Genomic DNA, 57671 nt, shown 5'->3' with positions numbered 1-57671 from the left:
GGCGAATCGGCGAGGAATTCTTCGTCCGCCGCCAGCGCCTGTTCGAGCCCCTGCTCGACCCGCGCGGGCGCCACCGCTGCGGTGGGATCGACGCTGCGCCAGCCCACGTTCGGCTGCCAGTACTCTACCCAGGCGTGGGCATCGAACTGGCGCACCGTAAGGTAATTGCCATCCGGGTTCAGTTCGCCACCCTGATAACCGGCGACCACACGTGCCGGCACGCCCGCCGCCCGCAGCGCAAAGGTCATGGCCCCGGCGTAGTGGGCACAGAAACCGGCACGGCTGCCGAACAGAAAGTCATCGATGCTGTTGGCCCCCAGCGCCGGGGGCTTGAGGGTGTAGCGAAACGGCTGCGAAGTGAAATACGACAGCAGCGCGTCCACCACGTCGTCGGTGTCGGGATGGCGACGATGCAGGTCAGCCGCCCATTCGCGCACCTGGGGATTGCCTTTGGCCGGCAGTTGCAGGGCCTGCAACCGGGCGCCGTCACTGAGCACGGTTTCGCGCACGGCGTCAGGCCAGGATTCGACGTTGTAGAGCATCGATTGCTCGATCGGACGCCGCCGCTGCCAGCGGAAGTCGCTCATCTGGCGCACGCCGGCCAGATCGGTCTGGCCCACGTCGAGGGTCATCAGCCACGGCTTGCCGGTGGGCTCCAGCACCACGCTGTAGCTGACCCGCTCGCCTTCCCGGCGCCACAGCGGCGCGTCCGGCACTTGCGCCCGCGACGATTGCGACCAGCGTCTGCCGTCGAACTGCTCCAGGGTCAGCGCGCGCCAGTACAGCTGATTGCGCGGCGGCAGCGGGCCGTCAAAACTCGCGCGAAAGACCAGCTCGGCGGACTTGCTCAGCTCGGCGATGTCCCCCGGCGCCATGCTGTCGGACAGACCGGTCAGCGCCTTGTTGCTCGGTTGCGGCAACGACCACAGCGGATCGAGGCGAGGGAAAAACAGGAACAGCAAAATCATCAGCGGCACGGCCTGCATCAACAGTTTGGCCGACAGCCTCAACGTGGCGGCGGGCTTGCTGGAGATACCGGACTGCTGCAGGCCGATCAGCGCGGCCAGCAGCGTGGTGATGGGCAGCAGGGTAAACAGGCCCCAGAGCAGCGAGTCTTCGAACAGGTAACCGACCGCGATGCAGAAGAAACCGAGAAAGATCAGCACCAGCGCATCCCGTCGGTTCTGCATTTCCAGCATCTTCAGGATGAACGCGGCGATCAGCAGCGCCGCCCCCGCATCCAGGCCGATCAAACTGCCCCGTGCCAGGTAAATGCCCCCGGCGGTGCCGACCAGCAGTCCCGATTTGATCCAGGTACCGGGCATGCGCACGCGCATACGGAAGATCTGAATCCGCCAGAACGAACAGACCAGCCACAGCACGATCAACGCCACCGGCACATGCAAAGCGAACGGCACGATCACCAGCGCCTGAGCGATCAGCAGCCAGTTGAGGCTGACCCGCGGAATCGGTTTGGCCAGGCTTGAGGAGGTCATCGCGCCGCGCCTTTCATGCCCGCACTCCATACAGCGCCAACTGGCGCAAACAGGCTTCGCGGTGGGCATCTCCGCTGTCCACGGCCGAGATGAAACCGGGCAGGCGCAACGCGAAGGGTTGCTGCCGCTGGGACAACTCCAGCACCCAGTAACACAGGCGCGACAGCCGCTCTTCGATATCCCCGCCCAGGGCCATGAAGTCCAGACACAGGTCATGGCCGCTGAGGTCGCTGAACTCCTTGACCATCAACCCCTGCCCCCGCGACCAGGCTTTCCAGTGCATGCGTCGCATCGAGTCGCCGGGCTGCCACAGGCGCAGCCCCTGATAATCATCGACGCCCGGCCCCGTCGTCGCGTGGCCGTCGTCCTCGGCATGGGGTTGCACGCCCTGCAGCAGCGGCATCGTTCCGGCCAGCGGCTGCGGGTAGATCAGCACGGTCTGTTCCAGGTCCAGCCAGCTCCAGGCGCGAAAAATACCCAGCGGGAACACGCTCTCCACGCGCAAACGCGGCGCCCGCATCCAGCCGCGTTTGAGCGCCGGCAGGGTCAGGCCGACTTCCACCAGACGCTCGGCCTCGACGTCGGTCTGCTCCAGTTGTTCGCTGTCCCAACCCAGGGCAATCGCCTGATGGCCATAGCCGGTGCTTTCCAGACGCAGGCGCAGTTGCACCGGTTCGCCAACGAACACCGAACGCGCGTGGCCGCCGCTCAGCACCAGCCCGCTGATGTTGCGGTAGGTGTGCAGAATGGCGAGGACACCCACCGAGAGCATCAGGAATGTCAGGCCGTAGGCGAGGCTGTTCTGGTAGTTGATCGACACCAGCAGCAGCAAAAACAGAATGAGCGCGTACGTGCCACCGACCCGGGTCGGCAGGATGAAGATTCGGCGGTGATCCAGTTCGACCCGCGACGCCGGGGGGATTCGGCGTCCCACCCAGCGCTGCCAGACCGGTTTGAAGCGTTCGATCACAGCACTGGCACCTCGCGCAGTAGCCACTGGACCGGCGCGCCGCCGCCATGCCCGGTCGGGTCGGTGCGCTCGCGCAGGCGGTGGCTGATGACGGCGGGCAGAATCGCCTGCACGTCTTCGGGAATCACGTAATCGCGTCCGGCGAGCAACGCCCAGGCCCGCGCGGCTGAAAGGATCGCCAGGCTCGCGCGGGGCGACAGGCCATAGGCAAATTGCGGCTGGCTGCGCGTGGCATCGACCAGCCGCAGCACGTAATCGACCAGGGCGTCGCTGGCCCGCACCTGCCGCGCCTGCTGCTGAAGCAACGCGAGCTCGGCGTGGTCCAGCAACGGCTCGATGCGCGGCAATAGATCGCGACGGGACTCGCCCAGCAGCAGGGCTTTCTCCGCCGAGCGCGCCGGGTAGCCCAGGGACAGGCGCATCAGGAAGCGGTCCAGCTGCGACTCCGGCAGTGCAAAGGTACCGCCCTGGCTGAACGGGTTCTGGGTGGCGATGACGAAAAACGGATCGGGCAGCAAGCGCGTCGCGCCTTCGATGGTGACCTGGCCCTCTTCCATGGCTTCGAGCAGCGCGCTCTGGCTCTTGGGCGTGGCACGGTTGATTTCGTCGGCCAGCACCAGCTCGGCGAAGATCGGCCCGGGATGGAAAGTGAATTGCCCGCTGTCGCGATCAAAAACGGACGTGCCGAGGATGTCGCCCGGCAGCAGGTCGGAGGTGAATTGAATACGCTGAAAGCTCAGACCGAGCACCCGCGCGAGGGTGTGGCTGAGGGTGGTTTTGCCCATGCCGGGCAAGTCTTCGATCAACAGGTGCCCGCCGCCCAGCAGGCAAGTCAGCGCCAGCCGGACTTGCGGTTCCTTGCCGAGCACCACTTCATTGATCGCGTTGAGACATGCATCCAGTTTTCTGCCCATCGGAAGGCCTCCCCAGGCGACTGCTCATGACTGATAAGACTGCAGACGATGCCAGCCGTGCAGCCACTGTACGGTCAGCGTAGGCCTTTTCGCCAGAGCGGGAGGGAGGGATTCATCAGGGTGGGGCGAAACAGGACGGTAGGCGTGAGTTTGCTCGCGATCCGCGTTATGCCTGTCAGCTGGATGGCGACTGACAGCAGGCTTCGCGAGCAAGCTCACTCCTACAGGGAGACCGCTTAATGGCTGCGGACTTTGCAACGATCTCAACGACCCGCGCGGGACTCACGAATATAGAAACGGGCTTTCTCGGATTTCTCGGAGCAGCCCTCAAAGGCTTCGAACTGCTGCTGGGTCTTGGCGCCGGTCAGCAGCGACAGGGCTTTGGAGTAACTGACGGTGCCGGCAAACCCTTCGGCCTTGGCCAGATCGAGCTCGTGCCAGGCCGTGTCAAGGTTGGTGGCGCAGCTGTCGCGGTAGGCCGTTTTGCCGGCGCAACCGGTGAGAACCAATGCCAACAGGGGCAGGCAGATCCAGGCTTTCATGGGTGTTACCTCAACTAAGGAAATCGACGATGCGGCTTTGACGGTGGTGCAATGCAAAAGTGCCACACCGGGGCGACGCACGATACCCGTTTCGCGCTGTTGGCGTTACGCTGGTGTGTGATGAATCGGCCGCCAGGCGCGCCGCCCGAACGCTGACAGTGGGAAACCGCACATGAATAAACGCATCGCGCTGGTCCTGGGCTCCGGGGGCGCACGGGGTTATGCGCACATCGGCGTCATCGAAGAGCTGGAACATCGCGGCTACGACATCGCCTGCATCGCCGGCTGTTCCATGGGCGCGGTGATCGGCGGGATCTACGCGGCGGGCAAGCTACCCGAGTACAAGGCGTGGATCGAAAGCCTGGATTACCTGGACGTGTTGCGGCTGGTGGACGTGAGTTTCCGGCTGGGGGCGATTCGCGGCGAGAAGGTCTTCGGCAAGATTCGTGAAATCGTCGGCGAGATCAACATCGAGGACCTGCCAATCCCCTACACCGCCGTGGCCACGGACCTGACCAATCAGCAGGAAATCTGGTTTCAGGAAGGCAATCTGCATTCGGCGATGCGCGCTTCGGCGGCGATCCCCAGCCTGTTCACCCCGGTGGTTCAGGGCAATCGCACCCTGGTCGATGGCGGGTTGCTGAACCCGTTGCCGATTGTGCCGGTGGTATCCAGCCATTGCGATTTGATTGTCGCGGTCAATCTCAATTCCACGACCCAGAAGCATTACACGTTGCCCGTGATCGAGCGCCCGCCGGCGGTGAAGAAACGTTTCGACGGTCTGATGAATTCCATCGGCTCGCACCTGCCGTTCCGCCGCAAGCTGGACCTGACCGGCGAAGACGGGTTGCGCCTGGCGCAGGAAAGCCTCAAGCCCAGCGCCGCCGTGCTGACGGGCAATCCGTGGTTGATGGCTGACATCGAATCCGCCGATCCCCAGGGCCAGCAACCCGCCGCCGCGCCCACCCAGCCCGGCGCGCCGAGATCGGCCAGCGGCTCGATCATCATCGACAACGTCGGCCCGGCTTCGCTGCTGGATTTGATCAACCAGAGTTTCGAGGTGATGCAGACGTCCCTGGCGCAATACAAAATCGCCGTCTACCCGCCTGACATCCTGATTAACGTGCCCAAACACGTATGCCGTTTCTTCGAGTTCTACAAAGCCCCGGAGCTGATCGCATTGGGACGGCAGATCGCAAAGGAAACGCTGGATCGGTATGAGCAGGAGCATTGAGAGCAATTGAGGTGAGTCAGGTTTGAAGATGTTGGCTGACACACCGTGTTCGCGGGCAAGCGCGCTCCTACAGGTTTTGCAGCGGGTTCGGGCTCAAGGTCGAACCCCGACCCACTGTAGGAGCCGGCTTGAACTGGCTTAATGATTTTGGACATCTCAATCGGGCGCTAAGATAGCGCCCAAATCCGAGGTGTTATGGGCATGCGTACTTCTTACTCGAACGAATTCAAACTCAAGGCAGCGGCCATGGTGCTGGACGAGGGACAATCGGTCCCTGAAGTCTGCGACAACCTGAGCATTGGCCGAACCGCGCTGCGTCGCTGGGTCGAACAGGTGCGTGCGGAGCGCCAAGGCGCGACGCCTGTGGGTGCCAAGGCGATTACCGCCGAGCAACAGGAAATACAGCGACTCAAGACCTTGCTCAGGCAGAAGGACCGGGATATCGAAATCCTAAAAAAGGCCAGTGCTCTCCTGCTTTCGGACTCCAAAGATCATTCGAACTGATCAGCGAGCTGGGCGAGCACTACGGCGTTCACGATTGTTGCCGCGCGTTGGGAGTCAACCGCAGCAGTTTTTACGCCTGGCGCCAGCGCCAGGGCGTCGTCAACCGCACCCGTGCGAGGCTTAGAACTTTGTTAGTCAGATTTCATAAGGAGTCGCGGGGATCGGCGGGGCAAGAACGCTGGCCAGTGACCTTCGCAGCGAAGGGCATCAGGTTGGCCGGTACATGGCCCGCACTCTCATGCGTGAATCCGGGGTCGTGAGCTGTCAGCGTCGCCCGCACAAATACAAATCTTCAGGGGTCGAGGCATTGGTGGCGCCGCATCTGCTCAAACGCAAGTTTGATGTGGATGCCCCCAATACTGTTTGGTGCGGGGATGTAACGTACATAAAAGTGGGTAAGCAATGGATGTATTTCGCTGCAGTGCTCGACTTGTTTGCACGCAGGATTGTGGGTTGGTCCTTTTCGATGACGCCCGACGCTTCGCTGACTTGTGAGGCATTGAGAATGGCGGTTGAGCTTCGCGGGCGCCCTAAGGACGTGCTGTTTCACTCGGATCAGGGCTGTCAGTACACCAGCCATAAATTCCGCAATGAGCTGGTGACCCATGGTTTGAGACAGAGCATGAGTCGCAAAGGCGAGTGCTGGGATAACGCCCCGATGGAGCGATTTTTTGGCAGCCTGAAATCGGAATGGGTGCCTAAAGAAGGATATTCGTCAGCGCATGAAGCACAGTTGGACGTGCAGCGTTATGTCATGCGTTACAACAACCGTCGCCCCCACAGCTACAACGGCTACCGGTCGCCTGTAACTGCGGAGCGGGCGGCAGCTTGAAAACCTAGACGGGTGTCCAGAATTACTTGACCAGTTCAGCTTGCTGGCGAATGCGGTGGACCAGATATGAAGATGTTGGCTGACACACCGCTTTCGCGGGCAAGCGCGCTCCTACAGGTTTTGCAGCGGGGTCGGGCTCAAGGTCGGACCCCGACCTACTTTAGGAGCCGGCTTGCTGGCGAATGCGGTGGACCAGATATGAAGATGTTGGCTGACACACCGCTTTCGCGGGCAAGCGCGCTCCTACAGGTTTTGCAGCGGGTTCGGGCTCAAGGTCGGACCCCGACCTACTGTAGGAGCCGGCTTGCTGGCGAATGCGGTGGACCAGATATGAAGATGTTGGCTGACACACCGGCTTCGCGGGCAAGCGCGCTCCTACAGGTTTTGCAGCGGGTTCGGGCTCAAGGTCGAACCCCGACCTACTGTAGGAGCCGGCTTGCTGGCGAATGCGGTGGACCAGATATCAAGATGTTGGCTGACACACCGTGTTCGCGGGCAAGCGCGCTCCTACAGGTTTTGCGGCGGTTCGGGCTCAAGGTCGGAACCGGCTCTACTGTAGGAGCCGGCTTGCTGGCGAACGCGGCGGACCAGATATGAAGATGTTGGCTGACACAGCGTGTTCGCGGGCAAGCGCGCTCCTACAGGTTTTGCGGCGGTTCGGGCTCAAGGTCGAACCCCGACCTACTGTAATTGGATGGACTCGCCCAGGCCGAGGCGTCAATGCGCCACGGTGGCAGTCTAAACAGCCAACGACAGCGAGGGCGAGTCCATGAAAAAGCATACGACGGTTAATCAGTCTCTGTCTTCATCCGATCTCCCGGCATGCACCACCGTGGCGATTGATCTTGCCAAGCGGGTCTTTCAGATCGCTGGTGAAGATGCCTTGGGCCAGGTGCTCTATGAGGAGCGGATCAAGTCACGAGAAGCCTTCTACGCATTTTTGTGCAAGCTCGAACCGCACGTTATCGTTCTCATGGAAACCGGTCCGGGCGCTCAAGCCTGGGCGCGGCAGCTGCAAGATCAGGGCAATCTGGCACGCATACTTCCAGCCGGGCGCGTCGCTGATCATCGCAGCGGCGCCAAGAATGATCGCAACGATGCGCTCGCAATATTGCGCGCGGGCCGCGACAGCAGAATTTCGGCAGTGCCCATCAAAAGTGCCGCGGAGTTGGCCATGCAGGCATTGCACCGTATTCGCCAAGGTTACGTGCGTCGGCGCACAGCAGTGGGTAACCAGATGCGCGGTTTGCTGCTCGAGCACGGCGTCGCCATGGCGCAAGGCGAGGTGGCGATCAGCCAGAAAGTACCTCGGGTACTGGAAGACGCTACCCAGCCGTTGCCGGAGATGTTGCGCGAACTGATCGACGAGTTGCTGGGCGAATGGCGCCATTTGGGCGAGCGAGTCAGTGTATTGACCGGGCGTCTGGAGGTTGCTGCGAAACGGGACAAGACCGCCGTGCGGCTGATGACCATACGCGGTGTCGGGCCGATCATTGCCACCGCGATAGTAGCCAAGCAAACCCGGCCTGAGCGATTCGCTGACGCGCGCATGTTTGCGGCCTACTTCGGCCTGGTGCCCGATCAAAACAGCTCAGGAGAGCGGGTTCGCCTGGGTCGAATGACCAAGCGTGGTGATGGGTACATCCGCAGCCTGGCGATACAGGGTGCTCATGCAGTGTTGAGGCAGCTGCGGCACGACTCCGAGCAGCCGGATGACCGTCGGCTGTTGCAGTGGCTGAGCCGTCTGGGAAGCAAAAAAGCCGCCGTACGGCTGGCGAACCGCAACCTGCGCATCATCTGGTCGCTTTTACAGAATGATCAGACTTATCGTCGTGAGCCGTCCAATAGGCAGGCGGCGGCGATGAGTCACTGATCCAAAGCGTTCTGCCACCGGGGCGCAAAAGCGCTCCTGCCCCTGCTAGAAAACATTGACCCCAGGTAAGACCGTCGCGGATAGATGCCTTGGCTCCTACTGGCCCTTGAGGCCTGACTGTAATAGGCATACCGCGAGCTCAACCAATGTTGGCCAGAAGCCCAGAGCGGCTTCCTCGAACAGGCCTTATACATAGATGCAACCGGGTGGCGGTGTTGAAAAGCGGGTAGACAGTGGAGGCGAGTCCATACATAGGAGCCGGCTTGCTGGCGAACGCGGTGGACCAGATATGAAGATGTTGGCTGACACACCGCTATCGCGGGCAAGCGCGCTCCTACAGGTTTTGCAGCGGGGTCGGGCTCAAGGTCGGACCCGGCTCTACTGTAGGAGCCGGCTTGCTGGCGAATGCGGTGGACCAGATATGAAGATGTTGGCTGACACAGCGTGTTCGCGGGCAAGCGCGCTCCTACAGGTTTTGCAGCGGGTTCGGGCTCAAGGTCGAACCCCGGCCTACTGTAGGAGCCGGCTTGCTGGCGAATGCGGTGGACCAGATATGAAGATGTTGGCTGACACACCGCTTTCGCGGGCAAGCGCGCTCCTACAGGTTTTGCAGCGGGGTCGGGCTCAAGGTCGGACCCCGACCTACTGTAGATATCGTCTTGAAGTCCCGACTGCAACCCCAGAAGCGCGTTAGCGCTGCTGCTTTCAGGCAGGCACGAAGGTACCTCCGCAGCTCACACGGCAGCGACAACCTGGCCATCCAAGTCCTAGTCGATCAGCCTTCAAGCGGCCAAAGCAATTCCAGGGTCGAATGGCTTGTTGCTCTTAAGCACGCCATAGATCAGGTGCAACATCTTGCGCATCACTGCACAGATAACTTGCTTGGGAGCCTTTCCGTTCGCCTTCAATCTCTTGGCGAACTCGCTCAGCACCTCATTGTGTTGAATTCCTACGATCGCGGGCATGTAAAGGCCGCCCCTGAGCCGCGACGAGCCGGTTCGGCTAATGCGGGTTGCACCCACGTAACCTCCAGAACGGTCCTGCCTGGGCGATAATCCAGCGAAGGCAGAGAGCTTTTTCGGTCCCTCGTAATCCAAAGGGTCTCCCAGTTCCGCGAGGATCAGCGCGGCAGTTTTCTCGCCTATGCCATCAATGGAGGTCATCAACTCGCTCTTGCCGCGCAGGTCAGGATCATCGTCGATGTGCTGCTTGATCGCTTTTTCGGTTTCGGTGATTTCTTCCGAGACATGAGCAATCACCGATTCGATCGACGTTACGACGTTCGGGCTGGCAACTTCCAGGCGGTTTTTCTCCATCTGACGGATCTCGTTGAGATCTTCCAGACGGCGGACCAACGCCCTCAGGCGGCGCCGCGACTGTGGCTCAGGCACCCAAAGCCTTAGCTTGCGATGCTTCTGCATGGCGAAATCGGAGATGAGTTTGGCATCAGTCTTGTCAGTCTTGTTGCGTGACAGCTCCGACTTGGCATGAGCGGCGGTGGTGGCTGGGTTCGCGATATGAAGCCGATATCCCTTTTGAAAAAGGAAATCTGCCAGCGCTTCGTGGTAGTTACCCGTGGCCTCAATGACAATCAGCGCATCCGCGGTGGCATGCTTCTGGAGCCAGGACTCGAACTCGACAAATCCCTTGGCATCATTGCTCAACTTGCCCTTGGTGCGGTGTTTGCCATTGTCCAACGGCGTTGCAACATCAAAAGTATTCTTGGCCATGTCAACGCCAACGAATGCAGACATGCTGTTCTCCTTTTCAACTGAAGATCAATCATCGCGTCACTCGGCTTCGACCTTGTAAATGCGAGCTCACAACGTGGCTCTAGATATCGTACGAGCTCAATGAGTGAGGTTGGAAAGGCGGAGAATGGATCTACTTCGCAGGCTATAACGCCACTAGGAGCCGGTCGTCTTCACGCCTTTCCCTCGATGATCAGTCGAGAACTTTACCTTCTGTGAAGACAAAGTCGAGATACAAGGAGCCGGCTTGCTGGCGAACGCGGTGGACCAGATATGAAGATGTTGGCTGACACACCGTGTTCGCGGGCAAGCGCGCTCCTACAGGTTTTGCAGCGGGTTCGGGCTCAAGGTCGAACCCCGACCTACTGTAGGAGCCGGCTTGCTGGCGAATGCGGTGGACCAGATATGAAGATGTTGGCTGACACAACAGGTTCGCCAGCAAGCCGGCTCCTACGGAGATTTGCGCCTGTACACGATTCGATGATTAACGCCGAATCTGTTGGAGCCGTTCCCTACGAAGGAATGGCGTCAGCTCAGGCAACGGGATCGCTGCGGCGTCAACCGTACGCGGAATCTGCGGTTGCGACCCATCGGTGGTCACGCATTCATCAATCGATACCCGACCCCCGCCTCGGTGACGATGTACTGCGGCGCAGCAGGGTCGTCGCCCAGTTTCTGGCGCAGGTGACCCACCACGATGCGCAGGTAATGGGTGTCCTCGACGTGGGTCGGGCCCCAGATGTCCTTGAGCAGTTGCTGCTGGGTGATGACCCGCCCGGGATGGCGCGCCAGTTGCGCCAGCACCGCGTATTCCTTGCGGGTCAGGCCGACTTCGACATCGCCCAGGGACACCCGGCGGTAGGCCAGATCGATGTTCAGCGGGCCAATGACCACCGCCGATTCCACCTGACCGCTCTCCGGCGCCTGGCGCAACAATGAACGAATTCGCGCCAGAAACTCCTGAATGCCGAACGGTTTGGTCACGTAATCGTTGGCGCCGGCGTCCAGGGCACGCACCTTCTCGCCCTCGCTGGCACGCACCGACAGCACCAGCACCGGCACCGTCGACCACTCGCGAAACTGGCTGAGCACGTCCTGCCCGTCCATGTCCGGCAGGCCCAGGTCGAGCACCAGCAGGTCGGGTTTATTCAGCGCGGCCTGGGTCAGGCCGTCGTTGCCGGTGCCAGCTTCCAGCACCTTGTAGCCTTGCGATGCGAGGCTGATGCGCAGGAATTTGCGAATCTGCGGCTCGTCATCGATCACCAGAATGGTCGCCGTCTGGCTCATGGGTGTCCTGTCATGAAAGAAAAGGTCGGTAACGGAAGAACGTCAGCGTAGCGCAAAGCGGGTTCAGACCGCTTGGTCCATTTCCGCTTCGGGCTGCGCCTGCAGCGGCAAGTGCAGGCTGATGCAGGTGCCGCGACCGTCGATGCCGTCGTCGACGCTGATCCGTCCGCCATGGGCGCCGACCATGCCCTGACAGATCGCCAGACCCAGCCCCGTGCCCTGCCCGCCTCGGTCACCCCGCGCGGCGGTGTAGAACATGTCGAAAATCTTCGCCCGTTCGTTCTCGGGTATCCCCGGCCCTTCATCACTGACGGCGAAAACAATCTCCTCGCTCTGCGCAGCGACCGCGATTAGCAGACGGCCATTGACCGGCGAGAAGCGCGCGGCGTTTTCGACCACGTTGATCAGCGCCTGCTCGATCAGCGCAGCGTGGACATACAGCAGCGGCAGTTCGGCCGGCAACTCGGTCATGACCTGCAGCGGCGCGAGGACGGCGCGAAGGCGATTGAGCGTGCTGCCGACGATGTCACCCGGCGAGACCCAGTCCCGCGCCAGCTTCAGCGCGCCGTGGCCCAAGCGCGTCATGTCCAGCAGGTTCTGAATGTAGCGATCCAGACGCTCGGCCTCGTCGCGGGTGCCTTCAAGCAACTCGCGACGGTCTTCCAGCGGAATCGCCTCGCCCAGCGCCAGCAGGCTGTCGATGCTGCCACGCATGGCGGTCAGCGGCGTGCGCAGGTCGTGGGACACTGAGGCCAGCAAGGCGCTGCGCAGTTGTTCGGTCTCGCCGTGCAAACGCGCGGCTTCCAGGTCTTCGGCCAGACGCGCCCGCGCCAGGGCCTGACCCAATGGCTGACTCAGCGCCGTGAGCAAACGTCGACGCTGAGGGGTGAAGGTCTGGCCCTGTTTCGCACGAATCCCCAGCAACGCCAGCGGTGCGTCGTCGACCCACAATGGCAGCCACCACCAACTCCCCGACGGCAGCGTACCGGTGCCCTTGCCGGCCGGTTGCCCGTGCTGCCAGGCCCAGTCCGCCGCCGCACGTTCGAATTCGGAAAACTCCAGCGGCCCACCCACTTCGACCTTCCAGCCCTCTTCGCGGTCATTGTCCAGCACGCACAGCTGCAACTCGCTCCAACCGGCCAGGTGATGATCAGCCGCACTGAGCACGGCCTGGCGATCGGTGGCGGCGGTCAGGCGGCGGGACAGGTCGAGCAGTTCGCTGGTCTCTTCCTGGGTGTCGCGCAGCGCTTGCAACTGGCGACGCTGACGGGCGGCGAGATTGCCGGTCAGCGCGGCCATCAACAGAAAAAACAGCAGCGTCAGCACGTCTTCTTCGCGCTGAATGCTCAGGGAAAAATTCGGCGGAATGAACAGAAAGTCATAGGCCACAAACGACAGCACTGAACAGACCATCGCCGGGCCGACGCTGCTGCGCACGGCCACCAGCAACACGGCAGCGAGAAACACCAGGGAGATATTCGGCAGCGCCAACCAGCTGGACACCCCCCAGGCCAGTGCGCTGGCGCAAACCGTGGCGAACAGCGCCAGTGCGTAGTCGAACCAGACCAGATTGCGTGGCGAGGTGGACTGCGGCTGATCAGGACGCGACTCGCTGTCGAGCACGTTGATTTCAAGCCCGTGGGCATTGCGCAACAGACGCGACGCCAGGCCGCCTCCCAGCACCCGACGGCGCAGCGAAGGACGCGACTGGCCCACCAGCACCAGACTCGCGCGGCGTTCGATGGCGTGTTGAATCAGCGTCTTCGCCACTTCCGGCGCGCGCAGCACCACCACTTCCCCGCCGAGGCGTTCGGCCAGTTGCTGGGCATTCTGCAAACGGCTTCTGGCCAGCTCATCGAAAAAGCGCCCGTTGTCGACGTGCACCAGACTCCACGGCAGATGCCGACGTTGCGCAACCCGGCTGGCGTGGCGCACCAGCCGTTCGGCCTGGGCGTCGCCGTCGATGCCGACCAGCAGACGACCGCGCACCGCCGGCGCCGCCTGGCCCAACTGCCGATAGCCCAGCGCCAGATCGTTGTCGACCTGGGCGGCGGCGGTTTGCATCGCCATTTCCCGCAGCGCGGTGAGGTTGGTCTGGGTGAAAAAGGCGTCGATGGCGGCGCGGGCCTGCTCCGGCACGTACACCTTGCCGTCGCGCAACCGCTCCAGCAACTCCCGGGGCGGCAGGTCGATCAGCACCAGCTCGTAGGCTTCCTGCAACACCCAGTCCGGCAGGGTCTCGCGCACTTGCACGCCGGTGATGCCGCGCACCTGATCGTTGAGGCTTTCCAGGTGTTGAACGTTGACCGTGGTGTAGACGTCGATCCCCGCCGAGAGCAGTTCCTGAATGTCCTGCCAGCGCTTGGCGTGGCGGCTGCCGGGGGCGTTGCTGTGAGCGAGTTCGTCGACCAGCACCAGTTTGGGTTTCGCCGCGAGCAGACCGTCCAGGTCCATCTCTTCAAGCATGACCCCGCGGTACTCGGAACGAACCATGGGTTGCTGCGGCAAACCGCCCAGCAGCGCTTCGGTCTCGGCACGCCCGTGGGTCTCGACGACCCCGGCCAGCAGCGAAACGCCCTGCCGCATCTGCGTGTGCGCGGCCTGCAGCATGGCGTAGGTCTTGCCCACGCCGGGCGCCGCGCCGAGAAACACCTTCAGCCGCCCGCGATCGTCTCGAGCAAGATTGACCAGCAAAGCATCGGCGCGGGTGGTTGAGTTCACGAAGGTTGTCCTGATCCATTGGATGACGGGTGATCGTTGGTTGTCGCCCACTCAGATGGGCATCACAGATATCTATCTTGGCCGAGGCCAATTGCAGGAGCGCGGTGTGCCGCAGATGTCTGCCCTGGCCGAGGCCAAGTGTAGGAGCGCGCTTGCCCGCGAATGGGCCGGTACATCCGACGATTCTCTATCGTCCGTGCCTAAGTCTTCGCGGGCAAGCGCGCTCCTACAGGTTCGCGGTGTACCGCAGATGTCTGCCCCGGCCGAGGCCAAGTGTAGGAGCGCGCTTGCCCGCGAATGGGCCGGTACATCCGACGATTCTCTATCGTCCGTGCCTAAGTCTTCGCGGGCAAGCGCGCTCCTACAGGTTCGCGGTGTGCCGCAGATGTCTGCCCTGGCCGAGGCCAATTGTAGAAGCGCGGCGTGCCACAGATGTCTGCCTTGGCCGGGACCAATTGTAGGAGCGCGCTTGCCCGCGAATGGGCCGGTACATCCGACGTTTCTCTATCGTCCGTGCCTAAGTCTTCGCGGGCAAGCGCGCTCCTAAAGGTTCAGTGCGCCACAGATGCCTGTCCCGGCCGAGATCAATTGTCGGAGCGACCGAGGGTGTTGCCAGCCGGACTGTCCAGCGGACTCAGTTCACCACTTTGCCAGACGGTAACCGATTCAGACCCAGATTCAAGTCCAATACGTTCACCACCGGCGGGCCGATCAGCGAGGTCTGGGTGTTGTCCGCCACCAGTTTCTGCACCGACTCGCGCGGCAGGTTACGCGCCGCGGCGATGCGGGCCACCTGATACTCCGCCGCTGCCGGGGACAGGTGCGGGTCAAGACCGCTGGCGGAGGTGGTCAGCAGGTTCAGCGGCACCGGGCCCTGATTCTCGACTTTCTCTTTGGCGGCATCATCGGCCACTCGCTTCGCCAGCGCCGGATTGCTCGGCGCCAGGTTACTCGCGCCGCTGGCGACGGTGGCATAGGCCCCGGCAGACGGACGCGGATGGAACCACTCTTCGCCGGTGAAATTCTGTGCGATCAGCGCCGAACCGATCACCTTTTCATGGTCGTCGTACACCAGGCTGCCATTGGCCTGATCCGGGAACGCCACTTGGGCGACGCCGGTCACCACCAGCGGGTAAGCCACGCCGGTGATCAGGGTCATCAGAACGATCAGGCTCACGGCCGGACGCAATACACTGGACATCATTCATTCCTCATTCGAAGTGAGCGCCACGCGGGATCAGTCACCGCGCAGCGCAATCAGTGCGTTAAACCAGGTGCAAGGCCGTCAACAACAGGTCGATCGCCTTGATGCCCACGAACGGCACGACCAGCCCGCCCAGCCCATACACCAGCAGGTTGCGGCGCAGCAGATGCGCAGCGCTCGCGGCCTGCACCCGTACGCCGCGCAGTGCCAGCGGGATCAGCACGACGATGATCAGCGCGTTGAACACGATGGCCGACAGAATCGCGCTCTGCGGGCTGGCCAGGTGCATGATGTTGAGCACGCCCAGCTGCGGATAAATCGCCGCAAACAGTGCCGGCAGGATGGCGAAATACTTGGCCACGTCGTTGGCGATGGAGAAAGTCGTCAGCGCGCCGCGGGTCACCAGCAATTCCTTGCCGATCTGCACCACGTCCAGCAGCTTGGTCGGGTCGCTGTCGAGATCGACCATGTTGGCCGCTTCCCGTGCCGCCTGGGTGCCATCGTTCATGGCCATGCCGACATCGGCCTGTGCCAGCGCCGGCGCGTCGTTGGCGCCGTCGCCACACATCGCCACCAGACGCCCGTCGTTCTGTTCCTGACGGATGCGCTCCAGTTTCTTCTCGGGAGTGGCTTCGGCCAGCACGTCATCGACGCCCGCCTCTGCCGCAATCGCTGCCGCCGTCAGCGGGTTGTCGCCGGTGACCATGACGGTGCGAATGCCCAGTTTGCGCAGTTCTTCAAAACGCTCGCGAATGCCTGGCTTGACCACGTCCTTGAGGTGAATCGCGCCCAGCAGTTTGCCGTCGCCGCAGACCAGCAGCGGCGTGCCGCCGGTCTTGGCGATCTTGTCAATTTCCCGCGCCAGCACTGGCGGCAGGTCGCTGCGGTCACGGCCGAGGAATTTCAGCAGCGAATCCACGGCGCCCTTGCGATACACGCGGCCTTCGAAATCGACGCCAGACAAGCGGGTTTCCGCCGTGAACGGCACCGCCGTCAGTTGGCTCGGCGCAGGCTCGGTCATCGGCTGCTGCGCGCGCAGGTATTCGACGATGGACTTGCCTTCGGCGGTGTCATCCGCCAGCGAAGCCAGCAGCGTGCCTTCGCTCAGTTCTTTAGGGCTGACGCCCGGCGCCGCATACACCGCCGCGCAACGACGGTTGCCGAAGGTGATGGTGCCGGTCTTGTCCAGCAGCAACACATGCACGTCACCCGCCGCCTCTACTGCACGGCCGGATTTGGCGATCACGTTCAGACGAACCAGGCGGTCCATGCCGGCGATGCCGATGGCCGAGAGCAGGCCGCCGATGGTGGTCGGAATCAGGGTCACCAGCAGCGCCACGAGGAACACCAGCGGCAGGTTACCGCCGGCAAAGTGCGCGAAAGGCTGCAGGGTCACGACCACCAGCAGGAAGATCAACGTCAGGCCAATCAACAGAATGTCGAGGGCCACTTCGTTGGGGGTCTTCTGACGCTTGGCACCTTCGACCAGCGCAATCATGCGGTCCAGGGTCGATTCGCCGGGGTTGGCGCTGATGCGCACCAGCAGCCAGTCCGACACCAGTCGGGTGTTGCCGGTCACCGCCGAACGGTCGCCGCCGGACTCGCGAATCACCGGCGCAGACTCACCGGTAATCGCCGCTTCGTTGACCGCCGCAATGCCCTCGATCACCTCGCCGTCGCCGGGGATCATCTCACCGGCTTCGACGCGCACCACATCGCCCTTGCGCAAGGTGCTGGCGTTGACCATTCCAAACGCACCGTTGCTGCTTTTGAGGCGCGCTTTCAAACCCTCGGTGCCTGCCTTGAGGCTGTCGGCCCGCGCTTTGCCCCGCCCTTCGGCCAGCGCTTCGGCGAAGTTGGCGAACAGCACGGTGAACCACAGCCACACGGCGATCTGCACCGCCACGAAGGTCGGCACGGCCGGGTCGGGGATCAGGCACAGAATCGTGGTCAGGATGGCGGTCAGTTCCACCACCAGCATCACCGGCGCCCGTTGCAACTGGCGCGGGTCGAGCTTGACGAAAGCCTGAACCAGCGCAGGCCGCCAAAGGTCAGCCATCGCTGTCTTGGCCGGTGCGCCCACGGTGGACGGCTGTTCGGGTGTCTTATTTGTAGCAGGAAGCTGCATGTTCATGATTCGGTCCTCAGAAGGCCAGGCTCAAATGTTCGGCAATCGGCCCCAGTGCGAGGGTCGGCAAGAACGTCAGCCCGCCCACCAGCAAAATGGTCACGGTCAACAGGGTCACGAACAGCGGGCCATGGGTCGGGAAGCTGTTCTGATTGAGCGGCGCGGTTTTCTTCGCCGCCAGACTGCCCGCAAGCGCCAGCACCGGCAGGATGTAACCGAAGCGGCCAATGAACATCGACAGGCTCATCAAGAGGTTATGGAACAGTGTGTTGCCGCTGAAACCGCCGAACGCCGAGCCGTTGTTGGCCGTGGCCGAGGTGTAGGCATAGAGCAACTGGCTGAAGCCGTGGGCGCCAGGGTTGCTTACCGAGCCTGCCGGACCAGGCAAAGAGGCGGCCACGGCGCCGAACACCAGTACGCCGACCGGCATCACGATCAGCGTCGCGACCAACAGCTTCACTTCTCGGGCCTGAAGTTTTTTACCGAGGTATTCCGGGGTGCGGCCGATCATCAAGCCGGCGAGGAAGACCGCGATCAGCACGTTCAACAACATGCCGTAAAGCCCTGCGCCAACGCCGCCGAAGATCACTTCGCCGACCATCATGTTAGCCAGCGCCACCATGCCGCTCAGCGGGTTGAGGCTGTCGTGCATACCGTTGACCGAGCCGTTGGAAGCAGCGGTGGTCGCGGTTGCCCACAGCACGGTTGCCGTGGTGCCAAAACGCGTTTCCTTGCCTTCCATGGGCGCGGTCTGTTCCACCGTGGCCATGTTCAGCGTCGGGTTGGGCTGGTATTCCGCCCACAGGGATGTGGCGCCGCCGATCAGCAGCAACACCAGCATACAGGCGATGATCGCCCGGCTCTGACGCAGGTCTTTGACGTAATGACCGAAGGTGAACACCAGCGCCGCCGGGATCAGAATGATCGACACCAGCTCGAACAGGTTGCTCAAGCCAGTCGGGTTCTCGAACGGATGCGCCGAGTTGACGCCGAAGAAGCCGCCACCGTTGGTACCCAGCTGCTTGATCGCGATCTGGCTGGCGGCCGGGCCGAGCGGAATGCTCTGGTCGGCACCTTGCAGGGTCACGGCGTCCACGTAGTGGGCGAAGGTTTGCGGGACGCCCTGCCACACCAGAAACAGTGCGAGGATGATGCACATCGGCAACAGCCCATAAAGGGTTGCGCGGGTCATGTCCGCCCAGAAGTTGCCCAGGTGCTGCGTCGAGCGGCGGCTGATGCCTCGGCAGAAGGCGACCAGGACTGCGATGCCGGTGGCGGCACTGACAAAGTTCTGCACGGTCAGACCGGCCATCTGGCTAAGGTAGCTGAGGGACGCTTCGCCGCTGTAGTTCTGCCAGTTGGTGTTGGTGACAAAGCTCATCGCGGTGTTGAACGCCAGCGACCATTCCATCCCCGGCAATCCTTGGGGGTTGAGCGGCAGCGAGCCTTGCAGGAGCAGGATGGCGAACAGGACGACGAACCCGGCCAGGTTGAAGGCCAGCAGGGCAATTGTGTAGGTTTTCCAGTTGTGTTCGATCGCGGGGTCGACGCCGGACAGGCGATAGCAGATGCGCTCGACGGGGCCCATGACCGGGGTCAGAAAGGTCCGGTTACCTTCCATGACGTTGTAGTAGAACCGTCCCAGCAGCGGCGCGGGCAACAGCACCAAGGCGAAAAACGCCAGTATCAGCAGGTAGTCGTAACTGTGCATGGCCGTTACTCCTCAACCCGGCCGGCGCGCAGGAGCGCAACCAGCAAGTAAACGAATAACCCTGCTGCGAGCAGCAGTGACACCCCATCCAGAACGCTCATGAAAAACTCTCCGTCATACGGCGACTGCCGTGTGGGGCAATTGTGTTCAGTGGGGGTGTAAAGGAACGAGAGCGACGGGGGGTGGGGGCATAAAGAAAGCGTAAAGAGTGAGTGTTTTAGGGGCTTTGCGGGCTTTACACCGGGTTTATATCCATTATTTGTGTGGGCTGTTGTTATGGGGCGGCCTAACGGCCTGCTGTTTCGCCTTCGGCGAGTTACTTGGAAAAGCACCCCAAGTAACCAAGGGTGCTTGCTCCTGGTTAGGTCCCTCCTCCGTCGGGATACCCTCACTCCGACGACGCTCCGTGGGCCCGCGCCGAACGGACATCCATGTCCTAGCGGCGCTCTCGCCGCATCCATGCGGCTCGGCCCACTGCGCGTCGTCTACGTTCGGCCTGCACCCAAGTCGCGTTTGGCGGTGTCTGGGCTTTTTGCGTAGCAAGATCAAAAGCAAAAGCAGAAGCGAACTCAGATCAAAAGCTTCCCGGCTAAAGCCGGTCCCACTAACTGCGCACGTTGATCGTTCCCACGCTCCGCGTGGGAATGCCGCCTCGGACGCTCCGCGTCCTGTAGAAGATGTGCATCAAGCCAGACATCCGACGCGGAGCGTCACAGGATGCATTCCCACGCGGAGCGGGGGAACGATCAACAATAATGGTGACGGTAACCTCGACTGTAGGACCGGCTTCAGCCGGGAAGCTTTTGATCTGCCTTAAACACGCTTTTGATCTTCGTACACAAAAAGCTCAGTCACCGCCAATCGCGACTTGGGTGCAGGCTGAACGCAGGTTTTGCGGAGTGGGCCGAGCCGCATGGATGCGGCGAGAGCGCCGTCAGGACATGGATGTCCGTTCGGCGCGGGCCCACGGAGCGAGACCGGAGTGAAGGAACCCTGACGAAGGAAGGGCCAAACCAAGAGCAGGCACCCTTGGTTACTTGGGGTGCTTTTCCAAGTAACTCGCCGAAGGCGAAACAGTCTGCCCCTAGGCAGACGCTCTTGATCTTGATCTTGATCTTGATCTTGATACGGAGCACGGCAGTTCAGCCGTGTACCGACCTTGATACATTCAAGACAATCCACCGACACCTGCCCCCTTCACCCTTCCGCCCCGCTCGCCAGCGAAGTAGCATGGCAGCGTCGACTCCTACCCGCGGCCCAATCGGCAGCACCACACGGCGGCAGCACCATGCAGACAACACCCGACAGCACCACCGCCACCGCGCCGAGCGAAGAGCGCCGCTGGAACACCCGCGCCCTCATCGTCGACGACGACATCCCCATCCGCGAACTGCTCTGCGACTACCTCGCCCGCTTCAACATCCACAGCACCGGCGTCACTGACGGCAACGCCATGCGCCTGGCCCTGACCGAAGACACCTACGACGTCGTCGTCCTCGACCTCATGCTCCCCGGCGAAGACGGCCTCTCCCTCTGCCGCTGGCTGCGCAGCACCTCCGACATCCCCATCCTCATGCTCACCGCCCGCTGCGAACCCACCGACCGCATCATCGGCCTGGAACTGGGCGCCGACGACTACATGGCCAAACCCTTCGAGCCCCGCGAACTCGTCGCGCGCATCCAGACCATCCTGCGCCGCGTGCGCGATGACCGCACCGAAGAACGCACCACCCTGCGCTTCGACAACTGGCGCCTGAACAGCGTCCTGCGCCAACTCACCGCGCCGGACGGGCTCGTAGTGCCCTTGTCCAACGCCGAATTCCGCTTGCTGCGGGTCTTCCTCGAACGTCCGCGCCGCGTGCTCAACCGCGAACAATTGCTAGACGCCGCCCGCGGCCGCTCCATCGAAGCGTTTGATCGCAGCATCGACCTGCTGGTCTCGCGCCTGCGGCAGAAGCTCGGCGATGATCCGAAATCCCCGCAACTGATCAAAACCGTGCGCGGCGAAGGCTACATGTTCGACGCCCGGGAGATTGGTTGATCCGCTCGGCCGACACCCTGTTTGCCCGGCTGTTTGGCGGGGCGTTGCTGGCGATCGTCCTCGCCCACCTGCTCGCGTTCCTCTGGTTTCACTACTACGGCCCGCGAATGCCGCCTCCGCCCGGTTGTGATCGGCCGATGGCCGGCCAGATGCAACCGCCGCCCCCCGAACGCAACGCTGCAACGGACGACGAGCTCCGGCGCCCTCCTCCACCACAAGGATGCCGCCCGCCGCTGCTGGGCATTCCGCTGGTGCCCTTGCTGTTCCAGCTGATCAGCCTGGTGCTGGCCGCCTGGTTCGGCGCCAAGGCGTTGAGCCGGCCGATCCGCCGATTAAGCGAAGCGGCCGAGCGCCTCAGCGAAAACCTCGACAGCCCGCCGCTGGCCGCCAATGGCCCTCGCGAGGCACGTCAGGCGGCCCAGGCCTTCAACCTGATGCAGGAGCGCATTCGCGAACAGGTGCAACAGCGTGGGCGCATGCTCGCCGCCGTGTCCCATGACCTGCGCACGCCGCTCGCGCGTCTGAAACTGCGGGTCGAGCAAATCGACGAGCCGCGCCTGCACGGGCAGATGAGCCAGGACCTCAACGACATGATCGGCATGCTCGACGCGACCCTGACCTACCTCAACGAACAGCGCACCAGCGAAGCACTGCAGTATTTCGACGTGCAGGCGCTGATCGAATCCCTGGCCGAAAACGCTCAGGACAACGGCGACGATATCCAGGCCAGCGGCACCTGCCGGCCGCTGCAATCCCAGCCCATGGCCCTGCGTTCCTGCCTGAACAACCTGATCGATAATGCGCTGCGTTACGCCGGGCATGCGCGGGTGGAGATCGAAGACGCCAGCGATCGCCTGCGGGTCAGCGTCATCGATCACGGCCCGGGCATTCCCGAATCGCTGCGCGAAGTGGTGTTCGAGCCCTTCTATCGGGTCGAGAGTTCGCGCAATCGCAACTCGGGTGGCGTTGGCATCGGCATGACCATCGCCCGGGAAGCCGCGCGCCGAATGGGCGGCGACCTGCGCCTCGAGCAAACCCCCGGCGGCGGCCTGACCGCCGTGCTGGATCTGCCGCGCATCTGACTCGGCGCCGTCATCAGCGATGGGACCGGGTGCGTTCGGTGGTACTGGCGATGGAGCCCATTGTGGGCCCGGTTTTAGCCGGGCATTCGTCAGGCGTCACACCGCAAACCTGACGGTGTCCGGACTGGCCTCTTCCCGGCTGAAGCCGGTCCCGCTGAGCGAAGTCTCACGCAAGCCCCACGTACGCTCGGCGGTACAAAGCCAACACACCCACGACACGCCTTGCCCTGACGCTGCATAAGCCGGAGCACCGCCCCGGCATTATCCATCTGATGGGGAGTCAGTCCGATGATCACAGGCGTCAGCGGCAGCAGCAGTTATTCCAGCTACACCAGTGCCAGCACGAGCAGCACCACCAGCACAGCCAACAGCAAGAAGTTCGCCGACGAGTTATTGAAGAAACTCGACGCCAATGGCGACGGCAGTATCGACAAGGACGAGCTGAGCTCGGCGCTGTCCTCGGACTCCAAAGACGGCATTACCGTCAGCCTGAGCAAGGCGTTCGGCGATCTCGACAGCAATGACGACGACAGCCTCGACGCCGACGAACTGGCCGCCCTGACGCCTCCGCCGCCGCCACCCATGCAGATGGACGGCAGCTCTGCGGCGGATGACGCGCAAAACCTGCTGAGTGCGCTGGACAGCGACGGCGACGGTACGGTCAGCAGCGATGAACTCACCACCGCACTGAGCAGTTCAGGCAGCAGCGCCGACAGCAGTAAAGTGTTCGATGCCCTGGACACCAACAAGGACGGCACCGTCAGCATTGACGAATTGACCGCGAGCCTGCAGGCCCAGCAACCGCCGCCACCGCCGCCTGCTGAAGACGCCAGCGATCTGTTCAGCAGCCTGGACAGCGACAGTGACGGCAGCATCAGCGCCGCCGAACTGACCAGCGCATTGCAGGGCACGACGAATTCCGCCAGCGCCTCGTCCTCCAGTAGCCAGACCGCCTCTACGCAAACAGCCACTTCGCAAACCACCACCCAGGCCACTGAAGCCCTGAACCGCATGGTCGCGGCCCTCAGTGACCGCTACAACCTCAACGGCAACGCTACGTCCGGCAAATACGTCAGCACCTCAGCCTGACGAAAAAAAACCGCCGCCGAGCCCAGCCCGGCGGCGGTTTTTGTAGGCGTGCTTGTTACTTGACCGGCTGCCGCGCGCGGCTTTCTCCGACCCAGTCCAGCAGCAAGCTGTAGGCCACCGCCAGCAATGTCGGGCCGATGAACAGGCCGATGAAACCGAACGCCAGCAACCCGCCAAACACCCCGAGCAAGACAATCACCAGCGGCAGATTGCCACCGCGGCTGATCAGATACGGCTTGAGCACGTTATCGACGCCACTGACGATGAACGTGCCCCACAGGCCGAGAAAGATCGCCATGCCGTAATCGCCTCTCCAGGCCAGCCACGCCGTGGCCGGTATCCAGATCAGCGGCGGGCCCATGGGCACCAGGCTCAGCAGGAAGGTGCCGATGCCCAGTACCAGCGCGCCCGGCACACCGGCAATCAGGAAACCGATCAAGGCCAGCACTGCCTGCGCCGCTGCCGTGCCGATCACACCGTTGACCACCCGTTGCACAGTGCCCGCCACAAGTTCGAGGTAATACGGCGCGCGATCGCCGATCAGTCGTTCCAGCAGGCTCAGAACGAACGCCGCCACGCGCGGCCCGTCGCGGTAGAAAAAGAACACGAAGACGATGCTCAGGGTCAGCTCGAGGATGCCGCCGCCGATCTGCGCACTGCGCGCCAGCAGCCAATTGCCTACTTGTCCGAGGTAAGGCCGGACGCTGACCAGCAGCGCAGCGCCTTGTTCATCGATGGTGTTCCAGTAACCCACCAGCCGCTCGCCCACCAGCGGAATGCCCGCCAGCCAGGTGGGAGGATCCGGCAGGCCGTCCACTTGCACGTCCTTGATGAACACCGTTGCGTCGCGCACGTGGTCCGCGAGATTGAAGCCCAGCCACACCAGCGGCGCGAGCACCAGCACCATCCAGCCCAGGGTCAGAATCGCCGCCGCTAGGGATTCCCGCCCCTTGAGCGCGCGGGTCAGCAGACGCATCAGCGGCCAGCTGGCGAACGCCAGCACGGCACCCCAGAACAGCGCCGACCAGAACGGCACCATCACCCACAGGCAGGCGCCGAATAGCGCGAGCAGGATAATCTGCACCAACAGGCGATCGTTATTGAACATCGGTCATTCAGCCCATTCTTTATTAACGGTAAAGGCTATTGTCAGCCAACGATCAGGGCCGGTACCTCCGACCTCTTCGCCAATTTCATCCCGGATCAGATCCCATGCCTCCAGGGAGCGGGGCGGCAAGCCCGGCGGGACGATGAAGTAAATCTCGATCTGCCTCCCGCGCCCCACACGTGCCACATAGGCACGGTAGGAAAGGAAGCCATGTCGCTGGACAGCATCGCTTGCAACGTCATCGACTCTTTTCTTCATTTCTGGCGGGGTCACCAGCAGAACATCTGCGAGAGCGTCACGAATCGTCGGCAGCGGTAAGGGTAAAACGATGAGACAAACAAGCGCTAACACCGCTGGATCTATGTAAGGCGATAACCATTCCAGCTCTGTACCCCTGATAATCCAGCCGGTCAGGAACGCGAGTAACAGGGCGCCGGTCATTGCGGCGGAGATCGTCCAGGCTTTTACGTCCAGCGCAATGAAGCTTGAATGGAGTCGTTTGTTCGCTCGTCGGCCATAGATGATCATTCCAACCGCGCTCACAAGGGCCACTAGAGCAAAAATGAGCGCGAGACCGAAGTCCAGGTGTCGCCCGCCCGCCATCAGGCTTCCAACGGCCATGATCAGGCCATAGCCAGCAGTGCCAACCAATAGAGTCCCGGACAAACCAAGCACAATGGGCTCAAGGTGCCAGAACCCCATTGTGAAATTCCTGGTCAGGCGGGCTCGACCGACATCGTTGTGAGAGAAGGCAATCAGCTTGGCAACGATCAGTGCAAAGCTCGTCATGATTGCGTCGATAAGGGTATAGACACCGTCAAAAATAATCGACGCAGATCCGGTCAGCAGACCGAAAACCACCCCAAAAATAGCCAGAGCAAACGTCACAATAATGGAAAGGCGAAGCACGCTTGGCTCTGTCATCTGACTCACGGGTACGATTGGAGGGCGGCATTGTAAACACACGGTGAAATCAGACCAAACCTGGCTCTGCGGCCGTCAGCGAATGAGTTCGAGAGTCAGACCGGGATTTTTCCGATCGCCCGCTTCCAGCCGCGCAGCGCGCACGCCTTTGGCCACCAGCGCCTGTCGCCACGCCTCGCGCTGATCACCGGACAGGGTGACGCGCAAGGTGCTGTCCAGATTCAAGCCACGGGACAGCAAGGTGATCCAGGGCTCCTGCGGTTCCGCTGTCAGCATCGTCAGCTCCAGCTCGCCGGTGCTTTTCAGCTCGCGCAGCAGGGTCGCGGAAGTCGGCAGCAAATCCCCGAGCGGGGTGCTCGACTGAAATTGCTCGACGTGGAGGAACGCCCGGCGGTTACCGCGGGTGATGCCGTACAACGCCACGAGCGTGTTGTCCGCCGGGGCGGCCAGGCGCAGCAACAGATAGGACTGACCGTTGTCGGCGCCATACAGCTTGGCATTGCCGAACACTTCGTTGGCCCACAGGCTGCTTTCGCCGCAATCGCGGGCCTGGCACCAGAACAGCAACTGCGCCCCCTGCTGCTGCAACGCTTCACGGGCCGCGGTGAACGCCTCGTCGGCGCTGTGCTCGACCGGCAATTGGTAGGTGATGGCCGTCACCTTGCCGCGCCCGGACACCTGCCCGTCGAAGCGCAACTGGCCGCTGATCTTGCGGATCGAGCCCAGCGGGTAGATGCGTTCCAGCTCAACGGCAGGGCGATAATCGACGATTTCCGCGTCTGCCAGTCGCGGCAGGTTGGGCAAATCCTGACTGTCGGGTACGTCGGCTGCATGGGCGATGGCGCTGAACCCGGTGAGCAGCAGCGTGAGCGCGAGCGTGCGGGTTAAGGTGTGGGCAAACGTCATGGATGCACTCATGGCAGGTCAATCGGCGAGGCAGCCATTGAAGCGGCAGGCAAGGCAATCGGCAGGCAAAACAAAGCCGCGACAACGCGCGGCGTGCTGGAAAATAAAATGTCGGGGCGTGGGCAGTGGTCCATCGTGCAGTCTCCTGTTTCAACTGCCCCAGCCTCGGCAGTTGCAGGTCGCAAGTCAAGGAACGGCGAAGAAGCGATTGAAACAGTCTGCAACAGAGCCCGCCCCTGCCTCGTCGTTGAGGTGCAGATGGTGCCCGCCCGGCAAGGTCGTCACCGTAAAAGGAACGCTGGCGAGCAGCTCCCTGTTCTGAGCGAGCATGCCCTCCTCGGCGACGATCAACTGGGTCGGACAGCGCACCGCCGTGACAAAAGACAGCGCCTGCGCTCGCGTCAGACGAATCGCCGAGGGCAAGGTCAGCCGGCTGTCGCTGCGCCAGGTGTAACCACCCGGCACCGGCATCAAGCCACGCTGGGCCAACAGTTCGGCGGCCTCGCGACTGACCGCCACCATGCCTTTCATCCGCGCCTCCACCGCCCGATCCATGTCCGGGTAGACCGGTTTGCGCTTGCTCTGCTGGGTCAATTGCGCCTGCAGCGCCGCGCCCATGCGCTCGACGACAGACTCTGGCTCGCCCACCGGCGGCACCAACCCGTCGATCAAGGCCAGACGACTCACCCGCTGGGGAACGGCCGCCGCGACGATCACAGAAATGATCGCCCCGAGCGAATGACCCAGCAGAGAGAAGCGCTCCCAGCCCATCTGCTCCGCCACCTGCAAAACATCGTGGGCGTAGTCCGGCAAGCCGTAGGCGGCACCTGGCGGACGGTGATCGGAGTGGCCATGCCCGGCCATGTCCAGCGCCAATATCCTCAGCCCTTCAAGCTTGGGCGCCAGCCGCGCGAAGCTGTTGGCATTGTCCAGCCAGCCATGCAGGGCGATCACCGGAATGCCGTCCTGCGGACCAAACAGATGAGCGGCCAGCTCGATATGGGGCAGGCTCAGTCGGACTTCTTCTACCGAGCAGGTCATGCGCGGGCTCGTTGCAGGGCAACATCGGCGTGCTCACCGTTGGCTCTGGTCGTCCAGCGGGAAAACAGCGTTGTGAGCATGCGGGCGGTGTCCTCAGGATGTTCGAGGGGGAACATATGCCCGCCCGGCACGGAAAGATACACGCCCTCGCGCATGCTTTTGACCGACAGCGCATGATGGCGCCGCACCACATCGCTGCTTTCGCCGCGCACCATCGCCAGCGGCACCCGCAACTGACGGGCAAGGCCGGGGCTGGTGTGGGGCACGCTGCGGTAGATGCTGATTTCGGTCGCGGGATCGAAGCGCAGGCGCACCCCGTCGCCATCGGCTTGCAGCCCGTGAAGCAGATACGCCTCGAAGCACTCGGGATCGAAACGCCGAAACAGCGACTTGCCGGCAAAGTACTCCCGGGCCGCCTCGACGCTGCTGAACACCTCCCGGCGCCCGAGCGTCCGGCCTGCCGGCGTGATGCGATCAATGAAACCGAAGCGCTTGGCAGCGCGAATCATCCACTGATCGAACCGCGTCAGCACTGGCGAATCCAGCATAACCACGCCCCGGTACAACTCCGGATGACGCAATGCCGCGTGATAATGCAGCACACCGCCCAGAGAATGGCCCACACCCCACACCGGTTCAGGCTGCTCGCGCACATGGTGGATCAACTCATCCACCAACTGCGGCCAGTTATCGGTCACCGGAAACAGTGGATTGTGCGCATGCTGCTCCAGATGGCGAATCTCGAACTCAGGCCCAAGCGCGGCGAATAACTTGCCGTACGTGCCCGACGGGAAGCCGTTGGCGTGAGCGAAAAACAGAAGTTGAGACATGCCGACGCACCCAGAGCAACCAGAACAAGCCGCGATTGTGCGCACCCCATGAGAGGGGCGGCAATGACCGGAACTGCCATCGATGAGGCCACTCCGGTCATGGGGGTGTTTATCTGGGTGGGTGGCAGCGCCACGGCAGAGACGCGGAGCGTCTGAGGCGGCATTACCACGCGGAGCGTGGGAACGATCAAGCGTTAGACCTCAGAAAATACAGGTGCCCGAGCTGGCCCCTTCCCGGCTAAAGCCGGTCCCACTAACAGCAGCGCGTGCAGTCAGTGGGCATAGCGGTGACTCCGACCGTAGGACCGGCTTCAGCCGGGAAGCCCTTGATCTGCAGTTGATCTGATTTTGATCTTCGTACACAAAAGGCCCAAGCACCGCCAATCGCGACTTGGGTGCAGGCTGAACGCAGGTCTCGCGGAGTGGGCCGAGCCGCATGGATGCGGCGAGAGCTGCCCCCCGCCATGGATGGCGGATGGCAGCGGGCCCACGGAGCGAGACCGGAGTGAAGGTACTCCTACGAAGGAGGAGCCCAACCAGGAGCAAGCACCCTTGGTTACTTGGGGATGGTGCGACTTTCGACTTTTCCAAGTAACTCGCCGAAGGCGAAACAGTCTGCCCCCAGGCAGACGCTCTTGATCCTGGCCTAAAGCGCCTCAACGATCAGCGAGACGGCGGCTGCTCCCCATGCGGCACCACCGCCACCGTCAACCGGGAAATACAACAGGCCTTACCATCCTCCGTCGTCAGACGAATATCCCAGACATGCGTCGTGCGCCCGATATGCACCGGGTGCGCCACCGCCGTCACACGCCCACTGCGCACGCCCCGCAAATGGTTCGCGTTGACCTCAATCCCCACACAAAAAAACCGATCGGTATCAATCACCAGATAACTGGCCGTAGAACCCACCGTCTCCGCCAGCACCACCGAAGCGCCGCCGTGCAACAAACCGTAAGGCTGATGAGTACGCCCATCCACCGCCATGCTCGCCGTCAAAGACAGATCGTCAACCGCCTCAAACCGAATATCCAGCACCTCACCGATGGTGTTCTTCTGCTTCGCATTCAGCGCGTCGAGGTCCGGGGGCCTACGCCATACACTCATGGTTCTTCCTTGTTATTGGAGGGTTTGCACGACTTCTCTCATTCAACGGCGGGGAGCGCAGAAAACGCCCACCGCTCCATCATTCAGCATGTCGAACATCCACCAGTTCCATCGCGCCAGCAAGGGGCAAATCCGCCTCAAGCTGAGCCAGACTGGCGGTGTGCATCGGTTGCGCCTCCTGCAAAGAGCCATGCACCGCCAGCCCGATCAACGCGCCCACCAAAGGTTGATGACTGACCAGCAACACATTCTCGTCGCTGTACGCCTCCAACTGATCGAGGACCTTGTGCGGATTGCTCTCGGGCGTCAGCCACGGCACGGTCACGATGGGATCGGTAAACCCGAGCACCTGACGGACCAGCTCAGCGGTCTGCCGGGCACGCACATACGGACTGGCGATGATCTGCTGCAGCGGTTGACCCATCAAGTGAGCGGCACTGCGCAAGACCTCTTCCCGACCCTTGGCGGTCAACTCTCTGTCGGCGTCCGTGCGGGCCTGAGGTTTCGCCTCGCCGTGGCGCAGAATCCACACTTTCACAGTTTCGGCTCCTCGCCAGGCGCAGCAGGCGGCGTGACCGGTGCAGATGGCGATGTGTCGGCAGCCGCGTGCGACGTGTCAGAAACCACCGGCGGCGTTTCGGAAACCGGTTGCGTCGCCGCGGGAACCGGCTGCGGAGTAGCAGGCGCCGGTGGCGGCGTGGCTGGAGCAGGCTGCGGAGCAGAAGGCGCCGTTTGCGGAGTGACGGCTACAACATGCGGCGCCTCCCCCTCAGGCGCACGCGGCGTTGGCCAATCGGCGAATGGCCATGGCTTTTGATCAGTATGGAAGGTGCCGAAGCGACCGATCTGCGCCAGGTACTGGCTCAGACTGTCGCCGAACGACATCACGGCAAGGCTCGGCGCGCCATTGAACAGGCGGTAAACCAGCTGCACCAGGACAGCCACCCCCAGCACCACCTGCGCCACTTGCCAGACCAGCACAAACACCGCCATCCAAAGGATGCGCAGCAGGATCGATTCGTGTTGCTTGAGTTTTGATTCGTTCAAGAGCTTCTCCGTGTGGGATCAGTTGAAACCACTGGTTGAAATGAAATCGACGTCGGTCTTGGGCTCGGCGCGCATCAGCAACTCAATGACCTGCTCCAGCGTGCGGCCCTCGAACAGAATGGCGTGAAGCCCGGCCACCAGCGGCATGTACACCTGCAATTCCTGCGCCTTGGCCTTGAGCACCTTGAGCGTATTGACGCCCTCCGCAACTTCACCCAGTCGGGTCACCGCCTCGTCCAGGCTCAGGCCCTGCCCCAAGGCAAAACCGACCTGATAATTGCGGCTTTTGGGCGAGGAACAGGTGACGATCAGATCGCCAACCCCGGCCAGGCCCAGGAAGGTCATGGGATTGGCGCCCTGACTGACCGCGAAACGGGTCATCTCCGCCAGCGCGCGAGTGATCAGCATGCTCTTGGTGTTCTCGCCCATGTTCAGCGCGACCGCCATGCCGGCAATGATGGCGTAGACGTTTTTCAGCGCGCCGCCCAGCTCCACGCCAAAACGGTCGGCGCTGGCGTACACGCGGAAGGTGCGGCCATGCAGTGCAGCCTGAACCTGCTGACAAAGGTCCTCATCTTCGCTGGCGACAACCGTGGCGGTCAGGGCGTGCTCGGCGATTTCGCGGGCGAGGTTGGGGCCGGACAGCACGCCGATCCGCGCAGCAGGCGCGATGTCCTGAAGGATCTCGCTCATGAGTTTGAAGGTGTCGGCCTCAATGCCCTTGGTCAGGCTGACCAGCATCTTGCCGGCGAGCAGGTCGACGTGCGGGGTCAGTACGCCACGCAGCGCACTGGACGGCAGTGCAACGAAGACCAGTTGACTGTGCTGCAAGGTGGCGTGCAGGTCGGTGACCGCCTCGACGCCTTCGAGCACCTTGATGCCTTTGAGGTAGCGCGGGTTCTCGCGATTGACGCGGATCGCCTCGGCCTGCTCCGGATCGCGCATCCACTGCGTCACCCGATGACCGTTGCCGGCCAACAGATTGGCCACTGCGGTCCCGAAACTGCCGCCGCCAAGGACCGCTATTGGTTGCTGCTGGGTCATAAAACAATCCATTCAGGGCCATCACATCTGGCGATGCGGGCATTATACGGAGCGCCAGGCTCGCGGCCAGCGGCAAAAGGTGCCCCACGCACTTATAGCCGATCCCCCACTCTTGCCGAGGAAATTGCCCACCGCTCGGTTAAGATGCACCCCCGAGATGAAAATTCCTCAACGTCGCCGATGAGCTATCGTCAGGTCGCTCCCGAAGAGATCCGTCACATGACACCAAGCGTCCACTTGCCGTGCCCCGTAAGGCTTCGCCATGCCTGAACATCGGCAAACCCTCCGGCCCCAGACAGCCGGAAACGCCTCGTGACGGCTCAGCGCGGCTGGAACATCAGCACCCGCACGCAGATCCTCAGCCTCGGTCCGGCGTTACTGCTGACCCTGCTGCTGATCAGCTTCTTCACCGTGGTGCGCATTCAAGACCTGCGCCAGGAGCTCAATCACACTGGGCAGCTTATCGCCAACCAGTTGGCGCCGGCAGCGGAGTACGGCGTCATCGTCGGCAATAACGCCATGCTTGAAAACCTCATGAACGCGACGATGAACACGCCCCATGTGCGTTTTCTCGAAGTGCGCAACAGCGCCGGCAAGGTGCTGGTTCATGTCGAACCCGCCGAGGAACAAGGGCACTCGCGGCAGATGGAAGTGTTCCAGGCACCCATCCGCCTGCAGCCAGACAGGTCCGCGCAGCTGTCAGGAAATGCCGACGAAGTCGGTGCCGATGAAGACCCCAGCGTGCGGGTCGAAGGTTATCTGGGGCGGGTGCTGGTGGGCATGTCCAGTGACGCCTTTAATCAGCGTGAGCAGGAGATATTACTGAAGGCCGGCGTGCTGGCGATGTTCGCCCTGCTGTTTACCTACATGCTGGCGAGGCGGCTGTCGCTGAGCCTGTCCCAGCCCATCAGCGCCATGAGCGCGGCAGTAAAGGCCATCCAGCAAGGCGACTATTCTGCCCCGCTGCCCGTTGCCGATGATGCCGAGTTGGGCGATCTGGCGCGGCACATCAACAATCTGGCCCTGGGCCTTGAGAAGGCCAGCCGAGAGCAGAAGCAGGCGATGGACGCGCTCATCCGCACCCGCGAAGAAGCCGAACGTGCCAACAACGCGAAGTCCGAATTCCTGGCCATGATGAGCCACGAGTTGCGCACGCCCATGAATGGCGTGCTGGGCATGCTGCAGTTGATGGAAACCACGAAGATGACCGACGAGCAGGCCGAGTACGCCTCGCTGGCCATGGAATCCACCGAGCACCTGCTGCGCGTCATCAACGACATTCTTGATTTCTCCCGCTTCGAACGCGATGCGCTGGAACTGGAGAGCATTTCATTCAACCTCGCCGACCTGATCAGCACCTCGGTTCAGGCGTTTGCCCACAACGCACAGCAGCGCGGTCTTTCTCTGGAACTGGATTTGCCGCCTTCCATGGAGGCATTGCAGGTGATGGGCGACCCGACGCGCATTCGGCAGATTCTGGTCAACCTGATTGGCAATGCGCTGAAGTTCACCGAGTTCGGCAGCGTGCGCGTCGAGGCGGGCGTCACGCTCGCCGACCCACACCACGTTCTGTTTACCTGCGCGGTGCGCGACAGCGGCATCGGGATTTCTCCGGACCTGCTGGAATCCATGTTCGACGCGTTTCAGCAAGCAGACAACTCCATCTCCCGCCGCTATGGTGGCACCGGCCTGGGCCTGCCCATTGCGCGCAATCTGGCCGGGCGCATGGGCGGGTCGCTGCAGGCGCAGAGCAGCGAGGGGCTTGGCTCTGTCTTCCAACTGCAAATACCGCTGCAGCGGGTTCAACAGCCGGTGGTCGAGCTCGCGTCGGGCGCCGTGGGTGAATTGCCACAGAGCCGCGACGCCTGCGTGCTGCTGGTCGAGGACAACCCGGTGAACAGGACGGTGGTCGAAGCGATGCTGCGCAGCCTGGGTTTGCAGGTAAGTGTGGCGGCGGATGGCCTTGAGGCGGTGAACATGGCCAGCCGGGAAAGCTTCGCGCTGATCCTGATGGACTGCCGGCTGCCGGTCATGGACGGCTATGAGGCGACGCGCCGAATCCGACTGCTGCCGGGGCTGGGGACATTGCCCATTATTGCCCTGACCGCCAACGCCCAGCACGGCGACCGGGAGATTTGTCTGCAAGCCGGAATGAACGATTACCTGGCCAAGCCGTTCAAACGTACTGATTTACAGCAGGTTTTGCAGCGCTGGTTGACCATTAAGGCATCTGCGACTGGCGGTAAATGATAAATTGCGGCAGTCTTGTGTGCCGATTCGACCCACGCCAACGCGCGGACGAAAAATTTCAGTGCACAGGTGTACATTCATTTCACCCGTGCTGTGACTTTCACTACAACGCAATAGTCTATGAGTAGGCTGCCAGCAGAGGGATGACCCGCTGGCCAGATTGGGTAAGTAACGCCACACCCTGCCGCACAGGATTATCGAGGAGTTCGCATGACCAAACAAAACGCCTTTACCCGGGAAGATCTGCTGCGCTGCAGTCGCGGCGAGCTGTTCGGCCCAGGTAACGCGCAATTGCCCGCCCCCAACATGCTGATGGTTGATCGGATCACTCACATCAGTGAAGAAGGCGGCAAGTACGGAAAAGGTGAATTGGTCGCCGAACTCGATATCACCCCGGACCTGTGGTTCTTCGCTTGTCACTTCGAAGGTGACCCGGTGATGCCAGGTTGCCTGGGCCTTGATGCCATGTGGCAACTGGTTGGCTTTTTCCTGGGCTGGCAAGGTCTGCCGGGCCGCGGTCGCGCACTGGGCTCGGGCGAAGTGAAATTCTTCGGTCAGGTCCTGCCGACCGCCAAGAAGGTCACCTATAACATCCAAATCAAGCGTGTCCTCAAAGGCAAGCTGAACCTGGCGATTGCCGACGGTTCGGTCAGCGTGGACGGCCGTGAAATCTATACCGCTGAAGGCCTGCGTGTCGGCGTCTTCACCTCCACTGAAAATTTCTAAGGGTATTCGCATGCGCCGCGTCGTTATCACTGGTCTGGGCATTGTTTCCTGCTTGGGCAATGACAAAGACACCGTCTCCGCCAACTTGCGTGCAAGTCGCCCTGGCATCCGTTTCAATCCGGAATATGCCGAAATGGGTCTGCGCAGCCAGGTTTCCGGCTCCATTGACCTCAATCTCGAAGAGCTGATCGATCGCAAGATCTTCCGCTTTGTGGGCCACGCCGCGGCGTACGCCTACCTGGCGATGAAAGACGCTGTCACCGATTCCGGTCTGACCGAAGAGCAGGTTTCCAACCCGCGTACCGGTCTGATCGCAGGCTCCGGCGGCGCATCGACGCTGAACCAGATGGAAGCGCTGGACATCCTGCGCGAGAAGGGCGTCAAGCGCGTCGGCCCGTACCGCGTGACCCGCACCATGAGCAGCACGGTGTCGGCATGTCTGGCGACGCCATTCAAGATCAAGGGCCTGAACTACTCCATCGCTTCTGCCTGCGCCACCAGTGCTCACTGCATCGGTACCGCCATGGAACAGATTCAGATGGGCAAGCAGGACATCGTGTTTGCCGGCGGTGGCGAAGAGGAGCACTGGAGCCAGTCGTTCCTGTTCGACGCCATGGGCGCGCTGTCGAGCAAACGCAACGACACGCCTGAACAGGCTTCCCGTGCCTATGACGCTGACCGCGACGGTTTCGTCATCGCCGGCGGCGGCGGCATGGTCGTGGTCGAGGAGCTGGAGCACGCTCTGGCCCGTGGCGCGAAGATCTACGCCGAACTGGTTGGCTACGGTGCAACCTCCGACGGTTATGACATGGTCGCACCAAGCGGCGAAGGCGCCATCCGCTGCATGCAGCAGGCGCTGTCCACCGTTGATGGCACCATCGACTACCTGAACACCCACGGCACTTCCACTCCGGTCGGCGATGCCAAGGAAATGGAAGGCGTGCGCGAAGTGTTCGGCGACAAGGCGCCTGCGATCAGCTCCACCAAGAGCCTGTCGGGTCACTCCCTGGGCGCCGCCGGCGTTCACGAAGCGATCTACTGCATGCTGATGATGGAAGGCAACTTCATGGCCGGTTCGGCGAACATCGACGAGCTGGACCCAGCCGTTGCCGACATGCCGATCCTGACCAAGACCCGCGAAAACACCGAGCTGAATCTGGTGATGAGCAACAGCTTCGGCTTTGGCGGCACCAACGCCACGCTGGTGATGAAGCGCTGGACTGGCAAGTAATCTGGTCAGTTACAGACAAAAAAAGGCGCCCTTCGGGGCGCCTTTTTTGTGGGCGGGTGAAATGCATCGGCTCGGATCCGATTTTTGTAGGACCGGCTTCAGCCGGGAATGCGTCGGGCGTCACGCCGCAAAATTGATGACGACCACACCGGCCGCTTCCCGGCTGAATCCGGTCCCACAAAAGCACCGCGTGCATTCATTGGGATTGATGGCGGCCAAACCGGCCGCTTCCCGGCTAAAGCCGGTCCTACGAAAGCACCGCGTGCATTCCATGGAACCGGCGTCCGGTATCACACCGAAAACGCTGCGACCATTCCGTTGAGGTCTGTCGCCAGTCGGAACAGCTCTTGGCTGGCGGTGCTGGTCTGGTTCCGGCGGACTGCGCCAGGCTGGCCTGCTCGGCAACCGAGCGGATCACGTCCAGCACCTTGCTGATGCCATGGCCTGCACCTGCTCGCCGGCGTCGGTCACGTCTTCGGCCAGATGAGCAGAGAGCAGTTGCTCGTGATGTAGGCTTACTGATGATGCTCTGTAGGATGAGTCCCGGTGTCCTTCGTAAGAATTCATTACAGAGCATGTAGCACTGCCGTCCCAGCCATGTGCGCGAGTGGTCTGTATCCTATGTCCCACGTACCGAGAGAGAGCGCCATCATGCTGACCATCATTCCCCGCGCCGAAGACGTTGAAGGCCAACCGATCCTGCGCCCCCTCCCCGCTGCGCAATGCCGAAGCGTGGGGCCTTTCGTTTTTTTCGATCACATGCTGGAAACCACCTACGCCCCCGGCACCGGCATGGACATCCGCCAGCACCCGCACATTGGCCTGTCGACGCTGACCTACCTCTTCGAAGGCGAAATCCGACACAAGGACAGCCTCGGCAGCGATCAGCACGTCAGACCCGGCGAGGTCAGCTGGATGACCGCCGGCGGCGCCATCGCCCACATCGAGCGCACACCCGACGCCCTTCACGTCAGCGGCTCGCGCCTGCATGGCCTGCAAGTCTGGCTGGCGTCGCCCAAGGCCCATGAGCAAGGCGAAGGTCATTACAGCCATCACCCCGTCGACACACTGCCGGTCAGCGACGGCATGGGCATTCGTATCCGCCTGATTGCGGGCGAAGGCTTTTGCCTTAAGTCGCCGGTGCCGGTGTTGTCACCCACGCTCTACGCTGAACTGAACCTGCAGACCGCCACGACGCTGCGAATCCCGGCCGAGCACGAACAGCGCGCGCTGTACGTCATCGAAGGCGACCTGCTGCTGGATGGCGAGCCGGTGCAGGCGCGCAGTCTGGTGGTGCTGGATGCAGGCATCGAGCCGATGCTTTGTGCGCAAAGCGAATGCCACGCGGTGCTGATCGGCGGTGCGCCCCTGGATGGCCCGAGAAAGATGAACTGGAATTTCGTGGCCAGTGACCCGGCGCTGATTGACCAGGCCAGAGCGAAATGGGCGGCCGGGGAATGGCCGACTGTGCCGGGGGAAGTGGAGCGGATTGAATTGCCAGTGCCGCGAAGATAGCCGCACGGTCGCACATCCTGCAGGAGCCGGCTTGCTGGCGAACCTTTCAGGCGAGGTAACTGCTGACAGTGGAAATTCAAGCGAGTCAGCAGTCACCTGCTTCACATGATCATCCCGCGAACACTTCGTCCAGCAGGTTGTGCATGGAGGTAAACGCACGCTTGGAAACGGTCGGGTTGTACATCTGCACGCCCGGGTTGTTGGCGTGCGGGTCGGTGAACGAATGGAACGCCCCGCCGTAGCTCAGCAATTGCCAGTCGACGTTGGCAGCATTCATCTCGGCTTCAAACGCCGGCAGTTGCTCTTTCGGCACCAGAGGGTCGGACGCGCCGTGCATCACCAGCACTTTGCCCTTGATGTTGTTGGCGTCAGCCGGGTTCGGCGTGTCGAGCGTGCCATGGAAGGACACCGCAGCTTTCAACCGCGCACCGGTGCGCGCCAATTCCAGTGCGCAGCAACCGCCGAAGCAGAAGCCAAACACGGCCAGTCGGGACGTGTCGACGGCGGCAATGGTCTGCGCAGTCAGTTGATCCAGTGCGGCCTGCATGCGCGTGTTCAACAGCACGCGATCATTCTTCAACGGCATCATGGCAGCCGCCGCTTCATCACCATTGGTCGGACGCACTTGCTGGCCGTAGAGATCGGCCAGCAAGACCACATAGCCCTTCGCAGCCACATCCTTGGCAATCTGCTCGGCGTCTTCGCTGACACCCATCCAGTTAGGCGCCATCACCAGACCCGGTGCGGCCTGACCGCCTTCACTGAAGGCCAGACGACTCTCGTAGCTCACGCCATCGATTTCATACACGACGGACTGCACGGTCACATTGCTCATAGCGAACTCCTGCTGATAAGGATGGAGGGAGATTAAATGACAAAACCCGCCGGAGCGGGTTCTGCCGTAACGCGGATGTTAAACCGAGAGCTCGACCAACAACTTGTTCAAACGGCGCACGTAGGCAGCCGGGTCTTTCAAGCTGTCGCCGGCCGCCAGCGCAGCCTGGTCGAACAGGATGTGCGACAGGTCTCCGAAGCGGTCTTCACTCTGCTCGTTGTCCAGTTTGTCGATCAGCGGGTGCGACGGGTTGAATTCAAAGATCGGCTTGGATTCAGGCACCTTCTGACCGCTCGCTTCGAGGATCTGGCGCATTTGCATGCCCAGGTCCTGCTCGCCAATCGCCAGAATCGCCGGCGAATCGGTCAGACGGTGGGAGACGCGCACTTCACTGACGGCATCACCCAGCGCTGTTTTCAGGCGCTCGATCAGGCCTTCCTTGTCTTTGGCGATTTCTTCCTGGGCTTTCTTGTCCTCTTCGGAGTCAAGCTTGCCCAAGTCCAGGTCGCCGCGTGCGACGTCGACGAAACCCTTGCCGTCGAAGTCGCTCAGGTAGCTCATCAGCCACTCGTCGATACGGTCGGTCAGCAGCAGCACTTCAATGCCTTTCTTGCGGAAGACTTCCAGGTGCGGGCTGTTCTTGACCTGCGCGTAGCTTTCGCCGGTGAGGAAGTAGATCTTGTCCTGCCCTTCCTTGGCGCGCGACAGGTAGTCGGCCAGGGAAACGCTCTGCTCGCCGCTGTCGTCGGAAGTCGATGCAAAGCGCAGCAGGCCGGCGATCTTCTCTTTGTTGGCGAAGTCTTCAGCCGGGCCTTCTTTGAGCACCTGACCGAAGTTTTTCCAGAAGCCTTTGTATTCTTCCGGCTGGTTTTTCGCCAGCTTCTCCAGCATGTCCAGCACGCGTTTGGTGAGCGCCGACTTCATCGAATCGATGATCGGGTCTTTCTGCAGGATTTCACGGGACACGTTCAGCGACAGGTCGTTGGAGTCAACCACGCCCTTGGTGAAGCGCAGGTACAGCGGGAGGAACGATTCGGCCTGGTCCATGACGAACACACGCTGCACGTACAGCTTCAAACCGCGAGGTGCTTCGCGCTGATACAGATCGAATGGCGCGCGGGCCGGTACGTACAGCAGCGAGCTGTATTCCAGCTTGCCTTCGACCTTGTTGTGGCTCCAGCTCAGCGGGTTTTCGAAATCGTGGGCGATGTGCTTGTAGAATTCCTGGTATTCCTCGTCCTTGACCTCGGCACGTGGACGGGTCCACAGCGCGCTGGCGCGGTTGACGGTTTCCCACTCTTCAACAGCCTCGGCATCACCTTCGACCGGCGCCTGTTCTTTCGGCAACTCGATCGGCAGCGCGATGTGGTCGGAGTACTTCTTGATGATGTTGCGCAGGCGATAGCCGTCCGCGAACTCGTCTTCAGCGCTCTTGAGGTGCAGCACGATGCGCGTACCGCGATCGGCTTTCTCGACGTTAGCGACTTCGAATTCGCCCTCGCCTTTCGAGGACCAGTGCACACCTTCGCTGGCGGGCGCACCGGCGCGACGGGTGAACACTTCGACCTGATCGGCGACAATGAATGCCGAGTAGAAACCGACGCCGAACTGACCGATCAGGTGGGAATCTTTCTTCTGATCACCGGACAGGTTCTTCATGAAGTCGGCGGTGCCGGACTTGGCGATGGTGCCCAAGTGAGTGATGACATCTTCGCGGCTCATGCCGATGCCGTTGTCTTCCAGGGTAACGGTCTTGGCGTCTTTGTCGAAGCTGACACGGATCTTCAGCTCGGCGCCGCCTTCCAGCAGCTCAGGCTTGGACAGTGCCTCGAAACGCAGCTTGTCCACCGCGTCGGAGGCGTTGGAGATCAGCTCGCGAAGGAAAATTTCCTTGTTCGAGTACAGCGAATGGATCATGAGGTGCAGCAGCTGCTTCACCTCGGTCTGGAAGCCCAGGGTCTCTTTTTGAGTTTCCACACTCATGGTCATCAAACTCCAATCAGTCCACACAAATAGGGGTAGCTGCGCGAAACGCCGAGGGCGGTTCCGAGCAACGGGTTGTCAACAAGGTGGGGGCTGGAGAGACGATTTCAAGGGACAGGCGTGCTGTCGGTGAAGAATCTTCACCCTTGGAAACTCTTCTGATTGCAGATCGTTGATCTGACGAGGGCAGATTAACGATTCATCGCCTCCGCTCGGCTGAGTGGTTACACCGCTGAGACGCTGACGTATTAATCCCGCCGGAACACGGAACTAACCTTATAACCCAATGCTCGAAGGCACGTTGATGACCAATAAGGAGAAACACCCCATGCGTAAATCTTTAGCTATTGCCCTGATGCTTTCTGCCACTCTGGGCCTCGCCGCCTGTGACAAAAAATCCGAAGATAAACAGCAAGATGCAAACAAGGCTGCCGAGCAGTCGCAAGAATCGATGCAAAAAGCGCAAGACAAAGTGAACGACGCTGCCAAAGAAAGTCAGGAAGCCGCTCAAAAGAACGCTGAAGCCGCTCAAGAGCGCGCTAAAGAAGCGAACCAGGCAGCACCTGCAACTAAGCAGTAAGTTTCCAGAGTTTCAAAAAACAAAGCCCGCATTTAGCGGGCTTTGTTTTGCGTATCAAATAATCAGCTCTGCTTCACAATGATCGGCGCATTGATCCCACCGCGCGCCGACCTCCCCCTCAGGCCAGCGCTTCGCTGCGCTTGCCCAGCATGCGATCCACCACAAACGCGACGAACAGCGTGATCAGCGACGGGATCAGCCAGGCCAGGCCTTGCTCGCTCAACGGCAGATGAGCCAGCGCATCCGGCAGGTGCACACCCAGCGCAGAACCCTTGACCGCATCCACCGCACCGATCAGGAACGCCACCAGCATGACCGGCGCGACGATCCGCCCCTGCTCATGCCAGAAACCCTTGCAGAAGCTCAACGCCACCAGCGCAATGCACGGCGGGTAGATGGCGGTCAGCACCGGGATCGAGAACTGAATCAGCTTGGTCAGGCCGAGGTTGGACACCAGCAGCGAAAACGCCGCCAGCAGAATCACCAGCGTCTTGTAGGACAGCGGTAGCACGCGGCTGAAGTACTCGGCGCAGGCGCAGGTCAGACCGACCGCGGTCACCAGGCAGGCCAGCGAGATCAGCACAGCGAGGAAGCTGCTGCCCAGGGTGCCGAAGGTGTGCTGGACGTAGGCGTGCAAGACGGCGGCGCCATTGGTGGCACCGGCGGCAACAGCGTGGCTGTCGGAGCCCAGACGGAACAGGCTGATGTAGACCAGCGCCAGACCGACGCCCGCGATCAGGCCGGCGATGATGGCGTAGCGGGTGATCAATCGGGGGGACTCGACACCGCGCGAGCGAATCGCGTTGACGATGACGATGCCGAAAACCAGCGCGCCCAGGGTGTCCATGGTCAGGTAGCCGTTGATGAACCCTTGGGAAAACGGCGCCGCGACATAGGCAGGTTCGGCAATGCCGACCTCCCCCGCTGGCAGGACAAACGCGGCGATGCCGAGGATGGCCAGGGCGATGATCTTCAGCGGCGCGAGGAACCGGCCCACGGTGTCGAGCAATCGACCCGGATAAAGGGAGATCCAGAACACCAGCACGAAATAAACCAGGCTGTAGAGGAACAGCGCGATCGGGCTTTCACCGGTCAGCGGCGCCAGGCCGACTTCAAACGACACCGTTGCCGTGCGCGGCGTGGCGAACAATGGGCCAACGGACAGGTAGCAAACGGCGGCGAGGATGGTTCCGGCGACCTTGCCGATTGGGCTGCTCAACGCGTCCATTGCGCCGCCGACCTTGGCGAGCGCGATCACGGTCACCACCGGAAGGCCAACCGCCGTGACCAGAAAGCCCAAGGCCGCCATCCACACGTGGGGGCCAGCCTGGAGGCCTACGATCGGGGGGAAGATGATATTGCCAGCGCCCACGAACAGCGCAAACGTCATGAAACCCAGTGCCAGAATGTCCTGGCCTTTCAACACTTTCATTAAGGAAACCACACTGCTGAATCGGAATTAAGAAGAGGATTTCCCTGAGGGTGGGGGAAATGCTGCCCGCCCTTTTAAGACAGACCCTGAGCGCACCGCCGCTCCTTGTGGGAGCCGACTGCACAAAACGGCGGCTAGCCTACCCTATTTGGCGCACCGATACAGGGCGGCGCGACCGCTGCATGCACGTTCGTGTCGCATATCAGAAATGTCTTACAGGATCAGGGCCTTCGATCGCCGCCCAGAGCATCGGGTCAGGCCTCTGCACGGTCCATTGTAGGAGCGCGCTTGCCCGCGAAACGCGCTGGGTCATCCAACGGGTGTGATGCTGACCCTCCGCGTTCGCCAGCAAGCCGGCTAATACGGGTTTTTAGAGCGGCTGGACTTAGCGCCAACATTGAAATCGCCTGCCCACTTGCAAATGCCAGAAACACAAAAGCCACCCGAAGGTGGCTTTTGCTGATCAGGCAGTGAGACGAGGGCGATTAAGCCTTCTTCACTTCCCAACCGGTCAGCTCAGCCAGGGCTTTGCCGATGTCTGCCAGCGAACGCACGGTTTTCACGCCTGCGTCTTCCAGTGCTGCGAACTTCTCGTCTGCAGTACCTTTACCGCCGGAGATGATTGCGCCCGCATGGCCCATGCGCTTGCCTGCAGGGGCAGTCACACCAGCGATGTAGGAAACAACCGGCTTGGTCACGTGTGCCTTGATGTAGGCAGCCGCTTCTTCTTCAGCCGAGCCGCCGATCTCGCCGATCATGACGATCGCTTCGGTCTTCGGGTCTTCCTGGAACAGCTTCAGGATGTCGATGAAGTTCGAACCCGGGATCGGGTCACCACCGATACCGACACAGGTCGACTGACCGAAACCGGCGTCAGTGGTCTGCTTCACAGCTTCGTAAGTCAGGGTGCCTGAGCGCGACACGATACCGACTTTACCTGGCAAGTGAATGTGACCTGGCATGATGCCGATCTTGCACTCGCCCGGCGTGATGACGCCAGGGCAGTTAGGGCCGATCAGGACCACGCCCAGCTCGTCGCATTTGACCTTGGCGTCCAGCATGTCCAGGGTAGGAATGCCTTCAGTGATGCAAACGATCAGCTTGATGCCGGCGAATGCTGCTTCAAGGATGGAATCCTTGCAGAACGGAGCTGGAACGTAGATGACCGAAGCGGTTGCGCCGGTTTTTTCTACTGCTTCGGACACCGTGTTGAACACGGGCAGGTTCAGGTGCGTGGTGCCGCCCTTGCCTGGGGTCACGCCGCCAACCATTTTAGTGCCGTAGGCAATGGCTTGCTCGGAGTGAAAGGTACCCTGGGAGCCGGTGAAACCCTGGCAGATAACCTTGGTGTCTTTATTGATCAGGACGCTCATTATTTGCCCTCCGCAGCTTTGACGACTTGTTGAGCAGCGTCGGTCAGGCTGGTCGCTGCGATGATGTTCAAGCCGCTTTCTGCCAATACTTTAGCGCCCAGCTCAGCGTTGTTGCCTTCAAGGCGAACAACAACCGGGATTTTCACGCCGACTTCTTTCACGGCGCCAATGATGCCTTCGGCAATCATGTCGCAACGAACGATGCCGCCGAAGATGTTGACCAGTACTGCAGCGACATTGGTGTCGGACAGGATGATCTTGAACGCTTCGGTAACGCGTTCTTTAGTTGCGCCGCCGCCAACGTCGAGGAAGTTGGCTGGCTTGCCGCCATGCAGGTTGACGATGTCCATGGTGCCCATGGCCAGGCCAGCACCGTTGACCATGCAGCCAATGTTGCCTTCCAGTGCCACGTAGTTCAGTTCGAACTTGGCAGCGTGGGCTTCACGTGGGTCATCTTGCGATGGGTCGTGGAAAGCCTTCAGCTTTGGCTGACGGTACATGGCGTTGGCGTCGATGTTGATCTTGGCGTCGAGGCAGTGCAGATCGCCGTCAGCCTTGATCACCAGCGGGTTCACTTCCAGCAGGGCCAGGTCGTGGTCCTGGAACAGCTTGGCCAGACCGGTGAAGATCTTGGCGAACTGAGTGACCTGCTTGCCTTCCAGACCCAGCTGGAATGCCAGATCGCGACCCTGGAATGGCTGAGCGCCAACCAGTGGATCGATGGTGGCTTTGAGAATCTTCTCAGGCGTGTCGTGAGCGATTTTCTCGATGTCCACGCCACCTTCGGTGGAAGCCATGAACACGATACGACGGCTCGAACGATCGACTACAGCGCCCAGGTACAGCTCTTTGGCGATGTCAGTGCACGATTCGACCAGGATCTTGGTGACTGGCTGACCGTTGGCATCAGTCTGGTAGGTGACCAGACGCTTGCCCAACCACTGTTGAGCGAACGCAGCGGCGTCTTCCTTGCTGCGAACCAGCTTGACGCCGCCCGCTTTACCACGACCACCTGCGTGAACCTGGGCTTTGACGACCCACTCGGTTCCGCCGATCTTGTCGCACGCTTCTGCTGCTGCTTCCGGGGTGTCTACTGCATAGCCCTTGGATACTGGCAGGCCGTATTCAGCAAACAGCTGCTTACCCTGATACTCGTGAAGATTCATGCTTATTACCGTCTTCGTTAGGTACTGCGCATTCGGTGCTGCTCGTCAAAGCGTGCCGCACCACCTGTGACCGCTTCTCCCGGAAAACACCGGTCAGGCATCAAGCCTGCCCTGCGCTGCCGGGAGTTCGAGTCCAACGGACCTTCCGCGGTAAGCCCTGCGAGCAGGGCCTACGACGGGCGGACCGTCGTGGTTATCTTTAGCGTTTTTTCTTGTTCTGGATGTGGATGGCGCCGCCATTCACCGCCAGTGCCGCTTCGTGCAGCGCTTCGGACAGCGTCGGGTGGGAGAAGACCATCATGCCGATGTCTTCGGCACTGGTGCCGAACTCCATACCGATCGCGCCCTGCTGTACCAGCTCTGCAGCGCCAGGACCAATGACGTGTACACCCAGTACACGGTCGGTCTTGGCATCAGCGATGACCTTGACGAAACCGCCGGTGTCATTCGCCGCCATTGCACGGCCGCTGGCCGCGAACGGGAACTGACCGACGTTGACTTCAACGCCTTCAGCCTTCAGCGTCTGCTCGGTTTTACCGACCCAGGCGATTTCCGGGTGGGTGTAGATAACCGACGGAACCAGGTCGTAGTTCATCTGGGTCTTGTGACCCTTGATGCGCTCGACAACCATGATGCCTTCTTCGGACGCCTTGTGCGCCAGCATCAGACCACGAACCACGTCACCGATCGCGTACACGCCAGGAACGCTGGTCTCACACTGCTCGTTGACGAAGATGAAACCGCGCTCGTCGATGTCGACGCCGCTGTCGGCAGCCAGCAGCTCGGTGGTCACCGGGCGACGGCCAACGGCCACGATCACGCGGTCGAACGTGATGTTCTGCTCGCCGTCCTTGTCGGTGTAGGTCACCACGACTTCGTCGCCATTGACCTTGGAACCGGTGACGCGTGCGCCGAGCTTGATGTCCAGACCCTGCTTCATGAAGGTCTTCTGCGCTTCCTTGGCGACGGCTTCGTCAGCGGCAGGCAGGAATTTCTCCAGCGCTTCGAGGACCGTGACCTTGGCACCCAGGCGAGCCCAGACCGAACCCAGTTCCAGACCGATAACGCCGGCGCCGATGACGCACAGGCGCTCAGGCACGGCCGGGAATTCCAGGGCACCTGTCGAATCGACGATGGTGACCTGATTGACCGGAGCCGGCGGAATGTCGATCGGACGCGAACCGGACGCCAGAATGATGTTTTCGGCTTCGATGACTTCGGTGGTGCCGTCAGGCTTGGTCAGCTCGACTTTCTTGCCGGCCAGCAGCTTGCCGTGGCCTTGCAGGCAGGTCACGCCGTTGGCCTTGAACAGGCTGGCAACGCCGCCGGTCAGGCCTTTGACGATCTGCGCCTTGCGGCCGATCATCGCAGCAATGTCCATTTTCAGGTCGCTGACGGAGATACCGTGAACGCCGAACTGGTTCTTGGCTTCGTAGAATTTCCAGGAGCTGTCCAGCAGCGCCTTGGAAGGGATGCAGCCCACGTTCAGGCAGGTACCGCCGAGGGCCAGCTTGCCCTCTTTATCCTGATACTTCTCGATGCAGGCAGTCGTGAGACCGAGTTGAGCGGCCTTGATAGCGGCCACATAGCCGCCAGGGCCAGCGCCAATCACTACCACGTCGAATTTCTGGGACATAGAAAAGAGTTCCTCTTTAGCTGCGAGCTTTAAGCCACAAGCTGCAAGCTGATCCGTGATGCTTTACAGACGAGTTGCAGCCTGCTCATTAGGATGTTGCGACGACCCAAGCGTCGGCGCCAGGCTGCTGTAACTTGCAGCTTGGCGCTTGCGGCTTGCAGCTGTCCTTGAATCAGATGTCCAGCAACAGACGCGCCGGGTCTTCCAGCAGGTTCTTGATGGTCACCAGGAACGTCACGGCTTCTTTACCGTCGATCAGGCGGTGATCGTAGGACAGCGCCAGATACATCATCGGACGGATGACGACCTGACCGTTGATCGCCATAGGACGCTGCAGAATGTTGTGCATGCCCAGGATGGCCGCTTGCGGCGGGTTGACGATCGGGGTCGACATCATCGAACCGAAAGTACCACCGTTGGTGATAGTGAAGGTACCGCCAGTCATCTCGTCGATGGACAGTTTACCGTCACGGGCTTTCTTGCCGAAGGTGGCGATGCCGCCTTCGATTTCAGCCAGGCTCATGTGCTCGGCGTTGCGCAGCACCGGAACCACCAGACCGCGATCGCTCGACACGGCAACGCCGACGTCGGCATAACCGTGGTAGACGATGTCAGTGCCGTCGATCGAGGCGTTGACGGCCGGATAGCGTTTCAGCGCTTCGGTCGCGGCCTTCACGAAGAAGGACATGAAGCCCAGGCGTACGCCGTTGTGGGACTTCTCGAACAGGTCCTTGTACTTCGAGCGCAGCGCCATGACTTCGGTCATGTCGACTTCGTTGAAAGTGGTCAGCATCGCCATGTTCGACTGAGCTTCTACCAGACGCTCGGCCACTTTGGCGCGCAGACGGGTCATCGGCACACGCTTCTCGGTGCGGTCGCCAACGGCAGCCACAGGAGCAGCAGCGGCAGGCTTGGCGGCAGGTGCAGCGGCCGGAGCGGATTTCTTCGCTTCGATGGCAGCAACCACGTCTTCCTTGGTCACGCGGCCGTCTTTGCCAGTGCCTTTGACGCTGGACAGGTTGATGCCGTTTTCTTCAGCCAGCTTGCGGGCAGCCGGAGCGCCGATGGCGTCTTCGTCACCGGCAGCGGCGGCAGGTGCAGGTGCTGCGGCAGCCGGGGCCGGTGCAGCAGCGGCTGGGGCAGCAGCAGCGCCGCCCGCTTCGATCGAGCCCAGCAACTGGTTCGACAGGACAGTAGCGCCCTCTTCGGCAACGATTGCGCCCAGCACGCCGTCAGCTTCGGCCAACACTTCCAGAACGACTTTGTCGGTTTCGATATCAACGATCAGGTCGTCACGCTTGACGGCGTCGCCCGGTTTCTTGTGCCAGGTGGCAACGGTGCCGTCGGCAACGGATTCCGGGAAAGAGGGGGCTTTGATCTCAATAGCCATTATCTGTAATTCCTTTAATTCGGTTTCTAGTGCGCGAAGGCGTTAAACGGAGAACGCGTCTTTCAGCAGTTTTTCCTGCTGTTCGGCGTGCATCGAAGCGTATCCACAAGCAGGTGCAGCGGAAGCATCACGGCCGGCATACTCGAGAACGAGGTTGCGGTTGTGATTGCCAATGCTGCGGCGCAGGTGGTGCTGACTGCTGTACCAGGCGCCCTGGTTCATCGGTTCTTCCTGACACCAGACCACGTTGGTCAGGTTGGTATAAGACGCGATCGCGTCCATCAGGTCGTCTTCCGGGAACGGATAGAGCTGCTCGAGACGCACGATGGCGATGTCTTCGCGGCCTTCGGCACGGCGTTTTTCCACCAGGTCGTAGTAGACCTTGCCGCTGCACAGCACCAGACGCGTCACTTTCGCGGCATCCAGGGTGTCGATTTCCGGGATGACCGTCTGGAACGAGCCATGGGCCAGATCTTCCAGGGTCGACACGGCCAGCTTGTGGCGCAGCAACGACTTGGGCGTCAACACAATCAGCGGCTTGCGCAGCGGACGGATCACCTGACGGCGCAGCAGATGGTAGATCTGAGCCGGGGTGGTCGGTACGCAGACCTGAATGTTGTGCTCTGCACACAATTGCAGGTAACGCTCAAGACGTGCCGATGAGTGCTCCGGGCCCTGCCCTTCATAGCCATGGGGCAACAGCATGGTCAGACCGCACAGACGGCCCCACTTGTGCTCGCCGCTGGTGATGAACTGGTCGATCACGACCTGTGCACCGTTGGCGAAGTCACCGAACTGGGCTTCCCAGATCACCAGCGCATTAGGCTGAGTGGTCGAGTAACCGTATTCGAACGCCAGCACCGCTTCTTCCGACAGGAACGAGTCGTACAGGTCAAAACGAGGCTGACCGGCGTACAGGTTCTGCAGAGGCACGTAAGTGGCGCCGTCTTTCTGGTTGTGCAGCACGGCGTGGCGGTGCGAGAACGTCCCGCGACCGACGTCCTGCCCGGTGATGCGCACCTGATGGCCTTCAAACGCCAGCGTGGCGTAGGCCATGGTTTCGGCGTAGCCCCAGTTGATCGGAAGGCCACCGACTTGCATCTTCTGGCGGTCTTCGTAGATTTTCTGGACCTGACGCTGAACCACAAAACCTTCCGGCACTTCCATCAGCTTGGCCGACAGTTCCTGCAGGGTCTTGAGGTCGAAGCTGGTGTCATGACGTGCGGTCCACGCGTGACCCAGGTACGGACGCCAATCGACGAACAATTCCTTGTTCGGCTCTTTGACCAGGCTTTTGACAACGTGCATGCCGTTGTCCAGCGCGTTGCGGTACTCGTCGACCTTGGCCTGAGCGGCTTCGGCGTTGAGGATGCCGGCGGTGGCCAGAGCATCGGCGTACAGCTCACGGGTGGTGCGCTGCTTGGCGATCTGCTGGTACATCAGCGGCTGGGTGCCACTCGGCTCATCGGCTTCGTTGTGGCCGCGACGACGGTAGCAGACCAGATCGATGACCACGTCACGCTTGAACTGCATGCGGTAGTCGATCGCCAGCTGGGTCACGAACAACACGGCTTCCGGATCATCGCCATTCACATGGAGGATCGGCGCCTGAATCATCTTGGCAACGTCGGTCGCGTACTCGGTGGAGCGCGAGTCTTCCTGCTTGCTGATGGTGAAGCCGACCTGGTTGTTGATCACGATGTGGACCGTGCCGCCCGTCTTGAAGCCACGGGTCTGCGACATCTGGAAAGTTTCCAGCACCACACCTTGACCGGCGAACGCAGCGTCACCGTGGATCGAGATCGGCAGAACCTTTTCGCCAGTCTCGTCGTTACGACGGTCCTGACGGGCACGCACCGAACCTTCCACCACAGGGGAAACGATTTCCAGGTGGGACGGGTTGAACGCCATCGCCAGGTGGACTTCGCCGCCGGTGGTCATCACGTTGGACGAGAAACCCTGGTGATACTTGACGTCACCGGAGCCCAGTTCGACCTTCTTCTTGCCTTCGAACTCGTCGAACAGGTCGCGCGGGTTCTTGCCGAAGGTGTTGACCAGCACGTTGAGACGGCCACGGTGGGCCATGCCGATGACAACTTCCTTGGTGCCGTAGGAACCGGAGCGCTGAATCAGCTCGTCGAGCATCGGAATCAGGCTTTCGGCGCCTTCCAGACCGAAACGCTTGGTGCCCGGGTATTTGGTACCCAGGTACTTTTCCAGACCTTCGCCTGCCGTCACACGTTCGAGCAGATGGCTCTTGATGTCGCCGGAATAGGCAGGACGCCCACGCACGCTTTCGAGGCGCTGCATGAACCAGTTGCGCTGGTTGGAATCGACGATGTGCGTGAACTCGGCGCCGATGGTGCGGCAATATGTCTGCTGCAACGCTTCGACGGTTTCACGTAGGCTCGCTTCTTCCTTGCCGATGAACAGGTCGCCGGCACGGAATGTGGTATCGAGGTCAGCGTTGGTCAAACCGTAATGGTTGATCGACAGGTCAGCTGGCGCAGTACGCTTCCACAGACCCAGAGGATCGAGTTGCGCACCCTGATGGCCGCGCATACGGAATGCCTGGATAAGTCGCAGCACTTCAACTTGCTTCTTTTCATGCTCGCTGCTCACGCTGCCGGCAGAGACCGGTTGGGCGCGGCGCTGGTTTTTCCCCAGCAACACAAAATGATCGCGAACCGTAGAGTGCGATACATCGGTGGCAGTGCTGCCGTCAGCCGGCAACGTCTGAAAATAGGTGCGCCACTCTTCTGGCACAGCGTTAGGGTCGTGCAGGTAGAGCTCGTAGAGCTCTTCCACATAGGCAGCGTTACCACCGGAAAGGTGGGCGCTGTTCCACATGCGCTGCATCACGCTTTCTTGCATGCTTGGTCACCCTCGATTAGGGGACACCATCGGCGTCGATGCCAGCGCAAACTTGAAAAGTCCATGTGCAGCGACTTCAAGTCACTAGGAATCACGCAGATAGTCCGGGTACCAGCCCGGATGCCCCTGCTGGTTTCATTTCTTCAAAATAAGAGCTGAAGCCATACGACAACTGCTCAGGTTAAAACTACGGCGCCGGTTGAAGCCTGCGCCGTAGCGTTTACGGGTGCTGCAGTAGCGGGTGCTGCGATGTTACAGGTGCGGCAAAATCAGACACCGCTTTTGAGCAGCATGTTGCGCACGTGACCGATAGCCTTGGTTGGGTTCAGGCCTTTCGGGCAAACGTTGACGCAGTTCATGATGCCGCGGCAGCGGAACACACTGAACGGATCATCCATCGACGCCAGACGCTCTTGCGTACGGGTGTCGCGGCTGTCCGCCAGGAAACGATAGGCTTGCAGGATTGCAGCAGGACCCAGGAACTTGTCGGGGTTCCACCAGAAGGACGGGCAGGACGTCGAGCAGCACGCGCACAGGATGCACTCGTACAGGCCGTCGAGCTTTTCCCGCTCTTCCGGGGTCTGCAGGCGCTCGATGGCCGGAGCCGGCGTGTCGTTCTGCAGGAATGGCTTCACCTTCTCGTACTGCTTGTAGAAGATGCTCATGTCAACGGCGAGGTCACGGATGACCGGCAGGCCAGGCAGTGGACGCACCACCAGCTTGTTGCCCTTGACCACAGCCGACAGCGGCGTGACGCAGGCCAGGCCGTTCTTGCCGTTGATATTCATGCCATCGGAGCCGCAAACACCCTCGCGGCAAGAGCGACGATAGGAGAAACCTTCGTCCTGCTCTTTGATCAGCGCCAGCACGTCCAGCACCATCAGGTCTTTACCGTTGGTATTGACCTGAAAATCCTGCATGAACGGTGCAGCGTCCTGATCCGGGTTGTAGCGATAAACACTGACTTGCAACATATCGGCCACCCTTAGTAAGTCCGAATCATGGGTTCGAAAGTCGGAACAGTCTTCGGTGAGAAGTTCACGGCACGCTTGGCTACGCGTTTCTCACCCGGGAAGTACAGGGTGTGGCACAGCCAGTTGATGTCGTCGCGATCTTCGAAGTCTTCACGGGCGTGAGCGCCACGGGATTCCTTGCGATGCTCGGCGGCGATCGCCGTGGCCTCAGCCACTTCCAGCAGGTTTTGCAGCTCCAGCGCTTCGATCCGGGCGGTGTTGAATGCCTGGCTCTTGTCGTTGATCTTGACGTTGGCGATGCGCACGCGCAGGTCAGCCAGCTGAGCAATACCCTTCTGCATGTATTCGCCGGTACGGAACACACCGAAGTAGTTCTGCATGCAGCTTTGCAGCTCTTTGCGCAGGGTGGCGACGTCTTCGCCCTCGGTACGCGAGTTCAGCCCGTTGAGGCGAGCCAGCGCAACGTCGATGTCGGTTTCGGAAGCGCGACGGTAGTCAACGCCTTCGTTGAGCGCCTGCTCCAGGTGCAGACCGGCAGCACGACCGAACACCACCAGATCGAGCAGCGAGTTGCCACCCAGACGGTTGGCACCGTGAACCGATACGCACGCCACTTCACCGACCGCAAACAGGCCCGGGATGATGGTGTCGACGCCGGCAGCGTCCTGGGTGATCGCCTGACCATGAATGTTGGTGGCAACGCCGCCCATCATGTAGTGGCAGGTCGGTACGACAGGGATTGGCGCAACGGCTGGATCGACGTGAGCGAAGGTCTTGGACAGTTCCATGATCCCTGGCAGACGGCTGTGCAGCACTTCTTCACCGAGGTGATCGAGTTTAAGCATCACGTGGTCGCCGTCAGGACCGCAACCGTTGCCGGCAATGATCTCTTTAACCATCGAGCGAGCCACAACGTCACGACCGGCGAGGTCCTTGGCGTTTGGCGCGTAGCGCTCCATGAAACGCTCGCCATGCTTGTTGATCAGGTAACCGCCTTCACCACGGCAGCCTTCGGTGACCAGTACACCTGCGCCGGCGATGCCGGTCGGGTGGAACTGCCACATTTCGATGTCCTGCACCGGTACACCGGCACGCAACGCCATGCCTACGCCGTCGCCGGTGTTGATGAGGGCGTTGGTAGTGGAGGAATAGATGCGGCCGGCACCGCCGGTGGCCAGTACAGTCGCGTCCGCGCGAATGTACGAGGTTTCACCGGTTTCGATGCAGATGGCGATGATGCCGACGAACGCGCCGTCCTGGTTCTTCACCAGGTCAACTGCGTAGTACTCGTTGAGGAATACGGTGCCGGCTTTCAGGTTGGCCTGATACAGGGTGTGCAGCAGCGCGTGACCGGTACGGTCGGCAGCAGCACAGGTACGTGCAGCCTGACCGCCCTTGCCGAAGTCTTTCGACTGGCCGCCGAACGGACGCTGATAGATGCGGCCCTGCTCGGTACGAGAGAACGGCAGGCCCATGTGCTCGAGCTCGAACACCGCTTCCGGGCCAACGGAACACATGTATTCGATAGCGTCCTGGTCACCGATGTAGTCGGAGCCCTTGACGGTGTCGTACATGTGCCAGCGCCAGTCATCGTTCGGATCGGCCGAGGCGATTGCGCAGGTGATGCCACCCTGAGCAGAAACGGTGTGGGAGCGGGTTGGAAAGACCTTGGTGACGACAGCGGTCTTGTGGCCGCCCTGAGCCAGTTGCAGCGCGGCACGCATGCCTGCGCCGCCGCCGCCAATGATGATGGCGTCGAATGAAAGCGAATTGATATTAGCCATGGATCAGATACCCCAAAGAATCTGCACACCCCAGACGAAGTAAGCGAACATCGCAATGCCGCAGACTGCCTGGAACAGGAAACGCACCGCCGTCGCGGACTTGCCCAGCGCCATCGGCGTCAGGTAGTCGGTCGCGATGGTCCACATGCCAACCCAGGTGTGAGCCGCCAGGGCAACAAGGGCCAACAGACTGAAGATGCGCATTGCGTTATGGGAGAACAACGCGTGCCACGTGGCGTATTCGAGGCCAGGGTGCGCGATCAGGTACCCGATCAGGAAAATGAAATAAGCCGCGAGTACGACGGCGGAGACGCGCTGCGCCATCCAGTCATACAGGCCCGAACGAGAAAGGTTGGTGACGTTGGTTACCATATCCACACTCCTGCCAGAACGATCACCACCACAGACACGGCGATAACGATTTTAGAGCCCAGCTTGCCGCCTTCCAGCGTCTCGCCGATGCCCGAGTCCATGATCAGATGACGGACGCCCGCCACCAGGTGATACAGCAGCGCGGACAGAAGAGCCCAGATCACAAACTTGGCCAGCGGACTGGTCAGTCCCGCTTTCACCGACGCGAAGCCTTCCTCGGAGTCGAGCGACAGGTCCAATGCATAAAGCATGATGGCAATGCCGACGAAGAGGATGACACCGGAAATACGGTGAAGGATGGACGTGTAAGCAGTGATAGGGAGTTTGATGGTCCTTAGGTCTAGGTTTACAGGTCGTTGGCTTTTCACGGCTTTTTTTCACACTGAAGAGCCCTAACACTCAGGGCAAGTTGTTGGGAAGTGTACTGGTCAGGTACCCACTACCCAGGAAGTGACCAACCCCGTTTAATCAGGCCTGAAAGCCCCTGGCGGTCGGACGCCGAGTATAGACAGTTAGCCCGCTAATGACAACGCGCAGACCCTGCCCGAAGGGTGGATTGCTTTAGCCCTGTAATTGGCGTAAATGGCCCGTAATTTCGACGAAAACCATGGGTTAAAGCCTTCTGCTACAAGACTTTTGGCAAATTGACTTTAGAATTTATCTCACTATAGTGATGCGGGCCCTGCGTGGGGGGTCTGTCTGATGATTTGAAGCATAATTAGGAGGCCACATGGCTGATAAAAAAGCGCAGTTGATCATCGAGGGCGCAGCCCCCGTCGAGCTGCCCATTCTGACCGGCACCGTTGGTCCCGATGTTATCGACGTACGCGGCCTGACTGCCACCGGACGCTTCACATTCGACCCAGGCTTCATGTCCACCGCCTCATGCGAATCGAAGATCACCTACATCGACGGTGACAACGGCATTCTCCTGCATCGCGGCTACCCGATCGAACAGCTGGCCGAGCAATCGGACTACCTGGAAACCTGTTACCTGCTGCTGAACGGCGAGCTGCCAACCGCCGAGCAAAAAGCCGAATTTGTCGTCACCGTGAAGAATCACACCATGGTGCACGAGCAACTGAAGACCTTCTTCAACGGTTTCCGTCGCGACGCCCACCCGATGGCCGTCATGTGCGGTGTGGTCGGCGCCCTTTCGGCGTTCTACCACGACTCCCTGGACATCAATAATCCGCAGCACCGGGAAATCTCCGCGATCCGTCTGGTCGCCAAGATGCCGACCCTGGCCGCGATGGTTTACAAGTACTCCATGGGTCAACCCATGATGTACCCGCGCAACGACCTCAGCTACGCGGAAAACTTCCTGCACATGATGTTCAACACGCCGTGCGAGATCAAACCGATCAGCCCGACGCTGGCCAAGGCCATGGACCGGATCTTCATCCTCCACGCCGACCACGAACAGAACGCCTCGACCTCCACCGTGCGCATGGCAGGCTCGTCGGGCGCCAACCCGTTCGCCTGTATCGCCGCCGGTATCGCCGCACTCTGGGGCCCCGCCCACGGTGGCGCGAACGAAGCCGTGCTGACCATGCTCGATGAGATCGGCGATGTGTCCAACATCGACACCTACATCGCCAAGGCCAAGGACAAGAACGATCCGTTCAAGCTGATGGGCTTCGGTCACCGGGTTTACAAGAACCGCGACCCGCGTGCCACCGTGATGAAACAGACCTGCGACGAAGTCCTGCGCGAACTGGGCATCACCAACGACCCGCAACTCGAACTGGCCATGCGTCTCGAAGAGATCGCCCTGACCGACCCGTACTTCATCGAACGCTCGCTGTACCCGAACGTCGACTTCTACTCGGGCATCATCCTCAAGGCGATCGGTATCCCGACCAGTATGTTCACCGTGATTTTCGCCCTGGCGCGAACCGTCGGCTGGATTTCCCACTGGAAAGAAATGCTGTCAAGCCCTTACAAGATCGGCCGTCCACGCCAGCTGTACACCGGCGAAGTGTCACGCGACATCGTTCCGCTGGCCGAGCGCAAGTAACTCGGAAGCACCGGCGAAGACGCAAAAAAGGCTGCCCTCGGGCAGCCTTTTTCGTTTGTCGCTTTAGCGTTGCAAGCGAACCGATCAGTTCTTCTCGGCTCGGTCCTTCAAGGCTTTGAGGGTGTTGAACGGCGCATCCACCACGAACTTGTTCGCCAACCAGGATGGCACGCTGCCGCCAGGCTCGGTGTGCACCTGATAGGTGACCTCGGTCAGGTTGTCGCCCTTGGGCACGAATTTCCAGAACCCTTCAACCTGCGCGACTCGCACAAAGCCCTTCTCGTCCGGGATGTACTTGGGATCGCCTTCCAGCTCGCGGGTCACGCTGCCATCGGCGCCCTCCACCGTCGTCACCTTGAGCACAGAGTCACGAGGAGTCACCGGCCACGGCGTGTTGAACTGGGAGTAGGTCCAGGTCTTGTCACCCTCGTGCTTGAGGATCTTCTGCAGCTTGCACTCGTGAATCCAGGAGCACGCTGCAGCCACGTCTTCCTGCAACGCTCTGAGCTTGCCGATGCCCGCTTTGATGGTCGTCACGCCTTGATAGGCCTTGTACTGCGAACCGGGCACTTCGCTGAGGGAGACTTTGATACCGTCCTCGTTCTTCGCGACTTTCCACTCCTCAGCCTGCGCTGAAGCTGCCACCCATACAGTCAGTCCCAATCCGAAAGCAATGCGGTACAGCGAACTCATAGGTTGTTCCTTATTGTTGAAGTTCAGTCGCTCCCCGGCCGCCTTACGCCACCGAGGTCATCTTTTCCCACCAGCCGATCAAACGGATCGCCTCTTCAGGATCACTGCCACATACCTCAGGATCAGCCGCAAACTGACCGCACACGGCAGGCCTTCCCGGCTGACCGAAAATCCCGCAGAGCATGTCCAGCGACAGGTGCAGGCAGCGCACACCAGCAGGTTTGCCGTCAGGCATGCCGGGAATCGGTGAGGTGATGGACGGCGCGACGCAGCAAGCGCCGCAGCCTGGACGGCATTTCATGAAGAGAACCTGTGTGGCAGTGAGCACAATGGCCGGATCTTACGCGCTAAAACACCCGTTTGAAAATCGGACGTTGTTGCACTGCCCGGCCAACATCACTGTTTAAATTTGAAATCCAGTGCAGCGCCTTCTACATCCTTGCGCGCCTCATTGCGCAGCTGCAGGTCCATTTCGTTGCTCAGCAGACGGCCTTGCATCTGGAAGTCAGGGTCGGCGTTCGCATCGGGAAACATTTTTGGCAGCAGCGGCTTGGCGCCGGAGGACTGGGCTTTGGCCTTCGACGCGGAGGTGATCACGTTCGCCGGAGGGGTCAGTTGCTTGACCATCTCCGGTGGCAGACTCAGGTCGAGGGGCACCTTGTTCAGCTTGGTGTCCTTCACCACCTGGGAGGCCGATTTGCTCTTGCTGGCCACCGGGGCACGCCGCGCGACTTCGGCGTTATCCGCTTTAACCTTGGCGGATTTGGCGTTGGCGCCTGCGGGCTTATCGTCAGCGGTTTTGGCATCGGTGACTGCTCGCGGCGCTCCAGCCGATGCCTTGCCCGACGCGACAACAGGCACGGTCGTGATATTCGGCGCAAGGGAGTGGACCGCTGGCGCGTCCGCCACAGGTTTTTCCGCCAATGCAGGCGCAGACTCAGGTGCCGAATCAGCCCCAGTGACGGGCTTGGCTGCCTTGGCAGCCTCGGCCTGCGCATCAGCACGCGCGGCTGGCGCCGAAGCGGTGGCTTTCGCCGGTGGCGTGGGCGCTTTCTCGGCATCACAGGCGCTCAGCAACACCAACAACATCACACTTAGACAACGCAGTGATTTCATAGTCTGAACGGCAGTAAGTAAGACAGGGACCATATGCTGGCCCTTTGCACGGCGGCTGACAAGTTGCTCTGTCTGCCTCCCCCGTTTGTATGGAAAGCGGGTAACCCTACGAGTTCACCAGGATTGCCCGGCATCCTGGCATAACTGCTTGGCCAGCATGCCCACCGTCATCAGCGCCCTCTCCGCTTCACGGTTCCACGGCAGCCCGCAGTTCAGGCGGATGCAGTGGTTGAACTGCTCCGTGTTACTGAAAATCAGGCCCGGCGCGATGCTGATGCCCTGCTCCAGCGCGCGCACGTGTAACTCCTGGGTATTTACCCGCCCCGGCAGACTGA

47 protein-coding genes and 3 pseudogenes (2 of these 50 cut by a window edge) are annotated in these 57671 nt (G+C 61.3%); 14 read left to right on the top strand and 36 right to left on the bottom strand.

The features are described 5' to 3' along the window. The 4 genes from OKW98_RS12160 to OKW98_RS12145 form a co-directional block, all read right to left on the bottom strand. Positions 1-1496, bottom strand: partial view of a transglutaminase TgpA family protein gene (locus OKW98_RS12160; protein ID WP_265389370.1) — the 5' portion only. Its footprint begins 505 nt before the window's first position; 1496 of the gene's 2001 nt are visible here — the first part of the coding sequence; its start codon is at positions 1494-1496; its stop codon lies off the left edge, out of view. Between the two features lie 13 nt (positions 1497-1509). Further along, complete coding sequence (locus OKW98_RS12155) at positions 1510-2493, bottom strand: DUF58 domain-containing protein (RefSeq protein ID WP_265389369.1); 984 nt, start codon at positions 2491-2493, stop codon at positions 1510-1512. Continuing rightward, positions 2463-3380, bottom strand: a complete 918-nt coding sequence (locus OKW98_RS12150; RefSeq protein ID WP_265389368.1) for an AAA family ATPase — start codon at positions 3378-3380, stop codon at positions 2463-2465. Before OKW98_RS12150 ends, OKW98_RS12155 begins: the two co-directional genes overlap by 31 nt. 263 nt (positions 3381-3643) lie before the next feature. After that, positions 3644-3922, bottom strand: coding sequence for a hypothetical protein (locus tag OKW98_RS12145; RefSeq protein WP_265389367.1), 279 nt, complete (start codon positions 3920-3922; stop codon positions 3644-3646). A 172-nt stretch (positions 3923-4094) separates the two neighbouring features. Here OKW98_RS12145 and OKW98_RS12140 point away from each other — a divergent pair, with 172 nt between their 5' ends. The 4 genes from OKW98_RS12140 to OKW98_RS12125 all read left to right on the top strand — a co-directional run bounded on the left by OKW98_RS12140 (position 4095) and on the right by OKW98_RS12125 (position 8365). Then, on the top strand, positions 4095-5156 hold the full coding sequence (locus tag OKW98_RS12140) for a patatin-like phospholipase family protein (protein ID WP_265389366.1): 1062 nt from the start codon (positions 4095-4097) through the stop codon (positions 5154-5156). A 201-nt stretch (positions 5157-5357) separates the two neighbouring features. Further along, a complete protein-coding gene (locus OKW98_RS12135) occupies positions 5358-5660 on the top strand; it encodes a transposase (protein ID WP_241090298.1) in 303 nt (100 codons plus the stop codon). Positions 5661-5883: 223 nt separating this feature from the next. Continuing rightward, on the top strand, positions 5884-6492 hold the full coding sequence (locus tag OKW98_RS12130) for an IS3 family transposase (protein WP_265389365.1): 609 nt from the start codon (positions 5884-5886) through the stop codon (positions 6490-6492). A gap of 769 nt (positions 6493-7261) precedes the next feature. After that, positions 7262-8365 carry an IS110 family transposase gene (locus OKW98_RS12125; protein ID WP_265385193.1) on the top strand — a complete coding sequence of 368 codons (1104 nt, stop codon included), beginning with the start codon at positions 7262-7264 and terminating at the stop codon, positions 8363-8365. A 782-nt stretch (positions 8366-9147) separates the two neighbouring features. Here OKW98_RS12125 and OKW98_RS12120 read toward each other — a convergent pair. The 7 genes from OKW98_RS12120 to kdpF all read right to left on the bottom strand — a co-directional run bounded on the left by OKW98_RS12120 (position 9148) and on the right by kdpF (position 19268). After that, positions 9148-10119: a transposase gene (locus tag OKW98_RS12120; RefSeq protein ID WP_265389364.1), complete on the bottom strand. Its 972-nt coding sequence runs from the start codon at positions 10117-10119 to the stop codon at positions 9148-9150. Positions 10120-10713: 594 nt separating this feature from the next. After that, positions 10714-11403, bottom strand: a complete 690-nt coding sequence (locus OKW98_RS12115) for a response regulator (protein ID WP_265389363.1) — start codon at positions 11401-11403, stop codon at positions 10714-10716. A 63-nt stretch (positions 11404-11466) separates the two neighbouring features. Next, the gene (locus tag OKW98_RS12110) at positions 11467-14124 is read right to left on the bottom strand and encodes a sensor histidine kinase (protein ID WP_265389362.1); all 2658 of its coding nucleotides are present in this window, start codon (positions 14122-14124) and stop codon (positions 11467-11469) included. A gap of 634 nt (positions 14125-14758) precedes the next feature. Next, a complete protein-coding gene (gene kdpC / locus OKW98_RS12105; protein ID WP_265389361.1) occupies positions 14759-15325 on the bottom strand; it encodes a potassium-transporting ATPase subunit KdpC in 567 nt (188 codons plus the stop codon). Between the two features lie 64 nt (positions 15326-15389). Continuing rightward, positions 15390-17387 carry a potassium-transporting ATPase subunit KdpB gene (gene kdpB / locus OKW98_RS12100; protein WP_265389717.1) on the bottom strand — a complete coding sequence of 666 codons (1998 nt, stop codon included), beginning with the start codon at positions 17385-17387 and terminating at the stop codon, positions 15390-15392. A gap of 85 nt (positions 17388-17472) precedes the next feature. Then, positions 17473-19167 (bottom strand): potassium-transporting ATPase subunit KdpA, encoded by a 1695-nt coding sequence (gene kdpA / locus OKW98_RS12095; RefSeq protein WP_265389360.1) that lies wholly within the window; start codon positions 19165-19167, stop codon positions 17473-17475. Positions 19168-19172: 5 nt separating this feature from the next. Then, a complete protein-coding gene (gene kdpF, locus OKW98_RS12090) occupies positions 19173-19268 on the bottom strand; it encodes a K(+)-transporting ATPase subunit F (protein WP_037009437.1) in 96 nt (31 codons plus the stop codon). 1187 nt (positions 19269-20455) lie between these two features. Here kdpF and OKW98_RS12085 point away from each other — a divergent pair. The 3 genes from OKW98_RS12085 to xopAW all read left to right on the top strand — a co-directional run bounded on the left by OKW98_RS12085 (position 20456) and on the right by xopAW (position 23379). Then, positions 20456-21208 (top strand): response regulator, encoded by a 753-nt coding sequence (locus OKW98_RS12085; RefSeq protein WP_133771586.1) that lies wholly within the window; start codon positions 20456-20458, stop codon positions 21206-21208. Next, positions 21205-22290: a sensor histidine kinase gene (locus OKW98_RS12080; protein ID WP_265389359.1), complete on the top strand. Its 1086-nt coding sequence runs from the start codon at positions 21205-21207 to the stop codon at positions 22288-22290. Before OKW98_RS12085 ends, OKW98_RS12080 begins: the two co-directional genes overlap by 4 nt. Positions 22291-22578: 288 nt before the next feature. Further along, complete coding sequence (gene xopAW, locus OKW98_RS12075) at positions 22579-23379, top strand: XopAW family type III secretion system calcium-binding effector (RefSeq protein WP_265389358.1); 801 nt, start codon at positions 22579-22581, stop codon at positions 23377-23379. 55 nt (positions 23380-23434) lie between these two features. Here the strand turns inward: xopAW and OKW98_RS12070 are convergent, their stop codons facing one another. The 9 genes and pseudogenes from OKW98_RS12070 to OKW98_RS12030 all read right to left on the bottom strand — a co-directional run bounded on the left by OKW98_RS12070 (position 23435) and on the right by OKW98_RS12030 (position 31386). Further along, complete coding sequence (locus OKW98_RS12070; protein WP_265389357.1) at positions 23435-24487, bottom strand: AI-2E family transporter; 1053 nt, start codon at positions 24485-24487, stop codon at positions 23435-23437. Between the two features lie 3 nt (positions 24488-24490). After that, the gene (locus OKW98_RS12065; RefSeq protein ID WP_265389356.1) at positions 24491-25411 is read right to left on the bottom strand and encodes a cation diffusion facilitator family transporter; all 921 of its coding nucleotides are present in this window, start codon (positions 25409-25411) and stop codon (positions 24491-24493) included. 75 nt (positions 25412-25486) lie between these two features. Continuing rightward, positions 25487-26317: a DUF4892 domain-containing protein gene (locus OKW98_RS12060; protein WP_265389355.1), complete on the bottom strand. Its 831-nt coding sequence runs from the start codon at positions 26315-26317 to the stop codon at positions 25487-25489. Between the two features lie 186 nt (positions 26318-26503). Then, complete coding sequence (locus tag OKW98_RS12055; RefSeq protein WP_265389354.1) at positions 26504-27358, bottom strand: alpha/beta hydrolase; 855 nt, start codon at positions 27356-27358, stop codon at positions 26504-26506. Further along, complete coding sequence (locus OKW98_RS12050; protein WP_265389353.1) at positions 27355-28188, bottom strand: alpha/beta fold hydrolase; 834 nt, start codon at positions 28186-28188, stop codon at positions 27355-27357. Before OKW98_RS12050 ends, OKW98_RS12055 begins: the two co-directional genes overlap by 4 nt. A gap of 663 nt (positions 28189-28851) precedes the next feature. Beyond that, entirely contained in the window at positions 28852-29295 is a 444-nt protein-coding gene (locus OKW98_RS12045; RefSeq protein ID WP_265389352.1) for a hotdog fold thioesterase, read from the bottom strand. Between the two features lie 79 nt (positions 29296-29374). Further along, positions 29375-29833, bottom strand: a complete 459-nt coding sequence (sixA, locus tag OKW98_RS12040; protein WP_265389351.1) for a phosphohistidine phosphatase SixA — start codon at positions 29831-29833, stop codon at positions 29375-29377. 188 nt (positions 29834-30021) lie between these two features. Then, positions 30022-30288: pseudogene (locus tag OKW98_RS12035) on the bottom strand (DUF4389 domain-containing protein); the annotation flags it as partial. Between the two features lie 72 nt (positions 30289-30360). Beyond that, positions 30361-31386 (bottom strand): NAD(P)H-dependent glycerol-3-phosphate dehydrogenase, encoded by a 1026-nt coding sequence (locus OKW98_RS12030; protein WP_265389350.1) that lies wholly within the window; start codon positions 31384-31386, stop codon positions 30361-30363. A gap of 312 nt (positions 31387-31698) precedes the next feature. Between OKW98_RS12030 and OKW98_RS12025 the strand changes: the two are divergent. The 5 genes and pseudogenes from OKW98_RS12025 to OKW98_RS12010 form a co-directional block, all read left to right on the top strand. Further along, positions 31699-33169: pseudogene (locus OKW98_RS12025) on the top strand (ATP-binding protein); the annotation flags it as partial. Positions 33170-33252: 83 nt separating this feature from the next. Beyond that, positions 33253-33636: pseudogene (locus OKW98_RS27485) on the top strand (response regulator); the annotation flags it as partial. A gap of 210 nt (positions 33637-33846) precedes the next feature. Continuing rightward, positions 33847-34362, top strand: coding sequence for a 3-hydroxyacyl-[acyl-carrier-protein] dehydratase FabA (gene fabA / locus OKW98_RS12020; protein WP_042560484.1), 516 nt, complete (start codon positions 33847-33849; stop codon positions 34360-34362). 10 nt (positions 34363-34372) lie between these two features. After that, positions 34373-35593 carry a beta-ketoacyl-ACP synthase I gene (fabB, locus tag OKW98_RS12015; protein WP_265389348.1) on the top strand — a complete coding sequence of 407 codons (1221 nt, stop codon included), beginning with the start codon at positions 34373-34375 and terminating at the stop codon, positions 35591-35593. 651 nt (positions 35594-36244) lie between these two features. Continuing rightward, positions 36245-37108 (top strand): pirin family protein, encoded by an 864-nt coding sequence (locus OKW98_RS12010; RefSeq protein WP_265389347.1) that lies wholly within the window; start codon positions 36245-36247, stop codon positions 37106-37108. 109 nt (positions 37109-37217) lie between these two features. Here the strand turns inward: OKW98_RS12010 and OKW98_RS12005 are convergent, their stop codons facing one another. Together OKW98_RS12005 and htpG are read right to left on the bottom strand one after the other, a co-directional pair. Beyond that, entirely contained in the window at positions 37218-37943 is a 726-nt protein-coding gene (locus OKW98_RS12005) for a dienelactone hydrolase family protein (RefSeq protein WP_265389346.1), read from the bottom strand. A 78-nt stretch (positions 37944-38021) separates the two neighbouring features. Continuing rightward, positions 38022-39926, bottom strand: coding sequence for a molecular chaperone HtpG (gene htpG / locus OKW98_RS12000; RefSeq protein ID WP_265389345.1), 1905 nt, complete (start codon positions 39924-39926; stop codon positions 38022-38024). 328 nt (positions 39927-40254) lie between these two features. Between htpG and OKW98_RS11995 the strand changes: the two genes are divergently transcribed. Then, positions 40255-40506, top strand: coding sequence for a hypothetical protein (locus OKW98_RS11995; protein ID WP_065986299.1), 252 nt, complete (start codon positions 40255-40257; stop codon positions 40504-40506). Between the two features lie 118 nt (positions 40507-40624). On the opposite strand, the gene brnQ is transcribed toward OKW98_RS11995, so the two are convergent. The 10 genes from brnQ to sdhC all read right to left on the bottom strand — a co-directional run bounded on the left by brnQ (position 40625) and on the right by sdhC (position 53875). Further along, complete coding sequence (brnQ, locus tag OKW98_RS11990) at positions 40625-41938, bottom strand: branched-chain amino acid transport system II carrier protein (RefSeq protein ID WP_265389344.1); 1314 nt, start codon at positions 41936-41938, stop codon at positions 40625-40627. Between the two features lie 485 nt (positions 41939-42423). Continuing rightward, entirely contained in the window at positions 42424-43311 is an 888-nt protein-coding gene (gene sucD, locus OKW98_RS11985; RefSeq protein WP_265389343.1) for a succinate--CoA ligase subunit alpha, read from the bottom strand. Further along, positions 43311-44477: an ADP-forming succinate--CoA ligase subunit beta gene (gene sucC, locus OKW98_RS11980; RefSeq protein ID WP_004882574.1), complete on the bottom strand. Its 1167-nt coding sequence runs from the start codon at positions 44475-44477 to the stop codon at positions 43311-43313. The genes sucD and sucC overlap by 1 nt, the downstream gene beginning before the upstream one ends. Positions 44478-44676: 199 nt before the next feature. Then, entirely contained in the window at positions 44677-46113 is a 1437-nt protein-coding gene (lpdA, locus tag OKW98_RS11975) for a dihydrolipoyl dehydrogenase (RefSeq protein WP_265389342.1), read from the bottom strand. A gap of 172 nt (positions 46114-46285) precedes the next feature. Beyond that, positions 46286-47503, bottom strand: a complete 1218-nt coding sequence (gene odhB, locus OKW98_RS11970) for a 2-oxoglutarate dehydrogenase complex dihydrolipoyllysine-residue succinyltransferase (protein WP_265389341.1) — start codon at positions 47501-47503, stop codon at positions 46286-46288. A 42-nt stretch (positions 47504-47545) separates the two neighbouring features. Next, complete coding sequence (locus tag OKW98_RS11965) at positions 47546-50377, bottom strand: 2-oxoglutarate dehydrogenase E1 component (RefSeq protein WP_265389340.1); 2832 nt, start codon at positions 50375-50377, stop codon at positions 47546-47548. A 269-nt stretch (positions 50378-50646) separates the two neighbouring features. Then, entirely contained in the window at positions 50647-51351 is a 705-nt protein-coding gene (locus OKW98_RS11960; RefSeq protein ID WP_265389339.1) for a succinate dehydrogenase iron-sulfur subunit, read from the bottom strand. Positions 51352-51362: 11 nt separating this feature from the next. Further along, positions 51363-53135, bottom strand: a complete 1773-nt coding sequence (gene sdhA / locus OKW98_RS11955; RefSeq protein WP_265389338.1) for a succinate dehydrogenase flavoprotein subunit — start codon at positions 53133-53135, stop codon at positions 51363-51365. A 3-nt stretch (positions 53136-53138) separates the two neighbouring features. Beyond that, on the bottom strand, positions 53139-53507 hold the full coding sequence (gene sdhD, locus OKW98_RS11950; RefSeq protein ID WP_133771632.1) for a succinate dehydrogenase, hydrophobic membrane anchor protein: 369 nt from the start codon (positions 53505-53507) through the stop codon (positions 53139-53141). Next, complete coding sequence (gene sdhC, locus OKW98_RS11945) at positions 53501-53875, bottom strand: succinate dehydrogenase, cytochrome b556 subunit (RefSeq protein ID WP_133771634.1); 375 nt, start codon at positions 53873-53875, stop codon at positions 53501-53503. Before sdhC ends, sdhD begins: the two co-directional genes overlap by 7 nt. A gap of 362 nt (positions 53876-54237) precedes the next feature. Between sdhC and gltA the strand changes: the two genes are divergently transcribed. Next, positions 54238-55527, top strand: a complete 1290-nt coding sequence (gene gltA / locus OKW98_RS11940; protein ID WP_037009384.1) for a citrate synthase — start codon at positions 54238-54240, stop codon at positions 55525-55527. An 84-nt stretch (positions 55528-55611) separates the two neighbouring features. Here the strand turns inward: gltA and OKW98_RS11935 are convergent, their stop codons facing one another. The 4 genes from OKW98_RS11935 to OKW98_RS11920 all read right to left on the bottom strand — a co-directional run. Continuing rightward, complete coding sequence (locus OKW98_RS11935) at positions 55612-56220, bottom strand: START domain-containing protein (RefSeq protein WP_265389337.1); 609 nt, start codon at positions 56218-56220, stop codon at positions 55612-55614. Positions 56221-56263: 43 nt separating this feature from the next. Then, entirely contained in the window at positions 56264-56521 is a 258-nt protein-coding gene (locus OKW98_RS11930; protein ID WP_265389336.1) for a YkgJ family cysteine cluster protein, read from the bottom strand. Between the two features lie 95 nt (positions 56522-56616). Then, positions 56617-57336, bottom strand: a complete 720-nt coding sequence (locus OKW98_RS11925) for a translation initiation factor 2 (protein WP_265389335.1) — start codon at positions 57334-57336, stop codon at positions 56617-56619. Positions 57337-57450: 114 nt separating this feature from the next. Further along, positions 57451-57671, bottom strand: partial view of a PLP-dependent aminotransferase family protein gene (locus OKW98_RS11920; RefSeq protein WP_074884992.1) — the 3' portion only. It continues 1219 nt past the right edge of the window; the window shows 221 of its 1440 coding nt (coding positions 1220-1440); the start codon falls outside the window, past its right edge — the gene reads right to left on this strand; the stop codon is at positions 57451-57453.

This window comes from Pseudomonas sp. KU26590, assembly GCF_026153515.1.
In the GTDB taxonomy this organism is placed as follows: Bacteria; Pseudomonadota; Gammaproteobacteria; order Pseudomonadales; family Pseudomonadaceae; genus Aquipseudomonas.
Note: the sequence above shows the minus strand (reverse complement) of the source record. Positions and strands in the feature narration are given on the sequence as shown.

Excerpts from the sequence above, each read along its gene's own strand:
- OKW98_RS12150 (WP_265389368.1), bottom strand. The coding sequence starts at position 3,380 with ATGGGCAGAAAACTGGATGCATGTCTCAACGCGATCAATGAAGTGGTG.
- OKW98_RS12145 (WP_265389367.1), bottom strand. The coding sequence starts at position 3,922 with ATGAAAGCCTGGATCTGCCTGCCCCTGTTGGCATTGGTTCTCACCGGT.
- OKW98_RS12140 (WP_265389366.1), top strand. The coding sequence starts at position 4,095 with ATGAATAAACGCATCGCGCTGGTCCTGGGCTCCGGGGGCGCACGGGGT.
- OKW98_RS12135 (WP_241090298.1), top strand. The coding sequence starts at position 5,358 with ATGCGTACTTCTTACTCGAACGAATTCAAACTCAAGGCAGCGGCCATG.
- OKW98_RS12130 (WP_265389365.1), top strand. The coding sequence starts at position 5,884 with ATGGCCCGCACTCTCATGCGTGAATCCGGGGTCGTGAGCTGTCAGCGT.
- OKW98_RS12125 (WP_265385193.1), top strand. The coding sequence starts at position 7,262 with ATGAAAAAGCATACGACGGTTAATCAGTCTCTGTCTTCATCCGATCTC.
- OKW98_RS12120 (WP_265389364.1), bottom strand. The coding sequence starts at position 10,119 with ATGTCTGCATTCGTTGGCGTTGACATGGCCAAGAATACTTTTGATGTT.
- OKW98_RS12115 (WP_265389363.1), bottom strand. The coding sequence starts at position 11,403 with ATGAGCCAGACGGCGACCATTCTGGTGATCGATGACGAGCCGCAGATT.
- kdpC (WP_265389361.1), bottom strand. The coding sequence starts at position 15,325 with ATGTCCAGTGTATTGCGTCCGGCCGTGAGCCTGATCGTTCTGATGACC.
- kdpB (WP_265389717.1), bottom strand. The coding sequence starts at position 17,387 with ATGGCTGACCTTTGGCGGCCTGCGCTGGTTCAGGCTTTCGTCAAGCTC.
- kdpA (WP_265389360.1), bottom strand. The coding sequence starts at position 19,167 with ATGCACAGTTACGACTACCTGCTGATACTGGCGTTTTTCGCCTTGGTG.
- kdpF (WP_037009437.1), bottom strand. The coding sequence starts at position 19,268 with ATGAGCGTTCTGGATGGGGTGTCACTGCTGCTCGCAGCAGGGTTATTC.
- OKW98_RS12085 (WP_133771586.1), top strand. The coding sequence starts at position 20,456 with ATGCAGACAACACCCGACAGCACCACCGCCACCGCGCCGAGCGAAGAG.
- xopAW (WP_265389358.1), top strand. The coding sequence starts at position 22,579 with ATGATCACAGGCGTCAGCGGCAGCAGCAGTTATTCCAGCTACACCAGT.
- OKW98_RS12070 (WP_265389357.1), bottom strand. The coding sequence starts at position 24,487 with ATGTTCAATAACGATCGCCTGTTGGTGCAGATTATCCTGCTCGCGCTA.
- OKW98_RS12065 (WP_265389356.1), bottom strand. The coding sequence starts at position 25,411 with ATGACAGAGCCAAGCGTGCTTCGCCTTTCCATTATTGTGACGTTTGCT.
- OKW98_RS12060 (WP_265389355.1), bottom strand. The coding sequence starts at position 26,317 with ATGACGTTTGCCCACACCTTAACCCGCACGCTCGCGCTCACGCTGCTG.
- OKW98_RS12055 (WP_265389354.1), bottom strand. The coding sequence starts at position 27,358 with ATGACCTGCTCGGTAGAAGAAGTCCGACTGAGCCTGCCCCATATCGAG.
- OKW98_RS12050 (WP_265389353.1), bottom strand. The coding sequence starts at position 28,188 with ATGTCTCAACTTCTGTTTTTCGCTCACGCCAACGGCTTCCCGTCGGGC.
- OKW98_RS12045 (WP_265389352.1), bottom strand. The coding sequence starts at position 29,295 with ATGAGTGTATGGCGTAGGCCCCCGGACCTCGACGCGCTGAATGCGAAG.
- OKW98_RS12030 (WP_265389350.1), bottom strand. The coding sequence starts at position 31,386 with ATGACCCAGCAGCAACCAATAGCGGTCCTTGGCGGCGGCAGTTTCGGG.
- fabA (WP_042560484.1), top strand. The coding sequence starts at position 33,847 with ATGACCAAACAAAACGCCTTTACCCGGGAAGATCTGCTGCGCTGCAGT.
- fabB (WP_265389348.1), top strand. The coding sequence starts at position 34,373 with ATGCGCCGCGTCGTTATCACTGGTCTGGGCATTGTTTCCTGCTTGGGC.
- OKW98_RS12010 (WP_265389347.1), top strand. The coding sequence starts at position 36,245 with ATGCTGACCATCATTCCCCGCGCCGAAGACGTTGAAGGCCAACCGATC.
- OKW98_RS12005 (WP_265389346.1), bottom strand. The coding sequence starts at position 37,943 with ATGAGCAATGTGACCGTGCAGTCCGTCGTGTATGAAATCGATGGCGTG.
- htpG (WP_265389345.1), bottom strand. The coding sequence starts at position 39,926 with ATGAGTGTGGAAACTCAAAAAGAGACCCTGGGCTTCCAGACCGAGGTG.
- OKW98_RS11995 (WP_065986299.1), top strand. The coding sequence starts at position 40,255 with ATGCGTAAATCTTTAGCTATTGCCCTGATGCTTTCTGCCACTCTGGGC.
- brnQ (WP_265389344.1), bottom strand. The coding sequence starts at position 41,938 with ATGAAAGTGTTGAAAGGCCAGGACATTCTGGCACTGGGTTTCATGACG.
- sucD (WP_265389343.1), bottom strand. The coding sequence starts at position 43,311 with ATGAGCGTCCTGATCAATAAAGACACCAAGGTTATCTGCCAGGGTTTC.
- sucC (WP_004882574.1), bottom strand. The coding sequence starts at position 44,477 with ATGAATCTTCACGAGTATCAGGGTAAGCAGCTGTTTGCTGAATACGGC.
- lpdA (WP_265389342.1), bottom strand. The coding sequence starts at position 46,113 with ATGTCCCAGAAATTCGACGTGGTAGTGATTGGCGCTGGCCCTGGCGGC.
- odhB (WP_265389341.1), bottom strand. The coding sequence starts at position 47,503 with ATGGCTATTGAGATCAAAGCCCCCTCTTTCCCGGAATCCGTTGCCGAC.
- OKW98_RS11965 (WP_265389340.1), bottom strand. The coding sequence starts at position 50,377 with ATGCAAGAAAGCGTGATGCAGCGCATGTGGAACAGCGCCCACCTTTCC.
- OKW98_RS11960 (WP_265389339.1), bottom strand. The coding sequence starts at position 51,351 with ATGTTGCAAGTCAGTGTTTATCGCTACAACCCGGATCAGGACGCTGCA.
- sdhA (WP_265389338.1), bottom strand. The coding sequence starts at position 53,135 with ATGGCTAATATCAATTCGCTTTCATTCGACGCCATCATCATTGGCGGC.
- sdhD (WP_133771632.1), bottom strand. The coding sequence starts at position 53,507 with ATGGTAACCAACGTCACCAACCTTTCTCGTTCGGGCCTGTATGACTGG.
- gltA (WP_037009384.1), top strand. The coding sequence starts at position 54,238 with ATGGCTGATAAAAAAGCGCAGTTGATCATCGAGGGCGCAGCCCCCGTC.
- OKW98_RS11935 (WP_265389337.1), bottom strand. The coding sequence starts at position 56,220 with ATGAGTTCGCTGTACCGCATTGCTTTCGGATTGGGACTGACTGTATGG.
- OKW98_RS11930 (WP_265389336.1), bottom strand. The coding sequence starts at position 56,521 with ATGAAATGCCGTCCAGGCTGCGGCGCTTGCTGCGTCGCGCCGTCCATC.
- OKW98_RS11925 (WP_265389335.1), bottom strand. The coding sequence starts at position 57,336 with ATGAAATCACTGCGTTGTCTAAGTGTGATGTTGTTGGTGTTGCTGAGC.